Source organism: Coriobacteriia bacterium (genome assembly GCA_041658765.1).
GTDB lineage: Bacteria > Actinomycetota > Coriobacteriia > Anaerosomatales > JBAZZO01 > JBAZZO01.
Genome location: JBAZZO010000013.1, coordinates 1 through 56,055, shown reverse-complemented (window position 1 = coordinate 56,055; position 56,055 = coordinate 1). Strand labels below are relative to the sequence as shown.

Sequence of the window (56,055 nt, the reverse complement as noted above, 5' to 3'; positions counted from 1 at the left end):
TCGGCAGGTCGTAGTTGGAGGTTATCGTCGTCTCGAGCACCTCGTACTGCCAGTTGTGGCAGTCCCCGCAGGAGACGCGCCTACCGGTCCGCTGGTTGGTCCTTCTACCGAGTCCCGACCTGGAGTCGTGGGAGACATGACAGATCACGCACTCCTGTGCGTACATCGCGTTGGTCGTCCAGCGCCCGCTGACGGGCAAGGTGGTCAACGTCACGTCGAACTGTGTGGGCACGATGCTCGCGCCGATGTAGTCGAGGAAGCCCTCGCCGGTGTGGCAACGCAGGCACTTCACGCGGCCCCGGGCGGCATTCAGCACGTTGTTCCCCGGGCTCGTGAGTGTCTTGGCGTGCCCCGTCTTCAGCCACTCGTTGTAGTAGCTGTGGCGCATCGTCTGGTTGGCGCCATTCGGGTAGAACTTGCTGGCGCTGCTCCCGGTCCCCGCGACGAAGCCGCCCTCGCTCGGCACCGTGCTCGCGACGTCGAAGTAGGCGGTCAGCGTCTGGTCGACGGTGTAGCCGTTGGGGTTCGAGAACTTGCCGCTCCCGGCGTAGTTGGTCTCGCGCGCCGTGCCGGTCACGTGACACTGGCCGCAGACCCGAGACGAGAGGATCGGCCGCGGGCCCGCCGTCGTCCACGCGGCGACCTCGACGCCGCAGCGCCCGCCCTCGCGGCCCGTGCCGTGGCAGACCTCGCAGAGGATGCTCAGCGCGGCGACCGTCGTCGGCGTCGAACGGCCCATCGTGGCCACCCCGTCGCCGAGCGTGTACGTGGCGTTCGCCGCTCTTGTGACGCCGAGATTGTGGCAGCCTCCGCAGCGCTGGAAATACGCGCTGACGCCGACGACACCCTCGGCCGCCCACGTCCATGCGCCGTTCTCGTACGCGCCGTTGCAGCCGTTGAGGAGGGGCAGGTCGTCGGCGGGCGCGCCAGAGGGGAACGGCACGCTCGTGGGTCCGTAGCCCGCCGTGATGGCGCTTCCCGGGATGAGCACGTACTCCTTGCCGAGGTTCGAGCCGCCGATGATGTAGGCGATGTTGGAGGGGAAGACCCGCAGGCCCGTCCCGAACGTCGGCGTCGGCCACATTCCCGATGCGGACGCCGCGGGGAGGAGGGCCGAAGGATGCGCGCGGACGTCCTGCACCATCTTGTGGTGCGGGGTGTCGCTGTTGACGATGCTCGCGCCGTCGCGGCCCGTCGAATGGCAGCCCAGGCCGGTCCCGCCCGATTGGTCGGAGCAGCCCCGCCCGACGAATGCGCGGCCGTAGGCGTTGTAGGTCACCGGTACGCCGTCGGCCAGCGCGGGCAGTGCCAGGACGAGCGCCGCCGCCGCAACGGCTAGCGCGACCCCTTTGGTCCTTGTCATGAACCCTCCCCGAGTCCCGGGCGTGCTACTTCTTGAGCAGCGCGTCGAGCGTCGACGACATCAGGTCCAGGAACTTCGCGAAGAACTGCTGGAACCTTCCGATCTCGTCGGTGGTGCCGTCGGTCTCGAAGTGGGCGCCGAAGTCACCGCCCGCGACGCGGATGGAGAGGTCCTCCATGCTCATGATCATGTGGTTGAGACGCTTGAAGACGAGGGCGTCGAGCATGTAGCCGATGACCGCCGTGGCGATCAAGAGCGTGGTGATGATCATGAAGAACGTGCGATAGAGTGATCCCTTGTCGGCGTCCGCCTGGGCCGAGATGTCCTCGATCGAGTAGACGAGGCCGAGGGGCTTCCCCGCCGCGTCCGCGACCGGGAAGACCGCATGCGCGCGGCTGCGCGAGTCGTCGCTCCACGAGACGCCCCAGAAGTCGCCCTTGCCCTTGACGCCGGCGTGGCACGTCTTCGAGCAGGCGCCGTTCTCGATGCCGATCATCTTCCCGATCTCGGGTATGGAGCCCGAGTCGACGCCGATGGTCATCCGGTCGGCGAGGCCGCGATCGGTCACGGCGGACAGGACGCTGTTCTCGCGCTCGTCCCAGTCGTTGGGCAGGTTCGCAGCCGAGCGGAGCTTCTCGTACGACTGGGCGTCGGTCGCCGCCTTGTCGAGGAGCAGGCCGTATTCGGAGCCGGTCACCTGCTTCATGCGCTCGAGGTAGGATCCGCCGTCCTTGTACAGGCTCGCGAAGTCGATAGGCTTGCCCGTGTGCGATGTGACGTCGTTCCACACGCTCAAGGACACGCTCATCGATTTCTTCGACGCGACGTCGAGGCCGCCCGAGAACGACTGGTGGAGGTAGACCATCACCACGAGCGCGCCGAGCAGGTTGACGAGCACGATGCCACCGAGGATCCGCGTACGGATCGATACGTTCTTCATCGGTCCCCTCCGTCCGATCGAGCGAGACTCGTACCCCGAGGCGAGTATAGCAGTCACGGCCGAGTGATGCCCCCAAGATGATGCTTTCGGGATATCATTCTGTTGGGAGAGTGCGTGAGGTCCGGCCTCACGCGCGCGGAGGGGGTACGCCGGTGCGGGAACCGAACCGTTCGGAGAGTCTGGCGAAGGAAGTGCGCGCCACGAGGCTGCGTCGAGCCGGGCTTGTCTTCGTCATCGTCGCGGCGGTCGTCTTCTCCGCCGTCTGGAACCCTCCTACGGGCAAGGTCCACTCCTTCACCAAGGCGAGCGACTACGATCCCGTCCGAGAGAGCGGCTGCACCAACTCCGGCAAGGGATGCCACGGGGACGAGACGTCCTACCGCGACTTCAACGCGTACCACAAGGATGCGAAATGCGTGCCCTGCCACGACTACCAGGGCGTCGGCTGCATCCCGTGTCACTACCTGAAGGAGGACGAGTGCCCGGCGTGCCATGACGGTTCGGAGAAGGTGCCGGTCGACCGGGTGCGCATATCCGACCCGTTCCCCCGGGGCCACTATCGCGAGGCGACGCACACCGCCATGGGGACCGACATGACCCAGCCCGTCCACGCGGTGAAGGGCGGTAGCGCGAAGGCGTCGTGCGACGAGTGCCATTCCCGCGACCTGAGGACGTCGCATTCGGGAGTGCCGACCGTCGCCGGCAGCGTCTACGGGCGCGATCTCGGTTGTGGCGAGTGCCACAACGACACGCGATCGTTCGGTCTGACGCAGGTGCTCTCCGACTGGAAGAAGCGCCGTTGCGAGGACTGCCACAGGGAGGGTGCCTCGTCGCCGATGCACTCGGCATCGGTGGCGGGAACGGTCGTGGCCTCGGGAGAACTCGGATGCGGACGTACCGGGTCCGGCTGCCATGTCGCGAACGACGTCCACGCTCTTCATCCCGCCAAGCCCGCGAAGTGTTCGGGTTCGGCGAAGAAGGGCGAGCCCGGCTGCCACGTCCTCAAGGTGCAGGCGATGGAGCCGACGGTGACCGCTTGCGGCGGGACCGTGGGCGCGCCTTGCCATCGCAGCTACCTCAACACGTCGTATACACACAAGAAGGACCGCTCGCTGCACGCGCCGAAGTCGCGCCGCGCGGCGTCCTACACCTTCCGGGGCATCTCGTGCGGATCGTGCCATCTGATGTCTCCGAACGGCACGAGCCTCACCGACGAACACGCGCTGCGGACTTCGAGGCGCTCGAAGGTCCCAGGCGACAACTGCCGGAACTGCCACAACAACCCCGCCTCGGCGGCCGCGATCGCGAACGACTGGTCGGCACGCGACACGCGCGACGCGTGCGAGGCTTGCCACGGCCGCAAGGGTCTCTCCGCGGCGCACGCCGCCATGGGTTCCCACGCCTCGCGCAGCACGGGGTGCGCCTCGACGGGCGCGGGCTGTCATCCGACCGGGGATCTCTCGCGGGTCGGCGCGGGATCGTACCTCCACCGTGACTGCATGCGCTGCCACGACCGCCACAGGGCGGGCGACAACCGAGCCTACGACCCGTCGGACAAGACCTGCGGCTCTGGGCGCGCCTGTCACTCTCGCGGCAGGCAGTACGACCCGCGGACGTCCGTGCATGACGGTAGGTTCGGACGTTTCGATGGTCGCGACGACTCCCACATCGCGGGAGACGCGCAGCGGGACGCGGTCTACGTCGACCCCGCCACCACACTGGGCATGACGTGCGGCTCGTGCCACAGCATGGTGCTCGGTCTCGAGCACGCCCGCGCGAACTCGAGGATCGCCCGCGGTTCCGGCACGCTCTGCGTGCGCTGTCACAGCCACAGCTCCACGACCGCGTCGCGCGTGAGGAGCGGATGGACCGCCCGCGACTCCCGGTCCGCGTGCGCGGCCTGCCACGGCTCGACCGGCTACCACAGGGGAAGGGACGCCGCGCACGTCGGCGTCGAGCGCGCGCCGAGCGGCGTCGCCCAGCCCGGGTACTGCGGTGACGGTCGCACCTGCCACACGACGACGGACCTGAGCAGGGTGCACGTGGAGACGGGGTGCATGACGGCCGGGTGTCACGCGCGCACCGGGAACATCTTCGGCCGGTGGCTCACCAGCTGCGGCGGGACGAGCGCGCAGCGCGGTTGTCACGCCGGGTACTCCGACACGGCACACGACGACCCGAACGCTCTCGCCGCCACCGCGGCGCACTAGGCGGGTACTCAGAACCGGAAGCGTCGCTGCGAGTGGATCTCGGCGAGCGGGTAGAACGTCCCGCGCCAGAGAACGCCGCCGCGCCTGTGGACAAGCCAGGTGGCGCGAAGGGTCCCGGCGACGAAGAGCAGCGTCCCGAGCGGCCACATCAGCGCCGGCGCGATGCGGCCGGTGTTGATGCGCAGAGCGAGCACGTCGGTCACGGTCGCGACCACGAGCGCGACAGCGCCGAGCGCACGCATCCAGGCCGGGCCGATCGCGAGCGCGAGGAACGGCGAGTACTCCACGGCGAGCAAGACGGCCATGCCGAAGGTGAAACGCCATGGATGGGCGGCGGTCGTGCCGCCGTTCTTCTCGATCCCCCGGAAGAACTCCGCAGCGCTGCGGTAGATCTCGACCCGCGCGATGCCTCGCCCGTCCATCGTCTCGAGTCGTCCGCCCGCGCCCTTGACCATCATCGCGAGGGCCATGTCGTCGGCGGTCTCGAGGCGCAGCCACTCGAAGCCGGGAGTCCGCTCGAACGCGCTGCGCCGCACGAGGTTGAAGGCGCCCGAGCCGAGCGAGGTCTTCCTGCGCGGGTCGCGGATCGCTCTCGGGCTGAGCACGAGCATCATCACACGCAAGAACACAGTCCACACCACGTTCACCAGCAGGTCCTTCGACGCGTACTCGGGAACCAGCGCGAGCATGTCGAGACCGTCCGCCTCCGCGTGCGCGATCGCGCGCCGGAGGCCGCCGCTGGCCACGTAGACGTCGGCGTCGGAGAACAGGAACCACTCGCCGTCGGCCACGGCGACGCCATGCGCGAGGGCGTTGACCTTTCCGAGCCATCCCGCCGGCAGCGTCTCGACACGCACGACACGCACCCGCGGATCCTCGGCCGCGACGCGCGCGGCGATCTCGCCCGTGCCGTCGGTGGAGCGGTCGTCGACGAAGACGACCTCGAGGTCGGGGTAGTCGTCCGCCAGACGCGACCGGAGCGCCGCCTCGCAGTCGGTCGCCTCGTCGCGGGCCGCGACGATCACCGAGACACGTGGCCAGCGCGATGGTTCTTCCGGGACCGCACGAGCGAGAGAGCGCAGCTGCAGCAGGTGAGAGATACCGAAGGCGCCCATGCCGAGCCACAGCGTGCAGCCCGCGGCGACGGCGATCGAGATAGCCACGGTCCCCCTCTCTGCGTCGGTGACTCGATTATACTGGTGCACACGAGGCGGGAGGCTGTCATGTTCAAGGAGTTCAAGGAGTTCGCGATCAAGGGCAATGCTCTTGACCTCGCCATAGGTGTGGTTATCGGTGCGGCATTCGGCGCGATCGTGAACTCGCTGGTCAACGACGTGATCATGCCTCCGATCGGTCTCTTGCTCGGCAAGGTCGACGTCGCGAACCTCTTCGTCGTGCTCCAGAACGGGACGAAGGCGCCGGGTCCGTACGGCTCGCTCGCCGCGGCCAAGGACGCCGGAGCGATCACGCTCAACTACGGCGCGTTCGTCAGCACCATCGTGACCTTCGTCATCGTCACCTTCTCGATCTTCCTCGTCGTCAAGGTGATCAACAGGCTGCGGCGCACGAGGGAGGCGGAGGAGCCGACGACCAAGCCGTGCCCGTTCTGCCTCACGCAGGTCCCGCTCGAGGCGACGCGCTGTCCGGCCTGCACGTCCGAGGTATCGGTATCCTAGGGAGGAGACGCGCATGACCCCGCGTACGAGACGGATCGTGCTCGCATCGATCGCAGTGGTCCTCATCGTCGCCGCGGCCGTGTTCGCGCGCTGGGTCGTCCTCGGCGGGGCGCCGGAGAGCGCGGGGTCCGTCGTCGGCGTGCGACCGGGCTCGGACGCGGAGGGCTCGATCACCGGCTATCACTACCGCACGACGTCGCGCTTCGGAGAGTACGTGACCGTCACGGTCCGCGAGGGCGAGGTCTCGGTCGCGGGATCGCGCGTCTCGACCGGCGTCTACACCCTCTTCATCGGACTGCTCATGGTCATGTGGGCGCTCGCCATAGTCGCGCTCGTGGCGGCGGTGATGTACCGGAGGTGGCGCTGGGCCGGGATCGCGGTCCTTCTGTGCGTCGCGCAGATAGCCGTCGCGTCGCTGATGGCGGGGTCGCTCTGGGAGATGCCCCGCATCGCGGCGTGCAGCGAGCCGGGGACGTTGACGCGAGTCACGTTCCCGACGAGTTCCGTGAAGGACGTCCGCGTCGGCGCCGGATGGTCCCGTCAGGGGATAGGCCTCGTCATCTGGCCGGTGGCGCGGGCCATCGACGGGCTCGCCGCGGGGCGCTGCGTGTCGTTCCTCGCCCCGGACCCGACGACGAAGCGCGACGTCGTCTACGCCGTCCACTGCTACACCGATCTCGAGGCCCAGACGCTGGCCTCGGTGCTGCGTCCCGGGACGAAGTGAGCGCTGTCCCGGTCGCGCTGCGCGAGACTTGCCGTGTCGTCGCAGGGGCGGTGCCCCTGTGGCCGTGGCACCGGGCGAGGCTCGCGGCCGGCGGGTGCGCTGAAGAGACACTCGCGCTCGTGGACGAGGCCGTCGCCGCCGCGGCCGGCGGGGCCGGCGGGGAGGGCTCGAGCCGGATGCGCCTGTCGGTCACGGTCGGCGCCGACGGGACGATCGAGACGGCGGTCTCGCGCCGCCTCTCCTCGCTCGACGTGCCGGGCGGACCCGTGCCGGTGCTCGTGCGCGTCGACGTTCCCGCGGAGTTGCCGCCGGGCGCGGCGAAGCCCGCCGACCGCGCGCCGTGGGACGCCGCGCAGCGGGCGGCGGGAGCGGCCGGCGGCCACCAGGCGGTGATCGTCGGCCCCGACGGTCTGGTCATCGACGGCGGCAGTGCGACGGTATGGGCGGTCCTGGGCGGCGTCGCACGCACGCCGCCGTCGCCGCCCGCGGTCGCCGGGGTCGCCCGCGCCCTCCTTCTCGAGAAGGCCCCGGGTCTCGGTGTCGAGGTCGAGGTCGGGCCGTTGAGCGCGGAGGAACTCGACTCCGCGAGCGAGGTCTTCTTCACGAACGCGTTCGGCGGGGCCGTCGCGGCCCGCGGACGCGGCGGAGAGGTGCTGCGCGCGTTCGACGGCGCGTTGCGTGCCGTCTGGGGCTAAAGACCTCACACCCGGGATGCCGATAGGGTGGCGACGGAAGGGAGCCCGCCATGCCCGAGACGCCCTGGTACAAGCGAGTGTTCGTCCACAACGGCAGCTTCGTCACCCTCGCCGACCTCGCGCCCGAGTCGGTCCACGGCGGCGGGCGGCTCGTCTACAACTCGAACCACGGGTGCCTCTTCGTGCAGCCCGAGCACGCGCGTCCTTTGAGTCTCCGCAGCGGTATCATGCGCGGCACGCCGCGCGACTGCGTCGAGCTCGACGCGCAAGGCGTCGAAGAGCTCGACAGCCGGGCACTGCTCGCGTGGCGCAACGATCGCTCCCGCTCGTGGGTCGAGCGCTGGCGCCTTCGCCACGAGCGCGCCTGAACCGACGCAAGGAGCCACGATGGACCCGAGACTCGTCCCGCTGGGAGGACTCTTCCTCTTCCTGGTGCTGCTCTTTCAGTTCCTCGTCGGCAAGCGGGTGATCCACTTCAAGGGTCCGCTGCACATGAAGGTGCATCGCGGTGTGGCCTGGGCGCTGCTGATAGCGGCGCCGCTGCACGGCCTCGCGGCGACGAGCGTCTTCTTGGGTTGGCCTTTCAGGCTCTGAAGGCCCTTCCACCGCCTTACCGCTACGCCCCGCTTCCCCTACAATGGGAGCCGTCCCGACAAGCCCCGAAAGGACGGCTGCGGCGTGGAGCAGGCGATGATGAGGCCGGACGCGCAAGGCAAGGTGCGCGACCTCTACGACCTCGGTGACGAGCTCCTCATCGTCGCGACCGATCGGCTCAGCGCTTTCGACGTCGTGCTCCCCGACCCGATCCCGCACAAGGGGGAGGTCCTCACCAGGCTCTCCCTGTACTGGCTCGATCTCCTCTCCGGCATCGTGGCGAACCACCTGGTCTCGGCCGACGTCGCCGACTTCCCCGAGCCGTTCCGCTCGCACGCGGACGAGCTGCGCGGCCGGTCGATGCTCGTGAGGAAGGCGTCGGTCTTCCCGGTCGAGTGCATCGTGCGAGGCTATCTCGCGGGCTCCGGCTGGGCCGAGTACCGTCGCGCCGGGACGGTGTGCGGCGTCGAACTCCCCCCCGGCCTGCGCGAGTCCGACAGGCTGCCCGAGCCGATGTTCACGCCGTCCACCAAAGCCGAGCTCGGGACGCACGACGAGAACATCTCCTTCGAGCGGATGGCCGCCATCGTCGGCGACGGGCACGCCGAGGCGCTACGGTCGACGGCGCTGGCGGTCTACGGCGCCGCGCGCGACCACGCAGCGGAGAGGGGCATCGTCATCGCCGACACGAAGTTCGAGTTCGGGCTCGTCGACGGCGTGCTCACCCTCGTCGACGAGGTCCTCACCCCCGATTCGTCCCGTTTCTGGCCGGCCGACGCCTACGAGCCCGGTCACGGTCAGCCTTCCTTCGACAAGCAGTACGTGCGCGATCAGCTCGAGGCGAGCGGTTGGGACAAGACGCCTCCAGCGCCGACGCTTCCAGCCGACGTGATCGCGCGCACGAGCGAGAAGTACGTGCAGGCCTTCGAACTGATCACCGGCAGCACCTTCGTGCCGGAAGGGACGTGAGGGAGTGGCTCGCCGCAGCCCGTTCAACGCGCGCTACACGGAGCCCGGCAAGAAGGGCGGTTCGACGAGGAAGAGCGCGAGCTCGATGAAGCCGAAGCGCGCCGCCGGCGAGGTGGCGGGCCGGAAGTCGGCGACCGCGAAGCCGGCCGTCAAGCGCAAGCCGTGGCAGCTTCCTTCGAGCCCGGAGATCAAGAAGTGGCGCCGCGTATGGTGGGTGTTCATGGGCGTGGCCATCCTCTCGGCGGCTTCGATCCTCGTACCTCCGGTGAAGGGCTCTACCGACCTGCAGCGCATCTCTCTCGCGATCGAGGTGAGCGGGCTCGCCGCCGCGCTCTACATCGACTTCGCCATCGTCCGGAAGCTGCGCAAGGAGCTGATCGCGGGCGCGAAGAGCGGCAAGAAGGTCGGCGCTTCGGGCACTGGAAAGGACGCGTGAGCGATGGCGAGGTATGAGGTCTTCGTGACGTACAAGCACGGCATCTTCGATCCGCCCGGCGCCACAGCGGAGCGCGCGCTCGTGAACCTGGGCTACTCCGAGGTCTCTTCGGTGAGGATCGGCAAGTACATACGCATCGAGGTGGCCGACGCCACGTCCGAGGCGCGGGTGCGCGAGATGTGCGAGAAGCTGCTGGCCAACCCCGTCATCGAGGATTTCCGCATCGAGACCGCCGAGGAGGTCTAGCGCATGCGCTTCGGCGTCGTGATCTTCCCGGGTTCCAACTGCGAGCAGGACGTCGTGCACGCCGCGCACATGCTCGGCTTCGAAGCCGAGTACGTGTGGCACGGCGACACGGACCTCTCCGGGTTCGACGCGGTCGTCCTTCCCGGCGGCTTCTCGTACGGCGACTACATCCGCTGCGGGGCGGTCGCGCGGTTCTCGCCGATCATGGGGGAGGTCGTGCGGTTCGCCGAGCGCGGAGGCCCGGTGCTCGGCATCTGCAACGGTTTCCAGATACTCGCCGAGGCGCACCTGCTGCCTGGGGCGCTCCTGCGAAACGTCGGCCTGAAGTTCCTCTGCCGCCCGGTGCGCCTGCGCGTCGAGCGCAGCGCGTGCGAGTGGCTCGACCTCGAGCCGGGAACGCTGCTAACCATCCCGATCAACCACAACGAAGGCAACTTCATCTGCGACGAGCAGACGCTGGCGCGACTCGAGGCGAACGGGCAGGTCGTGCTCCGCTACTGCGAGGACGACGGCAGCGTGTCGCCGGAGTCGGCGCCCAACGGCGCGCTCGACTCGATCGCGGGGATCTGCAACGAGCGCGGGAACGTCTTCGGGCTGATGCCGCACCCCGAGCGCGCGTGCGACCCGCTCGCGAACGGCACCGACGGGCGCCCCTTCTTCACCAGCATCGCGAAGCGCCTCGCACAGGTGGCGGGGTAGCCCGTCCGCATCCCTGCGGCCGAAGCGGCGTGGTGCTACTGTTCGGCCATGGAGTGGAAGCGCGTCTTCACCGCGGGGCAGGGTTACCCCTTCGCGATCGCCGCCGTCCTGGTGTCGGTCGCCGCGCTCGTGCCGTTCAGGTCCCTCTTGGCTCCGACGACGTTCATGCTGCTGTGCGTCCCCGTCATCGTCACCGTCGGGAGCCTGTCCGGTGTCCGGGCCTCCGCGACGGCTGCGATCATCGCCTTCCTCCTGCTCGACTTCCTCTTCGTCCCGCCCTACCACCGGCTGACTGTCGCCTCGCTGCCGGAGTGGCTCGCGCTCGTGGTCTTCCTCATCGTCGCACTCGTGTCGGGGCAGCAGACGGCGCGGCTGAGGGAGCGCGAGCAGGCCGCCGTCCGCCGTCAGGCGGAACTCGAGCTGCTCAACGGTCTCACCTTCCGCATCGCCTCCGAGAAGTCGGCGCGCTCGACGGGAGAGTTCATCGTGAGCCAGGTGACCGGTGTGCTCGGGGCCGAACGCGCCGCGCTCTACGTCGGCGATGGGGGCGGTCCCACGCTCCTTGCGGAAGCGGGGCGTTCCGCCGGCTCGGGCGACGAGACGTCGTTCGTCGACTGGGTGATGCGGACGAACAAGGCGATAGGGCTCGTGCCGGTCGGCGGACTCTCTGCCGAGCGGCCTCCCGCGTCCGTTCCTGTCGACGAGGCGGTGCCCGACCTCGTGGCCGACGGCGTCTACGTGCCGCTGCAGACGGCCGAGAGCATCGAGGGCGTCCTGTACGCCCGGAAGCTCCCGGGGCCGCTCGATCAGGCGGCGCACGAGCCGGACCTTCTCGTCGCGATAGCCAACCTCGCGGCCGCGTCGCTGTCTCGTAGACGTCTCGAGGAGGAGGCCGCGCACGCATCGGCCCTGCGCGAGGCGGACAGGCTTCGATCCACCCTCGTGTCCTCTGTGTCGCACGAGCTCAAGACGCCCCTGGCCGCGGCGACCGCCCGGGTCACCGGGCTCGTCGACGAGGGCGCGGACTGCTCGGCCGAGCGCGTGCGGGACGAGCTCGTCGCCGTCGCCGACGACCTCGAGCGGCTGAACGCGTCGATCGGCGACCTGCTCGACCTCTCCCGGCTCGAGTCCGAGTCGTGGCGCCCCCAGTTCGAGGACCACGAGGTGAGCGACGTGCTGGGCACGGTCCTGTCCCGTATCCCTGCCGGCCAGCGGTCGCGTCTCCGCTTCGAGCTCGCTCCCGATCTTCCGGCGATCCACGTCGATTTCGCGCAGATAGCGCGAACGATGCACAATCTCGTGGAGAACGCTCTCGCGTACTCACCGGCGACGGAGCCGGTCACGGTCGGCTCGCGAGTGGTCGGTGACGAGATACGCATGTGGATCCAGGATGACGGCCCGGGTGTGAGTGACGCCGAGAAGTCGAGGGTCTTCGAGAAGTTCTACCGCGGTGAAGCCGCCGCGGCCGCGCCGGCCGGCACGGGTCTGGGCCTGGCGATAGCGCGCGAGATAGTCCGCAGCCATGGCGGACGCGTGTGGGTCGAGGACGCCGAGCCGACGGGCGCTCGCTTCGTCGTGTCGCTCCCCTTCACCCATCCCGTCTCGAGTGGAGGTTCCTGATGGGTGCACCGGAGCGGCCGATCCGCGTGCTCGTCGTCGACGACGAGGAACAGATCCGCCGCGCACTCCGTTCGATACTCCAGGCCCGCGATTACGAGGTCGATCTCGCCGAGACGGCCGAAGCGGCGCTCGCGCTGACCGCCGAGCGCACCCCGGACATCGTGATCCTCGATCTCACCCTTCCGGGCATGAGCGGCTTCGAGGCATGCCGGCGACTGCGTGAGTGGTACACGGGTCCCATCCTCGTCCTATCCGTCCGCAACGCGGACGACGACAAGATCGCTGCGCTCGACCTCGGCGCCGACGATTACCTCACGAAGCCGTTCTCCACGGGCGAGCTCCTCGCCCGGCTGCGTGCGCTGCTGCGGCGTGCCGGCGGTGCGGACGCCTCCGCGAAGGAGTTCCGCTCGGACGACATCGCGATCGACTTCGCGAAGCGGACGGTGACCGTCCGTGGCGGGCAGGTGCACCTCACGCGTATCGAGTTCGACATCCTCGAGATGCTCGCCCGCAACGCGGGAAGGGTGGTCACGGCGAACATGCTCCAGGATCACGTCTGGGGGCCGGAGTACGTCGGCGACACGCAGGCGTTGCGCGTCCACATCTCTCACCTGCGTCGCAAGATCGAGGTCCCGGGCGACGTGCCGCGCTTGATAGTCACCGAGCCCGGCGTCGGGTTCCGCTTCGCCGATCGCGAGTAAGGCCACTCAGCCGGATATTTCACGCATTCTTCACGCTGTGAGCCTTCTCCTTCACGCGAACAGCACACCCGAGGCGAGATACTTGTCCGCGTGCTGTGTCTCGGGGCGGGAGACGGAGAAACGCCATGTGGATGTTCGCGGACATCGTCGCGGTAGCGGGCGCGGGAGCGTTCCTGTGTCTGTGCGCCGCTTACGTGCACCTCGCCGAGCGGATGGTCTCGGACCGGTGAACGTCGAGGACGTCGTCGTCGGCGTCGTGGCTCTCGGCGTGCTCGCGTACCTGCTCTGGGCCCTCGTCAATCCCGAGCGTCTGTGATCGGCGCGATGCCCGCCGCCGATCTCGTGCAACTCCTCCTGTTCGTCGGGCTCGTCGCCGCGGCGGCGGTGCCGGTAGGCTCGTATCTCCATCGCGTCTACGGCGCAGAGAGGACGTTCCTGCATCCGGCCCTCGGGTGGCTTGAGAGAGCCGTGTACCGGTTCGCGGGCGTCGACAGCAGCGGGGAGATGACCTGGGTCGCATATGCGGGCTCGGTCCTGATCTTCTCGTTCGCATGCTTCGTCGGCCTCTTCGTGCTCCTGAGGATCCAGGGGATGCTTCCTTTGAACCCGGCGCACGTCTCGGGGATGTCGAGCGTGCTCGCCTTCAACACTGCGATCGCCTTCGTCACGAACACCGACTGGCAGGCATATGCCGGCGAGTCGGGCGCCAGCTACCTGACGCAGATGCTCGGGCTGACGTGGCAGAATTTCGTCTCGGCGGGTGTCGGCCTCTCGGTCGCCGTCGCGTTCGCTCGCGGGCTCACCCGCAAGGGCCGCAAGGGCATCGGCAACTTCTGGGTCGACCTCACGCGGTCGTGCCTCTATGTGCTCCTTCCGTTCGCATTCGTCCTCGCGGTCGTGCTCGCGTCGCAGGGGGTCGTCCAGAACCTCGGCCCCTGGACGCACGTCACGACGCTGGAGGGCGCGCGGCAGACGATCGCCCAGGGTCCGGTCGCATCCCAGGAGGCGATCAAGGAACTCGGCACGAACGGCGGGGGCTTCTTCAACGCGAACTCGGCGCACCCGTTCGAGAACCCCACGCCGCTGACGAATTTCCTCGAGGCTTTCGCGATCCTGCTCCTACCCGCGGGTCTGACGCACCTCTTCGGGAAGATGGCCGGAGACGTGCGTCAGGGCCGGGTGCTCCTGGCGGCGATGCTCGTCCTGTTCGTCATCGGACTCGGCGTGGTCTACGGCAGCGAGCGCGCCGGGAACCCGAACCTGACGCGTGCCGGAGCCGACCTGACGGCCTCGATCGGAAGACCGGGCGGGAACATGGAGGGCAAGGAGGTCCGCTTCGGGATCGCCGGGAGCGCCATCTTCGTCAACTCGACGACCGCCGCCTCGTGCGGCGCGGTCGACGCGGCTCACGACAGCCTCACGCCGCTCGCGGGGGGCATGGCGATGCTCAACATCGTCCTCGGCGAGATCGTGTTCGGGGGTGTGGGCTCGGGGCTCTACGGGATGCTCGTCTTCGCGATCATCGCGGTCTTCATCGCCGGTCTCATGGTGGGCAGGACGCCGGAGTATCTCGGCAAGAAGATCGGGCCCGTCGAGATGAAGCTCGCGATGTTCGCCCTGCTCGCGCTCGAAGCGGGAGTCCTCGTCATCGCGGGCATCGGCGCCGTCTACGGCCCTGCGCTCGCATCGGTCGCCAACGCCGGCCCGCACGGTCTGTCCGAGATCCTGTACGCGGCTTCCTCGGCGGTGGGCAACAACGGGTCCGCGTTCGCCGGGCTCGCCGCGGACACCCCGTTCTGGGACATCGGGCTCGGGATCGGCATGCTCGTGGGCCGCTTCCTCTTCATCATCCCGGTGCTCGCCATCGCCGGCTCGATGGCTTCGAAGAAGACCACGCCGCCGACGTCGGGCACGTTCCCGACGAACGGCGCGCTGTTCGTCGGGTTGCTCGTCGGCGTGATCGTGATCGTCGGGGCGCTCACGTTCTTCCCGGTCTTCGCGCTCGGTCCGGTCCTCGAGCACGCGCTCATGCTCGCCGGCGGGACGTTCTGAGGTGGCGGGATGACGGACACGAGACTCACGGATGCGCACGAGAGGCGCGACAAGGGTTCGCGCCGAGTCGCCGCGGCAGACCCGCGACTCGTCATGCGGGCGGCCCTCGATGCGTTCGTCAAGCTCGACCCCCGGAAGATGTACCGCAACCCCGTCATGTTCGTCGTCGAGATCGGGAGCGTCATCACCACGTACTACGCGGTGAAGGCGTCCCTGGCGCGCTCGGACGAGGCGAGGCTGTTCGTCGCGATAGCCGCGTGGCTGTGGTTCACTGCGTTCTTCGCGAACCTCGCCGAGGCGATGGCGGAAGGACGCGGCAAGGCCCAGGCGGACGCGCTGCGCGCGATGAAGACCGACACGATGGCGGACCTGCTCGTCGACGGGAGTATCGAGAGCGTACCCGCTTCGCAGCTGCGCCGGGACGACGTGGTCGTGATCGTGGCGGGCGGGATCGTCCCCGGCGACGGCGACGTCATCGAGGGCATCGCGTCGGTGGACGAATCGGCGATCACCGGCGAGTCGGCCCCGGTCATCCGCGAGAGCGGCGGCGATCGTTCGGCGGTCACCGGGGGCACGAAGGTGCTCTCGGACCGCATCGTCGTGCGCATCACCTCGGACCCGGGCAAGACTTTCCTCGACCGCATGATCGCGCTGGTCGAGGGAGCGAGCCGTCAGAAGACGCCGAACGAGATCGCGCTGGACATCCTGCTCATCGTGCTCACGATCATCTTCTTGCTCGTGGTGATGACGCTCGAATCGTTCGCCGTCTACTCGGGCGTCGCGGTTCCCGTGAGCGTACTGATCGCGCTGCTCGTGTGTCTCATCCCGACCACCATCGGCGGCCTGCTCTCCGCCATCGGGATCGCCGGCATGGACCGACTCGTCCAGCGCAACGTGCTCGCGGTGTCCGGCCGCGCGGTCGAGGCGGCGGGCGACGTCGACACGCTGCTGCTCGACAAGACCGGCACGATCACGTTCGGGAACCGGCAGGCCGCCGAGTTCCTGCCCGTCGAGGGGGTCGCCGAACAGGATCTCGCCGACGCGGCGCAACTCGCGTCGCTGTCCGACGAGACGCCGGAGGGCCGCTCCATCGTGGTGCTCGCCAAGCGGTTCGGCATCCGGGAGCGGCATCTCAATCCCGAGACCACGTCTTTCGTCCCATTCAGCGCCTCGACACGCATGAGCGGCGTGGACGTCGATGGCCGGTGCATCCGCAAGGGCGCCGCCGATGCCGTCGAAGCGTGGGTCGAATCCGTCGGAGGCACGCCCCCCGCGGATCTCGAGGACCTTGTCCGCTCCGTCTCGGAGCGGGGCGGGACGCCTCTCGTGGTGGCGACCGACGATCGGGCCCTGGGCGTGGTGCATCTCAAGGACATCGTGAAGGGTGGGATCCGGGAGCGCTTCGAGCAGTTGCGGGCGATGGGCATCCGCACCGTCATGATCACCGGCGACAACCCGATCACCGCCGCGGTCATCGCCAAAGAGGCGGGGGTGGACGACTTCCTCGCCCAGGCCACGCCCGAGACGAAGATGGAGCTCATCCGGAAGGAGCAGGCCAGCGGGAAGCTCGTCGCGATGACCGGCGACGGCACGAACGACGCTCCGGCGCTGGCGCAGGCGGACGTCGGCGTCGCGATGAACAGCGGGACGAGCGCTGCGAAGGAAGCCGGCAACATGGTCGACCTGGATTCCGACCCGACGAAGCTCATCGAGATCGTAGCCATCGGCAAGCAGCTCCTGATGACCCGCGGCTCGCTCACCACGTTCTCCATCGCCAACGACGTCGCCAAGTACTTCGCGATCATCCCCGCGATGTTCATGGTCGGCCAACCGGCGCTGCGGCCGCTCAACGTCATGGGGCTTCATTCGCCGGAGAGCGCGATACTCTCGGCGGTCGTCTTCAACGCGCTGATCATCGTCGCACTCATCCCGCTCGCGCTGCGCGGTGTCGAGTACCGGCCCGTCGGGGCGGCGGCGCTGCTGAGGCGCAACCTGCTCGTCTACGGCGCCGGCGGCATCGTCTTGCCTTTCGTCGGCATCAAGCTAATCGACATGGTCCTCGTGGCTCTCAGGTTCACGGGTTAGGAGGCGACGTGAAACGGACATCCTGGGTCGCGATACGCATGGCCTTCATCACGCTGCTCATCACCGGCGTGGTCTATCCGCTCGCGGTATCCGGCGTCGTCTCGTTCGCCTTTCCGCGTCAGGCCGCCGGGAGCTTGATCGTCATCCACGGCAGGGTGGTCGGCTCGAAGCTCATCGGCCAGCCGTTCGTGTCGGACAGGTATTTCCATCCGCGGCCGTCGTCGGCTGGCGCGGGCTACGACGCGGGCGCGTCGGGCGCGTCGAACCTCGGGCCGACGAGCGAGGCGCTCGTCTCGGCCGTCGCGTCGCGCGTGCGCGAGGTCCGACGCGACGAGCCGGGCTCGAAGGCGGGCAGGGTGCCGGTGGACCTCGTGACGGCGTCCGCCAGCGGTCTGGATCCGGACATCTCGCCCGACTCCGCGTACCTGCAGGTTCCGCGGGTGGCGGCGGCGCGCGGGCTGGCGGCCGAGAGCGTGCGCCGGCTCGTGGCGCGTCACGTCGCCGGCAGGCAGCTCGGCTTCATCGGAGAACCGCGGGTGAACGTCCTCGAGCTCAACCTCGCCCTCGACGCGCTATCCTCACAGTAGCGGTGTCCGACACGAGAGAAGGCGGTCCGGTGGACGGTCCCGCGGTGCCATATCCCCGTCAGCGTGGCTGCCACAAGATCTTCCTCGGCTACGCCGCGGGCGTCGGGAAGACGTACACGATGCTCGCCGAGGCGCAGCGCCGCCACTCGCGCGGGGAGGACGTCGTCATCGGCTTCGTCGAGCCGCATCGGCGCCCGGAGACGATAGCACTTGCCGAGGGTCTCGAGCTGGTGCCGACGAAGCGTATCGACTACCGCGGGGCGGTGCTCGAGGAGCTCGACACCGACGCCGTCCTGGCGAGACATCCCGGTTGGGTGCTCGTCGACGAGCTCGCGCACACCAACGCCCCCGGGACGCGTCACGAGAAGCGGTGGCAGTCGGTCGAGGAGATCCTCGACGCCGGCATCAACGTGATCTCCACCGTGAACGTCCAGCACTTCGAGAGCCTCAACGACGTGGTCGCGCAGATCACCGGCGTCTGCGTTCGGGAGACCGTGCCCGACCGCATCCTCGACGCCGCCGACGAGGTAGTCCTCGTCGACATCACGCCTGAGGCGCTCATCAACCGGCTCAAGCGCGGCGTCATCTACGAGGCGGGGAAGGTCGAGCAGGCGCTCGCGAACTTCTTCCGGCGGGGGAACCTCGTCGCGTTGCGGGAGCTCGCGCTGCGCAAGACCGCCGACGAGGTCGACGACGACCTTGACGAGTTCATCGCCACGCACGACGTGGACAAGACCTGGGGCGCCGTCGACCGCGTGCTCGTCGCCGTGACGCCGCGTCCCGCCGGCGCCAAGCTCGTGCGAAGAGGCTACCAGCTCGTCCACCGTCTCAGCGGCGAGCTGACGGTGGTCAGCGTCCGCCCGCCCGCCGTCCTCCTGTCGGCCGCTGAGGAGCGGGCCCTCGAGGAGCTGCGCGCTCTGACGGAGCAGCTCGGGGGAGCTTTCGTCAGCCTCGCGGGAGAGAACGTCGCCGGCGAGCTCATCGACTTCGCCCGGGCGCACCAGATCACGTTCATCGTCATGGGCCAGTCCGTGCGCAGCCGCAGGGAAGAGATACTGCATGGCTCGATCGTCACGCGCATCATGCGCGAGACGCGCAACATCGACGTCGTCATCGTCTCGGGTGGCGACGACCCACGGGCCGTGGGGTGACGTGACGGCGGTGTTTCCGCCCACACGCGCGGGAGCCGTTTGCGTACAATGGGCGCAGCCCCGCCATCGATCCGCCGAGGAGTCGCTCGCATGCCTCAGTCGCTCGCCCCGGACGTCGCCCCGGACCTCGCCGAAGCGCTCGGTCTCAAGCTCGATGAGTACGAGAAGGTCGTCGAGATCCTAGGGCGGATACCTTCCGCGACCGAGCTGCACATGTACTCGCTCATGTGGAGCGAGCACTGCTCGTACAAGCACAGCAAGTCGACGCTGCGCCTCTTCCCGACCGAGGGCGCGCACGTGCTGCAGGGGCCGGGGGAGAACGCCGGCGTCATCTCGGTAGGCGACGGCTGGGCGGTCGCCTTCAAGATGGAGAGCCACAATCACCCGTCCGCGATCGAGCCGTACCAGGGCGCGGCGACGGGCGTCGGCGGCATCATCCGCGACATCTTCACGATGGGCGCGCGGCCCATCGCCTCGCTCGACTCGCTGCGTTTCGGCACGCTCGACAAGCCGCGCCAGCGCTACCTCTTCGAAGGCTCGGTCGCCGGCATCGGCGGCTACGGCAACTGCCTGGGAGTGCCCACCGTCGGCGGCGAGGTCTACTTCGACCCTGCTTACGAGGGCAACTGTCTCATCAACGCGATGTCGATCGGGCTGATGCGCGAGGAGCGCCTCACCCTGGCGGTCGCGGCGGGCCCCGGCAACCTCCTGCTGCTCATCGGCTCGACGACCGGCCGCGACGGCATCGGCGGCGCGTCGGTTCTGGCGAGCCAGGAGTTCGACGAGCGCGCCGAGGACAAGCGTCCGGCGGTGCAGGTCGGCGACCCGTTCGAGGAGAAGCTGCTCATCGAGGCGTGCCTCGAGCTGCTCGAAGGCGGACTGCTCGTCGGCCTCGGCGACCTCGGCGCGGCCGGGCTCACGTCGAGCGCCTCGGAGATGGCGTCGCGCGGCGGGGTCGGCCTCGACATCGAGGTGCGCAAGATCCCCGCGCGCGAGGACGCCATGACGCCGTGGGAGTTCATGGTCTCCGAGAGCCAGGAGCGCATGCTCGGCGTCGTGACCGCCGCCGACCTCGCGGCGGCGCAGGCGGTCTGCGAGAAGTGGGGCCTGCGCTCGACGGTGATCGGGACGGTCACCGACACCGGGCGCTTCATCGTGCGCGATGAAGGCGAGATCGTCGCGGACATGCCGGCCCGCACGCTCGCGCACGACGCACCCGAGTACGATCCCGAGGCGCGCCGTCCCGCCTACCTCGACGAGGTGCAGGCGTTCGACCCGCTCGCGCTCGATCACCCGACCGATCCCGGCGAGCTCTCTCGCGCGCTTTTGCGCGTGCTCGCCAGTCCGAACATCTGCAGCCGCCGGTGGATCTGGGAGCAGTACGACCACCAGGTGATGCTCTCGACGGTCGTCCTTCCCGGCTCCGACGCGGCGGTGCTGCGCATCGGCGCGCCGGGTCGCGGCGAGGTCACCGACCGCGCGATCGCCGTCTCGACCGACTGCAACGGCCGCTACTGCTATCTCGACCCGTACGTCGGCGCGCAGATCGCGTTCGCCGAGGCCGCGCGCAACGTCTCGTGCACGGGAGGCGAGCCGGTGGCGATCACCGACTGCCTCAACTTCGGCAATCCCGAGAAGCCCGAGGTCTTCTGGACGTTCCGCGAGTCCGTCCGCGGGCTCGCCGACGCGTGCCGCTTCTTCGGGGTGCCGGTCATCTCGGGCAACGTGAGCTTCTACAACGAGTCCTTCGGCCAGGCCATATACCCGACGCCCACCGTCGGTCTCGTCGGCCTGCTCGACGACGTCGAGCTCCGCGCGACCTCGGGCTTCAAGGACGCCGGAGACGTGATCGTGCTCCTCGGCGAGACCGAGGCCGAACTCGGCGGCTCGGAGTACCTCTCGATCGTCTTCGGCAAGGTGGCTGGACGCCCGCCCGCGCTCGACCTCGAGCTCGAGCGGGACGTGCAGGCGGCCGTGCGTGAGGCGATCGGCGCGGGCATCGTCAAGAGCGCCCACGACTGCTCCGAAGGCGGCATCGGCGTGGCGCTTGCTGAGAGCTGTCTGATCGGCGGCATCGGCGCCGACGTCCACCTCGAGGACGGGCTTCAGTCCGCCGTCTCGCTATTCTCGGAGACGCAGAGCCGCATCGTCGTCTCCGTCGCCGAGGCGGATGTCGAGCGGCTCGAGGACATCGCGCTCGCGCACGGGGTGCCGTACGGTGTCCTCGGGACCGTCGGCGGAGATCGTCTGAAGGTCTGCGAGAAGGTCGACGTGTCGCTCGCCGATGCGCGCGCGGCATGGGAGCCTACGCTCGAACGTCTGGTCCGCGGCGAGGCGTCCCAGTAGCGCCGCTCGTGAAGAACCTACCGGCAAAGGAAGGGAACGTCATGCTCGTCACCAGCCGCAAGATAGTAGTCCTTCTCACCTTGCTCGCCGTCGTCCTCGCGGGGACCGCCGCCGCGCTCGCTTCGGGGCGTATCTCCGCTATGGCGGTCGATAGTGTCGCGCCGGTGACGACCTCGACCGCCGACAGCGCGTGGCACAGGGGCTCGGTGACCGTGACGCTCACCGCGACCGACGCCTCCTCCGGGGTCGCGGCCGTGACGTACGCGGCGAGCGGCGCCACCACCATCACGACGCAGACGGTGCTGGTCAGCCCCGCGGTCGCGGCGACGTCCACGACGTTCACGGTCGCGAACGAGGGCACGACGACCGTCTACGCGGGCTCGATCGACGAGTCGGGCAACGTCGAGGCGACTCACGTCGTGGGGACGGTGCGCATCGACGTGACCAGTCCGACGGTCTCCGCGAACCTCGACGGGGTGTGGCGCTACGGTTCGTACGCCGTCTCGGTGAGCGCGACGGACGCCACGTCCGGCATCGCATCTATCAGGTATTGGACTAGCGGCGCCGCGACGGTGACGACCACCACCGTCTCCTTCGGGGCCGGAATGTACAGCGCCGCCGCGACGTTCTCGATCACGGCCGAAGGCACCACGACGGTCGGATACGAGGCGGTCGACTCGGCGGGCAACACCTCCACCGCGGGCACGGGTATCGTGCAGGTGGACAACGTCCGCACCACGCATACCTTCTCGTCGAGCTGGACCTCGGCTCCGGTGATCATCTCGATGACGCCGACCGACCCGCTGTTCCCTAGCAACAACAGCAGCGTGCTGGGCGTCTGGTATCGGGCGGGGAGCATGAGCGCCGTCGCGACGCTGTACGCCTCTCCGTTCACCGTATCGACGGAGGGGACGAACGCGTTCTACTTCAGCGCGCGCAACGAGCCCGCGGGCGTCTCCGGCGCCCCGTTCGTGGAGACGACGCGCACCGCCTACGTTCAGATCGACCGCGTCGCGCCGAACACGAGCTCCAACATCGTCACTCCCACGCAGGTCGCCTCCTACTCTGTCGTCCTCTCGGCCACCGACGCCAACTCCGGTGTCGTGCGCATGTACTATCGCCTCGGCACGGCGGCGACGATGAGTTACACGACGCCGTTCTCGGTGAGCACGCTCGGGCCGACGAACGTGACGTTCTGGTCGATGGACCTCGCCGGCAACATCGAGACGACCAAGTCCGCGACGCTCACCATCCGCAGGCCCGATCCAGTCACGACCTGCACGATCGACACGGCGTGGCACAGCGGCAACGTCACCGTCTCGATGGCGGCGACGCAGCCCGGACTGCCGGCGCCGACGATCCTCTACCGGGTCGGCACCGGCTCGAACACCACCTACACCGCGCCCTTCGTCGTCTCGACGGAAGGCACGACGCCGGTCGGCTGCTGGTCGATCGACGCCTCCGGGCTCGCCGGGGTGCCGACGACGTCCGTGGTGCGCATCGATAGGACCGCGCCCTCGGCCACCACCACCTCGTTCGCTTCCTGGTTCCCCTCGACCACGACGTCCACGGTGTTCTCCGTGAGCGCGACGGATGCGCTGTCCGGCGTGCGGAACACCTACTATCGCGTCGCCACCGGGACGGTGACCACCTACACCGCATCCTTCCCCGTGGCCGTGAACGACACGATGACCGTGTCCTACTGGTCGGTCGACATCGCGGGCAACGTCGAGGCGACACACTCGGTCTCGCCGCGCATCGACCGCACGGCTCCGGTGACGGTCGACGACGGCGACGGCGCTTGGCATGTCGCCACTGTGACGGTGAGCCTGACCGCGACGGATGCTGAGTCCGGCGTGCACGCGACGTACTACCGCATCGGTGCTGCGGCGACGGCGACATACACCGCGCCGATCGCGATCTCCGCGGGCGGGACGACGACCGTGTCGTACTGGTCGGTGGACGCCGTCGGCAACGTCGAGCCGACGCGCACCGTGCTCGTGCGCATCGACCCGAGCGGCGGCATGCGTACCTCGACCCTGACGCTGGCGCTGTCGAGCACCACCGCGACGGCCCTCATCACCACCTACTGGGCTCCCGTCACCCTCGTCGGTACGCTGCTCGACGCGACGGGGACTCCGCTGCCGGACAAGACCGTGATCGTCGAGTCGTCCTCGAACGGCACGACGTTCACGCGCGCGGGCACGGCTTCCGCCGTCGCGACCGCCCCCGGCGTCTACCGCTTCGCCGTCCGCCCGATCCGCGGCGTCTACTACCGCCTGCGTTTCGCGGGAGACCTGTTCTCCGACGCGAGTGTCAGCGGCCGGGTGAGGATACTGCCCCGCGCCTACCTGACCGTCCCGACCGTTCCGACGTACCCGCGCACCAGGTACTCGTTCACGAGCGCCGGCTACCTCAAGCCGCGCTACACGGCGGGCGCGTACACCGTCCGCATCCAGTGCTACCGGCTGGAAGGTCGCGTCTGGCGCCTGAGACGCACCTTCTTCGCGCGCAACGCGAACTACTCGAGCTACACGCGCTACTCCGTGCTCGCGCGCCTTCCGTATACAGGGCGTTGGGCCCTGCGCGCCTACGTCGGCGGCACATCCACGAACGCGGCGACGTACACCGCCTACCGGTATGTGACCGTACGATGACGATGGAAGACGAGGAGAGGCCCGATCACCCCGAGGAGGCGTGTGGCGTCTTCGGAGTGTTCGCGCCGGGCGAGGACGTCGGCCGGCTCACGTACTTCGGGCTCCACGCTCTCCAGCACCGCGGACAGGAGTCGGCCGGCATCGCCGTCGCCGACGGGACGACGCTGACGGTCGTCAAGGACCTCGGCCTCGTGCCGCAGGCGTTCAAGCAGTCCGACCTCGACTCCCTCGACGGCTACGTGGCGATAGGCCATACGCGCTACTCGACGACAGGCTCTTCGAGCGCCTGGGAGAACGCGCAGCCTATGCTCTCCGCGGTCGGAGACGAGACCGTCGCCATCGCGCACAACGGCAACCTCGTGAACACCGTCGAGCTGCGCGACAACCTCCGCGAGCGGGGCATCCGCTTCCGCTCGACGACCGACTCCGAGGTCATCGCCGGCCTGATCGACCACTTCACGCAGGAGCACGGCTCGATCAGGGCCGGGATCCGCGAGACGATGCGGCTCGTGCGGGGAGCGTACTCGGTCGTCGTCCTCTCCGAGCACGCTCTCTACGCGTTCCGCGACCCCCACGGAGTGCGGCCGCTCGTGATCGGTCGTCTCGGTGACGGATGGGTCGTGAGCTCCGAGACCTGCGGCCTCGACATCGTCGGCGCCCAATTCGTGCGCGACGTCGCCGCCGGCGAGATCGTGAAGATCGGGGAGGAGGGGCTCATCTCCGAGGAGGGCGTGCCGTCCGAGAAGCCCTCGCTGTGCGTCTTCGAGTTCGTCTACTTCGCGAGGCCGGACTCGGTCCTCTACGACTGTACGCTCTACGAGGCGCGACAGCGCATGGGCGCGGCGATGGCGCGTTCCTCGCCCGTCGAGGCCGACCTCGTGATGGGCGTCCCTGACACGGGGACACCGGCGGCGGTCGGGTTCGCCATCGAGAGCGGCATCCCGTTCGGCGAGGGGCTCATCAAGAACCGCTACGTGGGGCGGACCTTCATCTCGCCCTCGCAGTCGCTGCGCCAGCAGGGCATCCGCCTGAAGCTCAACCCTCTGCGGCACGCCATCGCGGGCAAGCGCCTCGTCGTCGTCGACGACTCGATCGTGCGCGGCAACACGACCCGCAAGCTCGTCGCGCTGCTTCGCGACGCCGGCGCGTCCGAGGTGCACATGCGCATCACCTCGCCCCCCGTGCGCTGGCCGTGCTTCTACGGCATCGACACCGACACGCAGGAGCAGCTCATCGCTTCGACACAGACGATCGAGGCGGTGCGCGAGTTCATCGGCGCCGACTCGCTCGCGTACCTGGGCGTCGACGACATGGTCGAGGCGACCGGCCGCGACGCCGAGGACTACTGCCTCGCCTGCTTCACCGGCGACTACCCCATCGAGATCCCCGAGGCCGTCCGTCGCGGGAAGATGGCGCTGGAGCGCAAGGCGTGAAGGACGGTGTCGCGGCGCTCGCGCTCGGCGCCGCGTTCAACCCTCTCGCCTCCGCCGCCGGGTCCATCGCGTGCGCCGCGCTCGCCGGTCACCCGCGCGCCGGTCGCACGCGCGTCGCGTGGGGGTGGGCGGTGCTCGTCCTCGCGTGGCTCGCGGGCGACGGGGTCCGCGCGCTCGCTTTCGCCCGGGCCGGGTGGGCGTTCGTCGCGCTCTGGGGAGCGGCCGGCTTCGCGCTCGGATACGCGCTGCCCGCGGGCGCGGGCGTGCTCGTCGGACACCGCGTCACCCACGGCACGGGCTGGCTCTCCGCGGTCGTCGTGGCGGGAACGCTCTCCGTCGCGCTCTCCACGGTGGCCGACCCCCTGGTGTCGGGTCTGCGGCGCGTCGCCGGGCTCGGCTGAGGCGGCGAGGGAGCCGGGCCGTCTCTGATATGCTGTCCGCGAAGTCGGCACGAGGAAGGTCGAGCATGCCGGATACCCCCCGCGACGAGCGCGGTCCCGTCTCCTACCGCGACGCGGGCGTCGATATCGGCGCCGGCGCGCGTGCCGTCGACCTGATGCGGGAGGCGGTCCGCTCGACGTACCGCCCCGAGGTGCTCGGCGATATCGGCGGCTTCGGAGGGCTGTTCGCGCCCCATCTCGATGGGATGAAGGAGCCGGTGCTCGTCTCGGGCACCGACGGCGTCGGGACGAAGCTGAAGCTCGCGCAGCTGGTGGACCGCCACGACACGGTCGGCGTCGACCTCGTCGCGATGTGCGCCAACGACGTCCTCGTCAGCGGCGCGGAGCCGCTCTTCTTCCTCGACTACATCGCCATCGGCAGTGTCGTGCCCGAGAAGGTCGCCGCGATCGTCTCGGGCATCGCCGACGGTTGCCGCCAGGCCGGTTGCGCGCTGCTCGGAGGAGAGACGGCCGAACATCCCGGGGTCATGCCGGCGGACGACTACGACCTCTCGGGATTCTGCGTCGGCGTCGTCGACAGATCCGCGATCGTCGACGGCTCGACCGTGTGCGCGGGGGACGTCGTCCTCGGTCTCGCGTCGTCGGGCGTGCACAGCAACGGTTTCTCGCTCGTGCGGCGGGTGCTCGTCGAGGGCCACGAGGCCGAGCTCGAGCTGCCGCGCGTCGACCTCGGCGGCGCGACGCTGGCGCAGACGCTCCTCGCGCCGACCCGCATCTACGCGCGCGGCATCCAAGCGCTGCTCGCCGAGGTCCCCGTGAAGGGGATGGCGCACATCACGGGCGGCGGCATCACCGAGAACCTCGACCGCGCCCTGCCGAAGGACTGCGACGCGCTCCTCGCGCGCGGCTCCTGGAAGACGCCTGCGGTCTTCGGCCTGATCCAGCGGGCAGCGGGTATCGACGACGAGGAGATGCGCCGCACGTTCAACATGGGCGTCGGCTTCTGCGTGATAGTCGGCGCCAAGGACGGCCCGCGGACCGCGCGTCTTCTGCGGGAGGCGGGCGAGACGGTCACGGAGATCGGCGAGATCGTGTCCGGCACGGGCAGGGTCGTCTACGGCTGAGGGGGTCGCGGTGGTCGCGCGCGAGAGGCTGAGGCTCGGAGTCCTTATCTCGGGCTCCGGCACGAACCTGCAGGCGATCATCGACGCATCCGCCGACGGCTCTCTCGAAGCGGACGTCGCGGTGGTCGTCTCGAACGTGGCCGACGCTTTCGGGCTCGAGCGCGCGCGGCGCGCCGGCATCCCGGCGGTCTTCCTCGACCGCGACGCCTTCGGCACGGGCGCCGAGTACAGCGGCGAGATCGTGCGCGTGCTGCGCGAGCACGGGGTCGGCCTGGTGGTGATGGCGGGTTACATGCGCCTGCTCGGGTCCGTCGTGCTCGATGCCTTCCCGGGCGCCGTGCTCAACATCCACCCGGCGCTGCTCCCCTCGTTCCCTGGCGCCCATGGCATCGCCGACGCGTTCGCCTACGGCGTGAAGGTCGCGGGAGTGACCGTGCACTTCGCCAGCGCCGTCTTCGACGAGGGGCCGATACTCGCGCAGGGCTGCGTCGAGGTCGCGGAGGACGACACCCTCGAGACGCTCGAAGCCAAGCTGCACGCCGTGGAACACAAGCTCTACCCTCTGGCCATCCAGGCGATCGCGTCGGGAAGTGCGCGCGTGGACGGCCGAAAGGTGCATATAGTGCCTGAGGTGTGATATCAATGTCGAGGTCACACCCTGAGGAGGTCCTTCATGTCTCGCACGCAATCCCGTGTCCGGATCACGGCTCTCGTCGCCCTGCTGGCGCTTCTCTGCTCGCTCGCCGCGCCGATCGCCGCGGGAGCGAATCCCGCGCAGAACTTCAAGCAGACGACGGTCAAGCTCGTCACGAGCAAGATCGGCGTACCCCTCGTCGTCGTCAACGCGAAGCTGAAGGACAGCGTGAAGCTCCCGGTGCAGGTGGCGCTGCGCATCCCCGCCGAGCCGGCGGCGAACCTGAAGTGGGTCGGCGAGATGGTGGGCGCGGGCGGCACGGACATCGTGCGCGAGGCCAACACGATGCCGGGCAAGGACTACGGATACGTCGTCTTCCAGATGGAGAAGGCCCGCACCGCGCAGGTCGAGGTCGAGGCCCCCGATCTCGTCACCGTCAAGGACGGCGTCACGACCAAGCGGCTCGCCTGGAAGGCGCCGTCGGACCTGGACAGCGTTGTCCTCTCGGTCGAAGTGCCCCAGGGCGCGAAGAACCCCAAGGGCATCCAGGGACTCACGCCGTCGCCGGGAGTCGCCGGTTCGACCGAGTACGCGAAGGCGTTCAAGAACGTCAAAGCCGAGCAGGAATTCGTTCTAGAGATCTCCTACGGTACCCCGCCCGTTCCTCCGGCGGACGGCCAGCCCGGCGGGACGGACGCAGGAGGCGCCACCGGCGGTGCGGGTGGTGCGGGAGCGCAGGCGCCTCAGGCGGGCGGACGCTCGTGGGGTCTCATCGGCACGCTCCTCGCCGTCGTCGTGATCCTCGGCGTCGCTGCCTGGTGGGCTTACCGCAGCGGCCGTCCGGCCACACCGGAAGCGGAGGGCTCCCCCGAGGAGACCACCGAAGCCGAGCTCGACTTCGAGGCGGATGCCGAGCCTCCTGCAGACACCGATGATGAGCAGCCCGTTTAGACTCTGGTAAGTCCGCGTGGGACATCATCACCTCGGACTCGCGTCCGAAGGGAGGACGTCCGGTGGGCAGGGTCAAGCTCTTCGACTACAGCGCGTGGGTCGAGGAAGGTCTCGCGGTCGTGGACGAGTCCGCGGTGGACGAGGCGCTTCCGCAGGTGCGCGACGCGTGGGACGCCGCGAGCCTTGCGAGGGCCGCCTACAAGCGGTGCGACTACGAGACGGCCGATCGTGAGATGCGCCGCTCGATGGCGTTGGCCGGCTCGGCGCTTCTCATGAAGCGCGGATTCCGCCCGCTTCTCCCGGAAGACCCGGATTTGGCGAAGCGGGCGTGCGTCGAGCAGTGGGGCGACATCGCCGAGGCGATCTACAAGAAGAGCGGCCGATTACGCCGGATGAGGCCCCTCGTGCCGCCGCTGACCAAGCGGCGCGACACCTTCGCGCGCCGCTCGGTCTACGCGTGCGGCGAGTTGTGCGCGCTCGTCGAGTGCACCCTGTTCATCAGCCCGCTGTCCTGCATCTGAGCGCGACCTTCCGCGTCCGCGGGCGGTGCTGGTATAGTCGCGCCGGGGGGACTCCCTTCCGCACGTGACCCGTCGGCAGCCGCGTACGAAGGGACGGCGAAGATGCCCGCACGCCGCCGCCGGACGCAAGCAGCGCTCGTCGCCAGCATGCTCCTCGTCGTGCTCGCTGTCTCGGGCTGCGCCTCTCGCGAGAAGGGGCTCCCGCTCGAAGGGACCTCCACCGGGGCCGCACCGGTCAAGATCGGTCTCGCGGTCCCGCTCACGGGCGACGAAGCGGTGTACGGTCTCGGCATGAAGCGTGCCGTCGAACTCGCCCTCAAGGAAGCGAACGATTCCGGCGACGTGCGCGACGCGGGACGTCGTTTCGACTTGTTCGCCGTGGACGACCGGGGGGATCCGAAGCAGGCGGTGAGCGTCGCGAACGGCATCGTCGCGGACACGGACGTCGTCGGCGTCGTGGGTCACTTCGATTCGGGTTGCTCCCTCCCCGCATCGAAGGTCTATCAGGACGCCGGGGTCCCGATGATCTCCGTCTCGTCGGACCCTCTGCTCACGGCTCAGGGCTATGACGTGGTGAACCGCATCGTCGCGAAGGACGACGCCCAGGGTGCGTTCGCGGCCGATCTCATGCGGAAGAAGCTCGGTTTCGCCCGTGTCGGGGTCGTCGATGACTCGACGCCCTACGGGAAGGGACTCGTCGCCGAGTTCGTCGAGCGATTCGAGTCCGGCGGCGGGACGGTCGTTCTGCGGGAGACCGTCCACGCGAAGGACGTCGACTTCTCGGCCTTGACGGCGAGGATGAAGGCGGCGAAGGTCCAGGCGATCTACTACGGAGGCGCCCCTACCGAGGGTGCGCTCATCAGCAAGCAGGCCAAGGGGCTGGGCCTGAAGACGCCTCTCGTCGGCGGCGACGTGCTGCATACGCCCGAGTACATCAGGATCGCCGGCGCGGCGAACGCCGCTGGCGACATCTGCACGAGTCTCGGGCTCCCGCTCGAGCAGCAGCCCCGCGGGTCCGACTTCAAGGCGGCGTACCGCGAGGAGTACTCTCAGGATCCCGAGGTATGGGACAGCTACGCGTACGACTGTGCGTGGGCGCTGGTGCGGGCCGTGCTCGAGGCGGGACCCGACCGCGCCAAGGTCGCCGACGCGCTGCGTTCGATGGCCTTCGACGGAGTCACCGGCGAGTTCCGATTCGACGGCGACGGCGACACCTCGAACAAGGCGATATCGGCGTACCGGGTCACCGGCACGGCATGGAGGCAAGTGATCGAGTAGGTGCGAAGGGGAGAGGGGAACGCGATGGACCAGGTCAAGATCCGCCGGGCGCTCGTGTCCGTGTCCGACAAGGCGGGGCTGGTGGAGTTCTGCACGGGCCTAGCCGCCATGGGCGTCGAGATCGTCTCGACCGGCGGCACCGCGAAGGCGCTGGCGGACGCCGGACTCACCGTCATCCCCATCGACGAGGTCACCGGCTTCCCCGAGATGATGGACGGCCGCGTGAAGACGCTGCACCCGAAGGTGCACGGCGCGCTGCTCGCCAACCGCGACATCCCCGAGCACCTGGCTCAGGCGTTCGAGCACGACATCACCCTGATCGACCTCGTCGTCGTGAATCTCTATCCGTTCGAGGCGACCGTGGCCAAGGAGGGCGTGACGCTGGCGGAGGCCATCGAGAACATCGACATCGGCGGTCCCTCGATGCTGCGCAGCGCGGCGAAGAACCACGCGGCGGTCACCGTCGTCACCGATCCCGCCGACTACGAGGCCGTGCTCGACGAGATGCGCGCGAACGGCGGCGCGACGACGATGGCCACGCGCAGCCGGCTCGCCAAGGACGTCTTCCGCCGCACGTCGGCCTACGACGCAGCGATCTATCGCTACCTGCTCGGGGACGCGGAGTTCCCCGAGGAGCTGCGGCCGCGCCTGCACAAGGCACAGGAGCTGCGCTACGGCGAGAACCCGCACCAGCAGGCCGCCTTCTACCGCGACGACGACGCCCCCGCGCACAGCCTCGCTCGCGCCGAGCAGCTCCACGGCAAGGAGCTCTCGTACAACAACATCCTCGACACCGACGCCGCATGGTCGGCGGTCGCCGAGTTCCAGGACCCGGCGTGCGTCATCGTGAAGCACACGAACCCGTGCGGCACGGCGATAGCGGCCGACGCGCTCGCCGCGTACGTCAAGGCGCACGCGAGCGACCCGGTATCGGCGTTCGGCGGCGTCATGGCGTTCAACCGGGCGGTCACGAAGGGCGTGGTCGAGGCGATCAACGAGCGCGAGCAGTTCGTCGAGGTCATGGTCGCGCCCGAGTTCGACGCCGACGCGCTCGCGCTGCTCACCGAGAAGAAGAACATCCGGCTCCTGCGCACCGGCGGCATCCGCCACACCGCGGAGCGCGGTCTGGAGATGCGCAAGGTCGAAGGCGGCATGCTCGTCCAGACCTACGACTCCGTCACCGAGGACCGTTCCGGCTTCACGGTGCCCACGAAGCGCCAGCCCACCAAGGACGAGTGGGAGCAGCTCCTCTTCGCATGGAAGGTCGCGAAGAGCGTCAAGAGCAACTGCATCCTGCTCGCGAAGGACTACGCGAGCATCGGCGTCGGCGCCGGGCAGATGAGCCGCGTCGACGCGGCGAAGATCGCCGTCGAGAAGGCGGGCGAGAAGACGAAGGGCAGCGTGTGCGCCTCCGACGCGTTCATGCCCTTCCCCGACTCGCTCGAAGTCGTCGGCGACGCGGGCTGCACGGCGGTCATCCAGCCGGGCGGCTCGGTGCGCGACGAGGAGGCGATCGCCGCCGCGGACGCGCGCGGGATGACGATGGTCTTCACCGGCCACCGCCACTTCAGGCACTAGATGTGCTGCGGCACGCGAATCGATTCCGCCCCTACTAGGTGCACTACCTGCGGCGAGTTGACTGTCGCGTGCGGGCTTGGCTACACTTGCCCGTGCGTCGGCGGCTGTCCCGTGCCGCCTCGTCTCTTGAAAGGGGCCGTTAGCTCAGCTGGCAGAGCACCGGACTTTTAATCCGGTTGTCGTAGGTTCGAGACCTACACGGCCCACCACACGCGTACATGCCCCCATCGTCTAGCGGCCAAGGACTCCGCCCTTTCAAGGCGGCAACAGGGATTCGAATTCCCTTGGGGGCACCATAAAACCGCAGCTCAGAGGATTGCACATCCCTTTTGCGTGCCTGAAATCGGGCAACAAATCGTGCCCTTCTGAGGGCTAGGCAGAGAGCAAAACCGCAGCTCAGAGGCCATTTCTGCTCCATCTTGGTGCCCAAAAATCCCTGTTGCTGAGGATCGGCCCTCGACATCGGCTTGTTGCCCGATTGCACTCGATGCCCCGTTGCTCTCAACTTCCTTCTGAAAGCGCCAATCTACTTGCGTAAAGCAGCGTTGAGCGCTACCTTATGAAAGTGAAATGGCGATTCAAGAAGTGACAGCCCCTGAAGAGGTCTCGGCGTTCGTCGAACAGCTTCAGGCAACGGGGACCTACACGTTCTCTCACGCCGACGCGCGGGCCGCGCTGCCGACGTCTGAGATAGCGGTCGACAACGCACTGCGCCGGCTCAAGAAGCGCGGTCGCATAGTGACTCCGCGTCGCGGGTTCTACGTGATCGTGCCTACCGAGTACATCACGGCCGGCTCGCCGCCGTCGTGGTTCATCGACGACTTGATGCGGTTCCTCGATCAGCCCTACTACGTGGGGTTGCTATCCGCAGCGGCCATCCACGGCGCTTCTCATCAGCAGCCGATGACGTTTCAGGTCGTCACCGACCGTCCCACCCGCGAGGGCGTGGCCGGACGCGCGCGCATCACCTTCCACATGAGCGGCTCTGTCGCCGAGACCCCCGCTGTCGCGATGCAGACGGAGACCGGCACCATGTTCGTGTCCACGCCCGAGTCGACGGCGTTCGATCTCGTGCGCTTCTCGGCGGCCTGCGGTGGTTTGAGCAACGTCGCGACGGTGCTGCTTGAACTCGCCGAGCGCCTTGAGCCGGAGGCCCTGTATTCTGTTGCGCAACTGCGCAAGACCCCCGAGATCCAGCGCCTCGGCTACCTCTTGGACCGAGCGGGCCAGCCCCGGCTCGCCGACCCGTTGCTCCGCGTCCTTGGCTCCAAGCGGTATCGGCCGGTTGCGCTTGCTCCCGATGCGCCTCGGGCCGGCGCCGATGCAGTCAGTCCCTGGCGTGTGATCCCGAACCTGGAAGTGGAGATCGATCTGTGATCCCGCGAGCCCAGATCACGGCGTGGAGAGCTTCTGCGCCATGGCCCCAAGACGAGCAAGTCGAGCAGGACCTGATCCTGTCGAGAGCGCTGACTGCGATCTTCGGCCGTCCATCCCTGCGCCACGCGCTCGCCTTCCGCGGCGGGACCGCGCTGCACAAGCTCCACTTCGATCCTCCGGGGCGCTACTCCGAGGACCTTGATCTCGTGCAGGTCGAGGCCGGTCCGATCGGCCCGGTGCTCGGAGAGCTGCGCGAGGCGCTAGATCCGTGGCTGGGGGCCCCGAACTGGGAGCAGCGCCCGGACAGCGCCAAGCTGCTCTACCGATTCGAGACCACCGCATTGCCCGTGCAGCGGATGCGGGTGAAGGTGGAGATCAATACTCGGGAGCACTTCAGCGTCGATGGGCTGCAGCATATGCCGTTCGCCGTATCGAGCCCGTGGCACTCCGCCGACGAGCTGGTCACCACGTTCACGCTGGAAGAGATGTTGGCAACGAAGATGAGGGCGCTCTTCCAGCGACGGAAGGGGCGCGACCTCTACGACTTGTGGCTCGGACTCACCACCCTCGACCTGAATGAGGCGCACATCATGGAGTGTCTCGGCGAGTACCTGGCGCGAATGGAGACTTCGATCTCGCGCGCGGAGTTCGAGGCGAACATGGTGGGAAAGCTCGCGTCTTCCGACTTCCGCGTCGACGTGATTCCACTGCTTCGCGACCCGGCGGGATACGACGTCGACGCCGCAGCGTCGCTCGTGCACGACCAACTGATCGCCCGTCTTCCCGGCGAGCCGTGGAAGGGTCTCACCTAAGCCGCAGGGGATGCTGGTCGATGACCGCGGGCGCCGGAGAAGCGCCCCGGATTTGTCGCCCAAGCATGTTGGACGACGCCGGCCGGTAGGGCCACCACCTACGACCTGTTCTGGGCGCCACTCGAAAGGACGTCGGCCGGGTCATTGCAGGCGCGCATGACTCGGCAGCAAGCCGGTCCCTCCGCTCCACAAACAGCATCGATAACATCGACCAGCTAGTTGTTAGTCAGGTGCTTTATCGATAGACTATGCGTAGCACAAGGAGGTGCGCCGTGGAGACCGTGACCATCTCGCCTAAGTTCCAGGTCGTCATCCCGAAGTCCATTCGCGAGCAGTTGAAGCTCGTGCCCGGCCAGAAGGTGCATGCTCTGGCGTACGGCGATCGCATCGAGTTCCTGCCGGTCAGGCCGGTCAGCCAGCTTCGGGGCATGCTCCGAGGTCTCGATACGAGTTTCGAGCGCGACCGGGAGGACAGGGTGTGAACGTCGTCGATTCATCCGCTTGGCTCGAGTACTTCGGCGACGCCCCGAATGCGAGCGAGTTCTCCGCAGTCATCGAATCGCCCGAAGAGTCGGTCGTTCCCTCACTGGCCCTATTCGAGGTCTTCAAGCGGACGTGCCAGCTCGCGGGCGAGGCGAAAGCCCTCGAGGCGGTCGGCGCGATGTTGCAGGGCAGGGTCGTCGAGCTGTCCTCGACACTCGCGCTCGACGCGGCCCGGTTGTCGTTGGCGACAGGGCTCGCCATGGCCGATGCGATCATCCTCGCGACCGCTCGTGCGGAGAACGCTGTCCTTTGGACGCAGGACGCGCATTTCAAAGGCATGGAGGGCGTCGAGTTCCGCGAGACGGCGGGCTGACCTCTCGGCATCAGGGGATCGGCGAGGCCCGAGCTCAGCTCTGAAGTGCGACGTTTCGCCTTCCGGAGCTGACGGAGTACGCTAGGGCTCAAGAGACGCCAGCCTCGATAGGAGGTGGGCGACATGTCGTCCGGCTCCGCCTCGACAGAGACCGTCCTCCACCGGCTCCCCCGGGGGTTCGTTCGCGCCTCGCTGCGGGTCGCCGTCTTCTTGCTCGCGATGGTCGCCGCGTTCGCGCCCTCCGTGGCATCGGCGGCCTACGTCCCGGAGCTTGTCTGGGGCGGGACGGGGTCGGCTCCCGGGCAGTTCAACGGCGCATCTTACATCACCCACGACTCGTCGGGCCGTCTCTACGTCTCCGACACGAACAACGCGCGTATCCAAGTCTTCGATTCCGACGGCACGTTCGTCCGCTCCTTCCCGACATCGGGCGGCCCTATCGGCTACTACTACATGGGGCCACGCGACATCGTCTGGCATCCGAACGGTCTGCTCTACGTCGCGCTGTCCGATTCCGACAACTACAAGGTCGTGGCGTACACCACGACCGGCGAGATCGTGCGTTCGTGGAGCACGCCGAGATCGGCCACGAACTTCTCGATGGAGTGGCCGGGACTCGCCGTGGGCCCGGACGGCAGCATCTACACCGTCCAAGACGCGGACGGGTTGCGGAAGTACAGTCCCGAGGGCGTGCTCCTCGACTCCTACACGGGGGTGGACTACCCCCCGTCGCCCACGGTCGTCCTTCGCAGCTATTTCGGCTGGACGGGGTTCAACGTCCCGAACTGCGCCGTCGTCGCCACGAACGGCACGATCTACGTGTCCGAGAGCGGGCGGATCCCCTACTTCACACCTCCCTTGCGGCACTACTTCAGCTTCGGCCGCTCGACACCCAGGCGGCGCGGTATGGCGCTCGACGCGGACGGGAACCTCTTCGTGGCCGAACCGGGCGCCTCCACTGAGACGTCCGGCGTGGTGAGGTATGCGGCCGGGACGCTCAGATCGGGCAACACGGGCCCTGTGGAGTGTTTGGGCGTCAACGGGACCGACGGTCTTCTGGGACAGGTGTGGTGGCCGACCGACGTCGATGTGGTCGGCGACTACGTCTTCATCGTCGACGGCGGCAATCGGATCCAGCGCTTCCGGAAGATCAACTCGCGGCCGGACAACACCCCGCCCGTGTCGCGCTCCGAGGTGACCACGAGGGTCGGAAGCGCGACGATACGCCTGACCTCGGCCGATGGTGCCGAAGGGAGCGGCGTCGCGCAGCTGAACTGGAGACTCGACACCTTCACCGAACAGACGACGACGTCGGCCTCCGTCGAGGTGGCCACGGGGATCGGCAACCATGTTCTCCGGTACTGGGCGGCCGACTTCGCCCGCAACGTCGAGAGCGAGCACACCGTCAGGTTCTCGGTGGAGGCGACCCCTCCGCCGCCGCAGTGGTACGACACGGGCATCCAGCTCACCGCCCCGGTCACCTCGGTGATAGGTGGGACCGGAGTGACGCTGACGGCGATCCTGCGAGGGTACTTCCCGGGCGGCGGCTCGAGTATCGGGACGTACGTCTTCCCGCTGCCGGGAAAGCCCATCCGCTTCGAGAGGTATGTCCCGGGCACCGGTTGGGTGACGGTCGGGACGACGACGACCGGGGGCGGCGGCCAGGCCGTCAGGACCATGCCGGCGATCACGAGACCCACGAACTACCGGGCCCGCTTCCTCGGCGGCTACCCCTATCGCGACGTCATCAGTCGGAGTGTCAGCATCGGGATCCGCGACAACCTGACGGCCCCTTCGGTGCCCGGGGCCGTCTACGGCGGCCAGATCTTCCTCGCCACCGGCTATATCTCGCCGCGGCATGCAGTGGGCCGGAGGACCGTCAACTTCCGCTTCTTCCACTACGAGTGGAACGGGTGGGTGCTTCGAGGCACGGTCCCCGCGACGACGTACTACTACTCGGGCACATGGACGCGGTTCGCGGCCCGCTGTTGGGTCAGAGGCACCGGCAGATGGTACGTCGCCGCCGACCACGCCGAAGCGGGCCACGCCTACTCGATCTCTCGCCCGACGTTCTTCAACTGCTACTGACACACATGGCGCGCGACCTGCGCCTATGCGACACTTGGCGGGATCGCCGGGCGCTCTCGCGCCCGGACCGCGCGCGGGCGATTAACTCAGCGGGAGAGTGCTTCCTTTACACGGAAGAAGTCGGGGGTTCGAATCCCTCATCGCCCACCAGGAACAACCAGTCCGCTCCGGAGCGGGAGGCTCGTTTGCCCAAGGACGCGGATTTCGAGTTCTGCCACGCCTGCGGCGGCTTGTGCTGCTGTCTGTACCTGGCACACGACGAGAACGGGGCATACATCGGCGAGGGTTGGCTGCCCGAGTACATCGACCAGTGGCTGGATCGCTTCGTCGCGAGCGGCGCACTGGCGCTGAGTGAGGGCGGATACGGTCCCGGCGTCGCTGGCGTCCCGCCTCTGCACGACCCGCGCCTCAGTCACCTTCCCACCGAGGACGGCGCCGCCTACAGGGCGAGCCTTCCGGGTTGGATCGACACGAGGAAGTGCCAGTTCTGCCACCCGGACACGGGCTGTCTGCTGCCGCGGGAGTATCGCGCCCCCCTTTGTGTGGAGTACCGCTGCGAGCTGTGGGCCGGTGGGCGCACGCTAAAGTCTCGAGCTTGCCATGAGCCTTAGGGCTGACCTGGTATTGCATTGTAAGGCGAGGAAGGGTACATACTACGGATGAAGGCGCGTCCACGAAAGACGAATGCGGGGGGAGTGAGCCGATCGATGGCGACACCGAGCAGGTTGCGGCACGTATCGCTGCTATTGGCGTTCTTTCTGGCAGTCATGATCGCACTACCTGCGGTGAGCTTTGCAGCTCCGGTGCTCCTTGGATCGACCTCCAATTTCGCGATCCTGTCCGGCCAGGGGATCACCAATACCGGAACGACCTGGATAGGCGGAGATGCCGGCGGAGACGTCGGGTCGCATCCGAACCCCGCATTCACCGGGCAGGCGAGCGTGACACTGGCGAATGGGACCACGCACCTGGCCGATGCCGTCGCGCTCGATGCCAAGAACGATCTGATCACCGCATATGACGACGCCGCGGGAAGAACGCCCACCATCATCGACACCGAGCTTGGTGGCCAGACCCTGATCCCCGGCGTCTACCATTCGAACAGCGGCACGTTCGAGATAGCGGCGGGCCAGACTCTAACGCTCGACGCCCAGGGCGATCCCGATGGTGTCTTCGTGTTCCAGACGGACACCACGCTCGTCACATTCGCGGGCAGTGTCGTCAGTCTCACCAACAGCGCCCGGTACTGCCGGGTCTTCTGGAAGGTCGGAAGCTCCGCGACCCTGGGGACCAACTCCCAGTTCGTGGGACACATCTTCGCGCTCACGTCCATCGCGGCCCAGACCGGTGCGACGGTGCAGGGACAGCTTCTGGCCCGGAACGGTTCGGTCACGCTGGACACCAACACCATCACGAACGGAGTCTGCGCGGCTGCAACTCCGACGCCCACACCGACGCCCACACCCACGCCCACACCCACGCCCGGGCCGACACCTGGTCCGGGCGAGGACGTCGTCCCGTCGACAGACAGCGGGGGAGTGCTCCCGAACACCGCCACACCTTGGTACAACGTCCTCCTCGCAGGCGCTGTCCTGACGCTCATCGGGGCTGCCGGCCTCTGGGGAACCAGAAAGGCACATGTATAGGCCGAGGTATAGGCCGAGATCGTCGCGGGACAAGTCCTCCCTCGTCTCCAGACTGTCCTTGGGGCTGCTGGTCCTCGGGATAGGCCTCATCTTCCTGGCGCTGATCAACATCAGGGCGCAGTCTGTGCGGTCCGCCGATGTCTACCGGCATCCCTCTTCCAGCACGACCGTCTCGACGGAGCCGAGCGGGTCGTCCGAGACGCCCGATCCCGACCGGGCCCTGTACCCGAAGTACCCCGCGCAGGGCGACACCATCGGGGTCCTGTCGATCCCGGCCCTCGGGCAGAGCCTGCCGATCATCCAGGGGACCGACGAGGACGATCTGAAGAGGGGCGTGGGGCACTACACCAAGAGCGTGCTGCCCGGGCAGACGGACAACTGCGTCCTCTCCGGACATCGCGACACGGTCTTCAGGAGACTTGGCAATCTGGAGATAGGCGATCGGTTCGTCACGCAGACGTCCGCCGGGAGATTCGACTACGAGATCCGGCGCATCCGGATCGTCGACAAGGACGACAGGACGGTCATCGTGCCGACCGACCACGCCGTCCTGACGGTGAGCACCTGCTACCCGTTCTACTACATCGGCAACGCACCGCGCCGCTACGTGCTCGTCGCGGACCTGGTGCACAGGCCCAGCCCACATCTGATCAAGTGAAGTAGCCTCTGCCGGCGTGCCGCGGACGTTTCGGGAGATGCCCGTGAGGGGTATCCTCATGGCGAGGAGCACGGCTCCTCCGGCGGAGAAGTCCGGCCGCCGAGACCGTCCGCGGGCCGGGAGGTCCTGCGGCTGCGTTCGGGAGGCGTCCATGCGCCAATTCCGCCGTCTCTTCAGTGTTCTGACCGCCGCACTCCTGCTCGTCGCGCTGCTGCCCGCTGTGGCAGGTGCCGAGGCGTTCCCCGGAGCCGCGCTGCCTGCTTCCGGGTTCACGGGCAGCTTCATCAGCGGCGACGACGCCGACCAGGTCTTCCAGGTGACGCTCGCCGCCGGGCAGTCGATCCGCTTCTGGCTCCTCCCGTCCGACACGAACGTCGCCGGCACCGACTTCGACATGTACCTCTTCCCGCCGGGAGTGACAGGCGTCGATACCGCGTCGCAGGCCGTCGCATCTTCGCGCGAGGCCGCCGGCGAGGTCGACGGGTTCGTCTACACGGTCCCGCAAGGTGGGGGCGGGACCTACTACCTCGACATATATGCGGCGAGCATCCCACAGGCCGGGCAGAGCACCGGCTCGTACCGGATCCTGTACGGAGACACGGCGACGTTGTCGATCTCGGCCCCCGGCACGACCCTCGCCTATGGCGGGACCGTGGCGATCACCGGCCGGATGCTGGACGGCGCGGGAGCGCCGATCGCGGGCCGGGCGGTGACGCTCTACACCTCACCGGACAACGTGACCTGGAGCGCGGTCGCGACACTCACGTCGACGACGGGGAGCTATGCGACGGCGCTGCGCGGCTATCGCCGGACGTACTTCTACCTGGGGTTCGCCGGGGACGACACGTACGCGCTCGCCGTGAGCCCGATCCGTGTCGTGACTTCACGCGCGGCGCTCACGGCACCCGCCGTTCCGAGCATCGTGGCGCGCGGACGCCGCTACACGGCGTGGGGGACGCTGCGGCCACGTCACCGCGCGGGTTCGAACGTCGTGCGCGTGACGCTCTACCGGCTCGAGAGCGGCCGCTGGCGCCAGCGCCTTTACACGACCTCGGCGGCGCAGGACGTCGCCGGCGGGTCGCGGTACGGTATCTGGTTCACGATCGCGGGCGCAGGTCGCTGGAAGGTCCTCGCCGTGCACTCGGACACCGACCATGCGGCGACTAGCGTGGTGAGGTACTTCACGGTGCGCTGAGGGCGCTCACTCCCCGAGGATGCTGATCGCGTCGACGGGGCAGAGCTCCTCGGCAGCGCCCGCGCAATCGAAGAGTTCCGGACCGGGGTCGTCCACGATCGCGTGCGCGAGCCCGTCGTCACCGACCTCGAAGAGTTCGGGACACTCCTGCTCGCACACACCGCAGCCGATGCACAGGTCGAGATCGACGACGAGTCGCATGACGCCCTCCTTCGGCAGACGGCTACTTGGATGTTCCTTCCCATGGGCAGCGCCGGTCACTCGCGGCTTGTGGGATGATCGGCGCAAGAGGAGGCGCGAACCGGAAGGGGTCCCGGCATGCCCGGTCCCGTGCGCGTGGAGGAGGTCCCGCTCGGCGACCGGAAGTTGCGCGAGTTCGCGCGGCTGCCGTGGAGGTTGAACCGCGGCGACCCGTGCTGGACGCCTCCGCTGAATGCCGATCTTCTCGGCAGCCGGCTCCTCGGCGTACCCGGTCTGCTCACTCCCGCGCACCCATACCATCGTTCCGCGGACGTGACCCACTTCATCGCCCGACGCGACGGCAAGGCGCTCGGCCGCGTCTCGGCTGCGATCAACCACCGCTTCAACGAGCACTACCGGGGGAGGTACGGTTTCTTCGGCTTCTTCGAGTGCGTGGACGATCAGGAGGTCGCGAATGCGCTGCTCGACGCGGCGCGGGACTGGACGGCCGCTCGCGGGATGGAGGTCCTGCGCGGGCCGGGCGAGTACTCGAACGCGACGCACGAGCGCCAGGGCGTGTTGATCGACGGGTTCGACACGCCGCCGACCGTCGAGCTGACGCACAACCCGCCGTACTACCGGCACCTCATCGAGGCGTACGGTTTCGTGAAGGCGAAGGACTACCACGCGTATCGCGTCGCCGTCGCCGAGACGGGCTCCGAGCGGCTGACGCGCGTCGCGGCGGCGGTGCGCGAGCGCGGCGGCATCACGATCCGGTGCGCCGACCTCTCGCGGCTTCGCGAGGAGGTGCGCCTCATCGTGAGCATCTACAACGACGCGTGGGCCGCGAACTGGGGCTTCCTCCCGATCACCGATGAAGAGGCCGATCTGCTCGCCGACTCCCTCAAGCCGATCCTCGATCCCGGGCTCGTGCGATTCGCGTACGTTCACGGCGAGCCGGCGGCGATGATCGGCACGCTTCCCGATCCGAACTGGGCGCTGCGTCCCCGCTGGCGCTGGTACGGCGACTCGGACGCGGTCCGTCTCGCGAGGCTGTTCGCTCTCCGGAGGCGCATCCCGCGCGTGCGCTTGATGTTCTTCGGCATCCGGCCCGGTTTCCGGCGGATGGGCATAGACGCGCTGCTCTTCGACGAGATGCTCGCGTACGGTCGGACGAAGCACTACCGTGAGTGCGACATCTCGATGCTGCTCGAGGACAACGACCTGATCCTCCGCGCTTCGAAGTTCATGGGAGCGAACCGGTACAAGACATGGCGCATCTACGATCTCCCGCTCATGTGAGACGAGTCGCTCTCGGGCTGGCTGTCGTGCTCGTGCTCGCGACTCCCGCCAGCGCCTCGGCCGCCGTCGGATGGTCGCGCGTCGCGGCGCCGACGAGCGCCGGGCTCGCGGCGGTGTCGTTCCCTTCCGGTCGGCTCGGCGTCGCGGTCGGAGCGCGCGGCGTCGTGCTGCGCACGACCGACGGCGGCGTGACGTGGCGAGCGCGTCCGTCCGGCACGACCCATGACCTCGCCGCGGTCGACATGCTCGCCGGCACGCTCGAGGGCTGGGCGACAGGCGCGGACTCGACGCTGTTGCGCACGACAAGCGGCGGCGTGACGTGGACGGCGGTCGCAGTGCCGGCTTCCGCGACGCTGACCGCGGTGCGATCGCTGGCGCCGTCGGCGTGCTGCGCGCTGACCTCGAACGGGCTGTGCATCGCGACGACCGATGCTGGCCTCACATGGACCGTGAGTCGCGTGGACGGGCAGGGGCGCGCGATGCGGGGAGTCGCTCGCGCGGGCGGAAGGCTGGTCGCGGTCGGGGACGGCGGGTGCGCCTGCGTCAGCGATGACCTCGGGAGCACGTGGGCGACGGCTTCGGCACCGACGACCGTGGACCTCGCGGCTGTCTCTCTCGCCGCGGACGGCCGCGGTTGGGCGGTCGGCGACCGCGGGACGCTCCTGCGCACGCTCGACGGCGGCTCCACCTGGACGCGCCAGACGAGCGGCGTGGCGCGAGACCTGTGCGCCGTGCGCGCGGTCGACGCGACCGTGGCGTGGGCGGTCGGCGCCGCGGGCGTCGTGCTCAAGACCGTCACGGGCGGCTCGCGATGGATCGCGCAGCCCGTGCCTTCGACCGCGGCGCTCGCCGGGCTTGCCGTCGCCGGCTCTTCGCGCGCGTGGGCGGTCGGCTCCGCGGGTGTGGTGCTGCGTACGGCGGACGGCGGCGCGGGGCCGGTGACGCTCGGGTATCCCACCGCGCCCGGTCGCGTGGTGCGCGGGCGCCTCTTCACCGCGTACGGGACGATCTCGCCGCGCCACGCGGACGGCATCGTCGCGGTGCGACTGCTGTGCTACCGTCGCGTGAGCGGCGCTTGGCGCTTCGATCGGTCGCTGCCCGCCCGGACGCTCACCCTCGGGGCGGGCTCGACGCGATGGGTCGTCACCTTCGCGCTCCCGTCGAGAGGACTGTGGAGGCTGCGGGCGCTGCATCCGGACGACGTCGCGCACGTGCGGGCGCTCTCGCCCACGCGCGAACTGCTCGTGGACTGATCGAGGAGGATGGCATGGAGGAAGAAGCGAGCACGACTTTTCGGTCCGTCGAGGCCGAGAAGCTGGACCTCTGCGAGAGTTTCGTCGTCATGGCGAACGCCGACGACGTGCGCATGTCGGGGAGCGGCGCTCTCGCCTTGGTCGCCCGTCACGACGTGGAGGCCGAGCGCAGCGGGGCGTGCGCCATAATCGCCGGCGGCGACATGGCGCTGACGCAGAGTTGCGCGTGCACCCTCGTCGCACGCCGCGCGGAGGTCCGCTCGGGCTGGGTCGGCATGGTCGTCTCGAGCGAGGTCGAACTCGGCGAGGGCTCGACGGTGCTGCTCGACCCGCGCGCGAGCGTCGGCGTCGCGGCGGCGTTCGGAGCCGCATTCGCCGCGGTGCTCGCGGCGATGTTCTTCCGGCGCCGCTAGGCTGCGGGAGGGTAATAAGTGGACATGCGGCCCGCCGCTCGTTAGAATCGCTTCGCTGTGTCGCCGAGGTGACCGGCGCGAACGGGGTGCTAGCTCAGTTGGTTAGAGCGCTGGCCTGTCAAGCCAGAGGTCGCGGGTTCGAGTCCCGTGCATCCCGCCACAGGATATCGACAAGGCCGCCGAGAGGCGGCCTTGCTGCATTGCATGCTACGTTCCTAACTCCCCGGCGAGGAATTCCTCCAGCGGTACGCCGCCCGTGCCCGCCACGACCGTATCCACCGCGTCGCCGAACGTCTCCCGGAAGGCGTGCAGGCCGGCGAGCGATCCGATCGTCTCGCCGCTCTTCACCTCGATGCCGGTCACGTGACCGTCGTGCACCGTGACGAAGTCGACCTCGACGTCGATGCCGTCCCGCTTCTCTCGCCAGTAATAGAGTCTGCTGCGCTTTGTGCGCGCTCGAGCCAACAGATGTGCGCCCACGGCAGCCTCGACGAGCCGTCCCCAAACGACGCCGTCAGCACGTGCCTCGCCGGGCGTCAGACCGGACACGGCACTGACGAGTGCGGTATCGTGCGCGACGAGCTTGGGGGTGGAACGCCGGCGGCGGACAGCCTCACCGGAGTACTTCTGCAAGCCGACCACGAGTCCGGCCGCGTCGAGCAGGTCGAGGTAGTGCGCGACAGTCGTCGTGTTCCCCGCGTCTTGGAGCTGTCCGACCATCTTCTCGTAGGTCAGCTCGCGCCCCGCGTACTCGCACGCCAGATGGAAGACGCGACGGAGCAGTGCCGGCTTCTCGATGCGGGTCATGAGCAGGATGTCGCGCGAGACCGTCGTCTCGACGATCGAGTCGAGCACGTACGCTCGCCAGCGCTCGATGTCGTCCTTCAGCGTCGCCGCGCCTGGATAACCGCCGAAGAAGACGAACGTGTCGAGGTCCCAGCCGAAGGCGTCACGGCACTCGGACCACGTCCAGTGCCAGACAGGGATGGTCTCGAACCGCCCGGCAAGGCTCTCGCTCAAGCCCTGCTGCATGAGCAGTGGCGAGGAGCCCGTTAGCACCACGCGCACGTCCCGGCCCTCGAAAGAGTCCTCGTCCCATGACCGTTTGACCCATGCCGACCAATCGCCGACCTTCTGGATCTCGTCGATCGCGAGCACGACCGGTCCACCGCTGTCCGCGTGCAGTCGCCGCGCCGTTGCCCACTGCTCCTCCAGCCATGCTCCCGATTGGAGTGTGGCCGTGTCGGCCGTGGCGTAGTGGAATGGCATCTCCAGCTTCTCGAGGACCTGCCTAACGGAAGTCGTCTTGCCCACTTGGCGCGGGCCGAGCACTACCTGGATGAATCGCCTCGGTTCACCTAGGCGGGCCAGAAGCACGGCGTTGGTCTTCCGCTCGTACATGGACACTCTCCTCAGCAATAATAACTCAGACGAGTGAGTTATTTATCTCAATGGTCTGAGTCGTTGTCAAGAGTCGCACGTTGTCCCCCTGCTCGCAGGCGACTATGCTCGTGCCGTCTAAGGAGGGCCGAATGTCCACCAGTACGACCCGCCTCTTCATCGACGCCGACGCGTGCCCCGTCACCCGCGAGGCGATCTCGGTCGCGCGGCCGCTCGGGGTCGATGTCGTCCTCGTGGCGAACGCGACGCAGAACCTCTCACGCTATGCGAGTCGGCCGGGCGTCGAGGCGGTCCAGGTGTCGGGGGGCCGTGATGCGGCCGACTTCGCCGTGGTCGAGCGCCTGGCCCCCGACGACGTCGTCGTGACGCAGGACATCGGCCTCGCCGCGATGGCGCTCGGGCGCGGGGCGGGCGCGCTGAGCGTGCGCGGCCGCGTCTTCCACGTCGCGACCATCGACGCCGAGCTCGCCGTCCGTCACGCGGAGCAGCGCCACCGGCGCGCGGGAGGGCGCACCGGCGGGCCGTCCCCCTTCGACGACGAGGACCGCGAGCGCTTCGTCACGGCTCTCGAACGCATGCTCCGAGAGCGCCGCGACCAGCAGTCCTTTCCGCGATAGCCCTACGTCCGTATACTGCTCCGGTGAAGCCCGTTCTCCCTCGCGTCACCGGAGGCCGCAAGTGAAGGCACGCCACATCTCCCACGCGTTCGTCGCGCTCGCCACGGTCGTGGCGCTCGCCTTCGGCGCCGTGCCCGCGCTCGCGACCACCTCCGCGACGGACCGCGGGCCGGTCCCCAACGACGCGATCGTGGGCGGCGTCCACCTCCTCGGGATGACCGAGGCGGATGCTCGCTCGGCGATCGCCTCCGCTGTGGTGATGCCTGTCCTGCCGCCGCTGTCGGTGCGCGCGAACGGCGTCGCCTTCACCTTCGACGCGGCGACCGCGGTCAGCGTGGACGTCGAGGCGATGCTCGCGGACGCGTACGCTTCGAGAGAGACGAGCGAAGCCTTCGATCTCTCGCCGCGCTACACGGTGAGCGCGACGCGCGTCAACGCGTGGCTCGCCACCGTCGCCGCCCGCGTCGACCGCACCGCGCGCAACGCCGCTCGCGTGTTGCGCGGATCCCGCTTCCTCTTCACGCGCTCGGCCGAGGGACGGCGCACCGATCGCCGCACCGGCGCCGCCTCCATCACCCGCGCGCTGCGCGCTTCGACCGCGACCGGCGGCGTCCAGCCGACGGTCGTCGTCCCCGTCGCTCGTGTCCGCCCTCGCGTGACCGAGGCGGGTCTCGGGCGTGCGATCCTCGTCGATCTCTCCGAGCGGCGCATCCGCCTCTATCGCGGCACGGCCGTCGAGCGCACCTACCGGTGCGCGATCGGCATGCCGCGGTACCCGACGCCGACGGGCTCGTTCCGCGTCGTCGCGAAGCGCGCCAACCCGTCGTGGGGGAACCCTGGAAGCGGATGGGCGTCGAACATGCCGCGCTACATCGCGCCGGGTCCGCGCAACCCGCTCGGTACGCGCGCGATCTACCTGAGCATCTCGGGGATCCGCATCCACGGCACGTCGAAGGTGAGCTCCATCGGCCACGCGGCGAGTCACGGCTGCATGCGGATGCTCCGCCACGACGTCGAGGAACTCTTCCCGCTGGTCTCCATCGGGACGCCCGTCGTCATCGTGCACTAGCGGCGCGATCGGCTACTCGGTGTCCGGTCCCGCGCCTAGCGCCGCGGCCGCCGCGGCCGCGCGAGCCTCGAGCGAATCGAGTCGCGCCGCCAGCCCAGCCATCGCCGCGTCGTCGAGCGCGAACGCCGCGCCCGCCGGCACCACTTGCGGCTGCCGGCCGCGCACGAACTTCACGTAGCCGAGTCCGACGGTCACGGCGAGAGCGAAGACCATCACGAAGAAGCGGCTCGTCGACTCGCCGCTGAAGATGACCCATCCGGTGCCGTAGACCATCGTGAAGACGCCTCCGAGCAGCAACCCGTTCGATATCACCTTGAGTTGCTCGCTGCGTATCAGCGACAGCGCCATCACGATCGTCGCGAAGAGGATGACGATGATGCTCGTGTTGCGCGCCCACACCTTCTGCTGCGCGTTGCGCTTGTCCTCGACCTTGCGGATGTCGTCGCGGATCTGCTGTAACTGCTTCTGCTCCGCGGGCGTGAGAGTGCCCTCCTTGCCGGAGCGAAGCGCGTCGATGTCTTCCTGCTTGCGGTTCAGGTTCTGAAGTTCCTCCTGGTACGTCTGATCGGGGGCCGGATAGAACGTGTTGACCCCGACCCCGATGAACGCGGTGACCATTATCCCCAGGAAGAAGGAGAAGATGGTCTGGAGCGCGTAGCGCTGCCGTTCCTGTGCCATGGCGGACCCCTTCCGCTTCTAAGTGCCGGTATCCCTATCCTACCCCGGGAGCCGGAGCTCGAGCAGGCAGCGCTCCGAGCCGGGCTTCCCGATCCTGTCGAGGAACTCCAGGCGCAGTCCCGCTCCCTCGAACGTGCCCTCGTCGACGGCGGCCGCGATGGAGCACAGCGTGTCGATCTCGTCGGGGGAGAGCCTCAGCCGCCGCCATGCGTCGACGAGAGGGCACGCGCGCATGCTGAGCACGACGCTCTCCTCGTCGCGGACTTCGACGCCCGGGCGGAAGAGCTCGCCGGCGCACGCCGAGTCCTCGCAGAAGATGCGCCCGACCTCGTCGAGGTCGCCCGCCTCGGCCGCCGGCCGGTATTTGGCGCCCACCTGGAGGCCCCGCCGGTGTATCGCTTTCTTCATCACCTCGGCGGCGCGCTGCGCCCCGAGCGTCCCGGTGAGCTCGTCGTAGAGGTAGAAGTACATGAGCGCGCGGTTCTCGAACGCGGCGCGCGTCTCTCGCCGCGACCGCTCGAGCGCCTCTTCAGCGCCGCTCGGTTCCTCCATGTCGCCACCCTCCGTCGTCGGCTCCTCCACGATTGTAGAGCAGTGCGTGGCCACGCGGGAGTGGACGAACATACACACGGGATACACACGGTGTAGATTTCGGAGAATCCAGGTGCCATAATCTATAGCGCATTGTAGATTACTCTCCGGGGAGGTGCGCGACGTGTCACGCTCCGAAAATACCGTTCGCATCGGTGTCGTGGCTCGGCGGCTCGGCCTTTCGGTCAGCCGCGTGCGCCAACTCGCCGATGCCGGGGTCATTCCCCTCGAACGCACCCCGGGCGGCCATCGGGTCTTCGACCTCGCCGAGGCCGAACGGGCGCTAGCGGGTCGCGCCTCCCGTCAGGCGGCGGACGCTGTGGCGAGGTTCGGTGCGCCGCTCTGGGAGCGGACCGTCGCGCTGGCGGGACTCGAGGAACACCTGGTGTGGCAGGACGTAGCGCGCGATCTCGGTCTCGACACGACGACGTCGGCGGGACGAGTCCTCCAGTACGCCTTCGACGAGATGCTCAACAACGCCATCGACCACTCCGGGGCGGCCACCGCGACCGTCCGGTGGTGGAAGACGCCGGACGCGTTCGCTTTCGAGGTCGCCGACGACGGGATCGGTGTCTTCGCCCGCTTGCGCGAAGGCCTTGGCCTGCCCGACGACCTTGCGGCGATCCAGGAGCTGACGAAGGGCAAGCGCACCACCGATCCCGTCAACCACACCGGCGAAGGCATCTTCTTCACATCGAAGGCGGTCGACGTCTTCCAGCTCTCATCGGACGGGATTCGCTGGACGGTGGATAATCGCATCGGCGACCAGTCGGTGGGCGGCGTGCCTCGCTCGCGCGGGACGCGTGTCGTGTGCGTCGTGGATCCCGAGACGATCCGCGCCCTCTCCGACGTGTTCGCGCGGTTCTCGGAGGGCTTCGTCTTCAACAAGACCCGCCCCGTCGTGAAGCTGTTCGCGACCGGGCCGGGGTTCGTCTCCCGCAGCGAGGCGCGGCGCCTGCTCGAAGGGCTCGAGCGCTTCACCGAGGTCGAGGTCGATTTCTCGGGTGTGGATGAGGTGGGTCAGGGGTTCGTCGACGAGGTCTTCCGCGTCTGGCCGTCGATGCATCCCGGCACGCGGTTCGTGCCGACGAACATGGCGCCCCTGGTGGAGTTCATGGTCCGAAGGGGACTCGGTGGCGAGAAGGAGGGACTATGACGGAGAAGCGCAGGATCGGTTTCATCGTGACGAAGGCGGAGGACGATCCGGAGAAAGCGACGCTGCCGTTCATGATCGCGACGATGGCGCTCGCGATGGACGTCGAGCCGCTCGTCATCCTGCAGGGCGAGGGAGTGCGGCTCGGCGTGAAGGGCTTCGCCGAGCGTATCGCGGCAAAGGGCCTTCAGCCGCTCGAGCCGATGCTCGCCGGGATCATCGAGGCCGGCTGCTCGGTGATGGTGTGCTCGCCGTGCATGCTCGAGCGCGGCATCGCGGAGGAGGACCTGCGCGAGGGTGTCTTCGTCGGCGGAGCGGCGAAGGTGGTCGAGGCGATGCTCGAGTGCGTGAACATGGCGTCTTACTGACGTACAGTGTCATCGACGGTCCGGTGAGTCAGGTCGACGAAGGGGGATCGAATGCCCGTCAACATCCTGGTAGGCGTCTTGTCCGTGGTCGTGGCGCTCGTGCTCTACTCGATGGGCGCGTGGGGGGCCTTCCGCGCGAAGGGGGTCGCGCGCAAGCACGCGATCCTGCTGTGGGTCGGCTTCTTCTTCGACGTGCTGGCCACGACGATGATGGCGCTTCAGATCGGCGGGTTCGAGAAGAGCCTGCACACGGTGATCGCGCTGCTCGCGATGGCCGGGATGCTCGCCGCCGCCGTGTTCGGTACCTGGGCGCTCAAGAAGGCCGACGCGGCCCTGAGCGCGACCGTCGCGCGGTGGGTGCTCGCGCCGTGGGCGCTGTGGGCGTTCGTCTTCGTGTGGGGGATGGCCGCGCGCGGTTCGCAGCGCGTGGGCGGGTAGCCCTAGCGCAGAAGTGCGAGCATCTCACCGGGCGTCACGAAGAGCACATCGCGGACGACGAGGGCCAGCAGGTGCCGGTCTCCGGTGACGACGTGCGAGACGCCCGAGAGTAGGGCCGCCTCCACCACGGGGTCGTCGTCCGGGTCCGCGCTCCAGCCGGCTGAGGCTCGTTCCACCATAGTGACCTCGAAGGACTCGGCGATCTCCTCGACGAGGGCGTCGGCGATGACTTCGTCGACGCCGAACCGCTCGCGCGTCAGGACCTCACGCAGCTCGCCGAGGATGTGGAGCGACACTACGCCATCGATCGCGCCGTCACGCGCGGCGTCGACGATCTCCCCGGGCACTCCGCCGAACAGGACGGCGGAGATCAGCACGTTGGTGTCGAAGAGGACCCTGAGCCGCGTCATCGCGACGTGTCGTCGTCCCGCCCGCGCAGGTCGGCCACGGCTTCGGTGACGTCGGCTTCCGTGAGCCCACGCTCAGCGGCCTGTGCGCGGACGCGGGTGATGAGGCGGTCCCACCGGGACGTCACCGGCTCCATCACGACCGCGCCTTCACGGACGAAGACGTTCATGTCCGTGTCCTCGGAGATGTCCATCTCCATGACGACATCCCGCGGGATCGTGATCGTGAGGCTGTTGCCTACCTTGCGCGCCTTGACCTTCATGGATGGCTCCCCGATATCGTGTATACCGAGTGTATACCACGTCACGCAGAGAGACAACGGCTTGACCCTCGCGAGCGGCCGCGGGTACCATTACCCATCACCACGGCCAGGTAGCTCAGTTGGTAGAGCAGGGGACTGAAAATCCCCGTGTCGGCGGTTCAAGTCCGTCTCTGGCCACCATAGCGATGACGAAGGGTCGGGCCGAGAGGTCCGGCCCTTCTTGCGCGTCCGTGCCGCTCCGCTCGTAGCGATGATTGCGGATATACTGTAGGAGGCAGGCAAGCCAAGGGGTCGAATTGGACACGAGTCATGACGACGCAGTCCTCGAAGAGGCGACACACCGCCTCGTTGTCGAGCTGAGTCCTACCAGCGTCTATCTCTTCGGCTCACGAGCTCGTGGAGACGCCTCGCCCGACAGCGACTACGACTTCTTCGTGGTCATGCCGTCGCGCCAAGAGCGGCCGCTCCCGAGGATCCGGCGCGCCTATCGGGCGCTCCGCGGGCTGGGCATCTCGAAGGACGTCATCGTCACGACCGTGGAGCGCTTCGAGCGAATGAAAGGGCTCGAAACCTCGCTCGAGCACGAGGTGGCGACCGAGGGCCGGTTGCTGTATGGATGAGGCCCTGCGTGAGCTCGTCGATTGCTGGCTCGCCAAGGCTTCGATGGACCGCAAGGCCGCGGAGCGTCTCGAGCCGGGCGACGATGAAGAAGGCTGTGACCCCAGCTACTTGGACGCAGCAGCGTTCCATCATCAGCAGGCGGCAGAGAAGACCCTGAAAGCCTACTTGGCATACAAGTCGACCGCCTTCAAGAAGACCCACCAGCTGGACAAGCTCCTCAGCCTTGCGGCAACCGTCGACGTGGACTTCGACTCACTCGCCGATGCTGCAGAGACGCTCGCTCCGTTCGCCGTCGAGATCCGGTATCCGGGCGACTGGGGTGAGATCTCCCGTGAGGAGTACGACGAGGCAAAGCAAGCCGCCGAGGAGATCGCCGGATTCGTCATGGAGCGGATGAAGGAGATCGACAGAAGGTAGCCCGCGCGTCCACCCGTTCCGCGACGGCAACGGCAGGATGTCCCGATCGCTCGACCTGACGCTGCTGGTCACTGCCCCTAGTTCCCCTCTCCGAGAGACGCATTCACCAATGGTGTCCTTGCGGGAAGGACATATCGTTGTTCATGTGTCCTTGGTGAGAGGAAACCCATGGACGCGATAGAACGCCCACCGTCCCGGTCTTCGACCGGTCGCTTCGGGTTCGCGAGGCGAGACGCCGTCTATCTCGAACTGCGCCGGCGTCTGCACGGGACCCGCGACGGGGCCATCTCCTACTACTCCACCGCCGCGAGCCACCAAGTCGACTTCATCGTCGGCGATCCCGAAACCGGTCAGGCGACGCGACTCGTGCAGGTATGCGCGGATCTCTCGCGGGCCGATACCCGGGAGCGCGAGGTGCGCGCGCTGGAGGAGGCGATGGGCGAGACCGGGCTTCGCGAATCGACCATCGTCACGATGCACGATGCCGAGGACCTCACCGTGGCCGACGGCGTCATCCATGTCGTGCCAGCTTGGGCTTGGGCGCTGGGGATCTAGGGCGGGGAGCTCCGCGACGGGGAGAAGACGAGATCAGACTGAAAACCCCGTGTCGGCAGTACAGGTCCGTATCGGGCACCATGGATGACGAAATGCCCTTTCGGGGTTTCTGGGGGTCTACAAGCGGGAACGCCCGAGGCGTATCGTGTTACGCAGAAAGCGGAGAGCTGAGTCGGCAGACTACGCAGGCTGCAGAAACATTGTTCGACATAGCAGGCCGACCCCATGCGTGGCAGACTGAGATGTGGTCTTCCGCTCCGTCGACGAGGTCAGCCGTGGGCGTCTTCGATACATTCATTGTCTGGGTCGCAGGTAAGCTACTGGTCCCGTTGTTGGATCGAATCTTGACCAGCATCGGGCACGACGGATCGCGTTGGGTCAACAGCCTCAAGCGATTCGCGAGGCGCAAGCAACTCGAAATCCGGGTCGACGACGACCAGAGGCTCATTGTGCGCAGCATCATCGGTTACCAGGTGAGTTATCAACATGTGCAGGAGGCGCTTGTCGGCCGACTTGAGGGAGACGAACTCTTGCACTCTGTTACGTCGCTGCAGGCTCTGGGGTTGATAAACCAACCACGATTAGCTCATCCGCCGGATCCCCGAGCGTTGCTGACCGTCTCCAACGACGCCAAGCTGCTCTTGGAGTCGAGAAAGCCGCATCGTGCACCCAGGGCGCACACCAGGGACGTTCCCGAAGCCGCAGTCCGTCGGCAGCGGGTGGCTGACAACAGCCAATGGCTACTGAAGCAGGATCTACCCCGCCGGCGCGCAGACTACATACCCGCGGAATGGACTGAGGAGGTAGCGCGACGCGAGGACGAGCGTGCTGAGGATGAGGCGTGGCTGGAGCAGCGTGGTTTCGGGCGTGCGCACCAGTAACGGCAGGTCAAACGAACGGATAGAAACAGACGCGGCTTTGTCGCGTTGCTCATCCGCCAAGAGTTAGATGTACCGGGAGGCTGCCGTGGCACTTGTGGCGCAAGAGGTACAGCAGCAGATCACGCTCATTCAGTGGGCAGTTTCGATTGCCGTGCCGGCTGTTGCAGGACTCGTCGGCGTCTTGATTGGCGCCTGGCTGACGGGTTGTCGCGAACGCTCTCACCGATGCCTCGCGTTCCTTGAACGACAGCTTAGAGACTTCTACTCGCCAATGCTGGGTCTCCGCAACGAAATTCAGATGCGCGGCGAACTGCGAGTCCAGATCCAAACTGCGGCAGACGCAGCGTGGCGGGGGCTAGCGAAGGAGACACGTAGGAACGGTGTCCGCGCCCCTGAGCAGTTTTCGGCAGAGCGGGAGCCCGAGTTCAAGAAGCTGATTGAATACGACAACACGCAGCTTGAACGGGAGTTGCTTCCTGCCTATCGGCGGATGGTGAGTCTCTTCCGGGACAACTACTGGCTTGCTGACTTGGACACGCGCGGCTTCTACCAACAGCTCGTGCAGTTCGTTGAGCTATGGGAGCGGTGGCTCGCCGACGCCATTCCTTGGGAGGTGATTGAACGCCTCGGGCACTCTGAGGAGAACCTGCAGGCGTTCTACGCCCACCTAGAGGAGAAGCACGATTCGCTCCGGGGGAGAATCGAGAACGGTAAGCCGTAGACTCAAGCTCAAGAATCTGCGCGAAGCGCAGGACCAGCACAGCGTGGCAATCTTCTGGGAGCATGACTTGTCGCCACTCGAGGCGTTTGTGAAGGCCGCGGTCTAACCAACTGGGGCATTGGGCGGGCATTCCAACCATTGGATCAGCAGGCACGAGTGCTCTAGCCAACGGGAGACCGCTTGGGTATCTAGGAGTCACCCTTCGCTTCATCCAGCCAGCCGAGTTCGAGTCGGTCATCGCTGCTTGCGACAACCCCAAAGACCCGATCGGGCGCCAGGACCTCAGGCCGAAGAGCACAGCTGGCGTAGGGGTTCTCGAAGTACTCGAACGACAGAGTGCCCTTATGCCAGATTTCTGCACTGAAGCGGTGCATGAAGAAGACTCCGCTCACGTCTGCGTTTTTGGGACCGTTCGGCCCGACCCCGAAGAAGCCGTTGTTCTTGCGGAACGGGGTTGCCCTATCGGGCTGGTCCAAGTGCAGTGCGATTGCCTCATCCCCCCAGAGCGAGTCGCGGCAGGCTCGTGAACTCGCGAAAACGTCGCACAGTCCGATTGCGACCACATACGGCGTATCGCCGGTGACTACTTGGGCGGGGTATCGCCTTGGGTGTTTCTCATGCAGCTTCCGGCGCAGACGGCCCTCAGTGTTCGGGCAGCCCCCGCCGCCGGGATAGATGTCGATGATGCGATGCCCGGATTCCTCGACCTCCGAACGCCTCGCCGGAGAGAGCGCGATGAAGTCGATGTCGACCTCTGCGTTGTGCAAACGCACATTGAGGTTTGGCCATGGCCCGGCCGACGAAGCATCAGGGCCAGGGTCGCCAAGCGACACAAGCTCGTCCCCGATGGCCTCGACGACAGGCGATGCGTCGAACTCGTCAGGCAGTTCGCCGTGGACGTGCACGGCGAGCGTGTAGCAGGGCGAAGTCAGCTTGTCGTTGATCGCGTCGACAAGTCTGCCTGTGCGCCAATCATGATCGTCGAACGCCTGCTTGCTGCCGAGAACGGTCACTTCGACGACGATCCGGCCGACGTCTTGACGTACGGCAATCAGATCCGGCCGCGCGTTATCCCCGTGAGTGTCCTCGTCAGTTGTGACGGAGAAGCCGAGATCGACGAGTTTGTGGTGCATAAGTAGCGATGCCAGCGCACCTCGATAGGCGGCGCCAGCATGACGACCGTCGGGATGGCGCAAACTGCGCAGAAGCCGGCCCGAGGAGTCCGGGAAGTCCGCGTACAAGCGCTCTATCCTCGCGCGCGCCATGGCAGCCTCGGGTTGAGCAGAACGATTGAGCCATAAGTACGTGCTCTCGTTGTTGCGCGCCCAGCCGAGGAAGGTCCGTTCCTTGTCGTCGAATACAAGAGTCATGTTGCTGAGTCTACTCGCGATCTCTTGGCAGTATCCTTGTCAACACTGAAAATCCCCGTGTTGGTGGTTCAAGTCCGTCTCTGGCCATTCGCGGTTGGACTAGCGCCGTCTATGTGGACGGGCGTACTCGCCTCTGGCATCGTCTGAGCGGGGCTTTCGATTGAGTAGAGAGGGGAACTCGTGACACTCTTGGATGTTGTTTCACTCGCACTGGCTGCGGTTGGTCTGGCCTTCGGCATCTTGGGCGTGGTCTTGTCGTTCTCGTCCCGCAACGTGAATGCGAAGTCCAATACGGTACTTGACCGTGTCTTGGACCGTGTGGTCGCGGTTTCTGACCAGGGTGTGGGCCTTACGAGCAAAGCTCTGGACTTGGTGGGGGGCCTCTTGTCCGGCCCGTCAGAAACCTTGAGGCCGAGCGAAAATCCCGAATTGGGCGACGGTGCGCTCGCTCGCTCTGCGACGGTGGAACCGGCAGCTCTCCAGAATCCGGACTCGGTCCAGAAAGCAGCGCTGTTCGCAGTGGCCCGCAACAATGCCACACAGCTCCTGTTTCGTGTCCGGCTTAGGAATCTCTCATCGCATACGATGGAGGCCCCATCGCTGTCCGCGTTCGCTGACCTAGTGCGCGCGCGCACGAGCGAGAACAATGTAACCGCTCATGTTCTTGCGCAGGTCGCCGCTTTCATGGAAAGTGACAGGCCCTCTGCGGACTACTCTCTTGAGGAACTGGAGGAGCTTGGCTTCAGGTCGGCAGGGCTCCTGACCGTCTACAACAGTCCTGGACCGCTGGACGATATGCTGCCCATGCCCTCCGCGTAGGTGGACCGAAAGCCAAGTCCCAAGTCCGGCTGCCTCCGCAGGTGACGCTACAGCTCGCTGTGTCTAAGGAAAGAAGTCATTTGGATACGGAGAAGCTCCCGAGCATAAGCCTGCGTTCCGCAGCTAATTGCCCTTCTGGGCCACGTCCGAGGATAAAAGTGCAGGTCAGGGGTTTGCGACCAGTCGGAAATCGCGAAATGTCATAGATACACGTTTCGTGAATTGCGGGTTGCAT

At 67.7% G+C, this 56,055-nt stretch carries 60 protein-coding genes and 5 tRNA genes (1 of these 65 only partly in view); 55 read left to right on the top strand and 10 right to left on the bottom strand.

What is annotated here, in order from left to right:
* A protein-coding gene (locus WC971_08455) for a hypothetical protein (protein ID MFA5844841.1) crosses the window boundary here: on the bottom strand, window positions 1-1,363 show its 5' portion. The gene continues 1,067 nt to the left of window position 1, outside the view; the window shows 1,363 of its 2,430 coding nt (coding positions 1-1,363); its start codon is at window positions 1,361-1,363; its stop codon lies off the left edge, out of view.
* Between the two features lie 25 nt (window positions 1,364-1,388).
* Window positions 1,389-2,303: a hypothetical protein gene (locus tag WC971_08450; GenBank protein MFA5844840.1), complete on the bottom strand. Its 915-nt coding sequence runs from the start codon at window positions 2,301-2,303 to the stop codon at window positions 1,389-1,391.
* A 152-nt stretch (window positions 2,304-2,455) separates the two neighbouring features.
* Between WC971_08450 and WC971_08445 the strand changes: the two genes are divergently transcribed.
* Complete coding sequence (locus WC971_08445) at window positions 2,456-4,513, top strand: cytochrome c3 family protein (GenBank protein ID MFA5844839.1); 2,058 nt, start codon at window positions 2,456-2,458, stop codon at window positions 4,511-4,513.
* An 8-nt stretch (window positions 4,514-4,521) separates the two neighbouring features.
* Here the strand turns inward: WC971_08445 and WC971_08440 are convergent, their stop codons facing one another.
* Window positions 4,522-5,676 carry a glycosyltransferase family 2 protein gene (locus WC971_08440; GenBank protein ID MFA5844838.1) on the bottom strand — a complete coding sequence of 385 codons (1,155 nt, stop codon included), beginning with the start codon at window positions 5,674-5,676 and terminating at the stop codon, window positions 4,522-4,524.
* Window positions 5,677-5,736: 60 nt separating this feature from the next.
* Here WC971_08440 and mscL point away from each other — a divergent pair, with 60 nt between their 5' ends.
* From mscL to WC971_08250, 38 genes are all read left to right on the top strand, one after another.
* Window positions 5,737-6,189, top strand: a complete 453-nt coding sequence (mscL, locus tag WC971_08435) for a large-conductance mechanosensitive channel protein MscL (GenBank protein MFA5844837.1) — start codon at window positions 5,737-5,739, stop codon at window positions 6,187-6,189.
* Between the two features lie 13 nt (window positions 6,190-6,202).
* Entirely contained in the window at window positions 6,203-6,913 is a 711-nt protein-coding gene (locus WC971_08430) for a hypothetical protein (protein ID MFA5844836.1), read from the top strand.
* Window positions 6,910-7,608, top strand: a complete 699-nt coding sequence (locus WC971_08425; GenBank protein ID MFA5844835.1) for an aminotransferase class IV — start codon at window positions 6,910-6,912, stop codon at window positions 7,606-7,608. The genes WC971_08430 and WC971_08425 overlap by 4 nt, the downstream gene beginning before the upstream one ends.
* Window positions 7,609-7,658: 50 nt before the next feature.
* On the top strand, window positions 7,659-7,976 hold the full coding sequence (locus WC971_08420; protein ID MFA5844834.1) for a hypothetical protein: 318 nt from the start codon (window positions 7,659-7,661) through the stop codon (window positions 7,974-7,976).
* A 19-nt stretch (window positions 7,977-7,995) separates the two neighbouring features.
* On the top strand, window positions 7,996-8,202 hold the full coding sequence (locus WC971_08415) for a hypothetical protein (GenBank protein MFA5844833.1): 207 nt from the start codon (window positions 7,996-7,998) through the stop codon (window positions 8,200-8,202).
* Window positions 8,203-8,298: 96 nt separating this feature from the next.
* A complete protein-coding gene (locus tag WC971_08410; protein ID MFA5844832.1) occupies window positions 8,299-9,171 on the top strand; it encodes a phosphoribosylaminoimidazolesuccinocarboxamide synthase in 873 nt (290 codons plus the stop codon).
* A gap of 4 nt (window positions 9,172-9,175) precedes the next feature.
* Window positions 9,176-9,607, top strand: a complete 432-nt coding sequence (locus tag WC971_08405; protein MFA5844831.1) for a hypothetical protein — start codon at window positions 9,176-9,178, stop codon at window positions 9,605-9,607.
* Window positions 9,608-9,610: 3 nt separating this feature from the next.
* Window positions 9,611-9,853: a phosphoribosylformylglycinamidine synthase subunit PurS gene (gene purS, locus WC971_08400; GenBank protein MFA5844830.1), complete on the top strand. Its 243-nt coding sequence runs from the start codon at window positions 9,611-9,613 to the stop codon at window positions 9,851-9,853.
* A 3-nt stretch (window positions 9,854-9,856) separates the two neighbouring features.
* Complete coding sequence (gene purQ, locus WC971_08395; GenBank protein ID MFA5844829.1) at window positions 9,857-10,552, top strand: phosphoribosylformylglycinamidine synthase subunit PurQ; 696 nt, start codon at window positions 9,857-9,859, stop codon at window positions 10,550-10,552.
* Window positions 10,553-10,600: 48 nt separating this feature from the next.
* Window positions 10,601-12,172 carry an ATP-binding protein gene (locus WC971_08390; GenBank protein MFA5844828.1) on the top strand — a complete coding sequence of 524 codons (1,572 nt, stop codon included), beginning with the start codon at window positions 10,601-10,603 and terminating at the stop codon, window positions 12,170-12,172.
* Entirely contained in the window at window positions 12,172-12,873 is a 702-nt protein-coding gene (locus tag WC971_08385) for a response regulator transcription factor (GenBank protein MFA5844827.1), read from the top strand. Before WC971_08390 ends, WC971_08385 begins: the two co-directional genes overlap by 1 nt.
* A gap of 226 nt (window positions 12,874-13,099) precedes the next feature.
* Window positions 13,100-13,189: a potassium-transporting ATPase subunit F gene (locus WC971_08380; protein ID MFA5844826.1), complete on the top strand. Its 90-nt coding sequence runs from the start codon at window positions 13,100-13,102 to the stop codon at window positions 13,187-13,189.
* Between the two features lie 8 nt (window positions 13,190-13,197).
* Window positions 13,198-14,925, top strand: a complete 1,728-nt coding sequence (gene kdpA, locus WC971_08375; GenBank protein MFA5844825.1) for a potassium-transporting ATPase subunit KdpA — start codon at window positions 13,198-13,200, stop codon at window positions 14,923-14,925.
* A gap of 9 nt (window positions 14,926-14,934) precedes the next feature.
* A complete protein-coding gene (gene kdpB, locus WC971_08370; GenBank protein MFA5844824.1) occupies window positions 14,935-17,010 on the top strand; it encodes a potassium-transporting ATPase subunit KdpB in 2,076 nt (691 codons plus the stop codon).
* Between the two features lie 38 nt (window positions 17,011-17,048).
* Window positions 17,049-17,597, top strand: a complete 549-nt coding sequence (gene kdpC, locus WC971_08365) for a potassium-transporting ATPase subunit KdpC (GenBank protein MFA5844823.1) — start codon at window positions 17,049-17,051, stop codon at window positions 17,595-17,597.
* Window positions 17,598-17,626: 29 nt separating this feature from the next.
* The gene (locus WC971_08360; protein ID MFA5844822.1) at window positions 17,627-18,748 is read left to right on the top strand and encodes a universal stress protein; all 1,122 of its coding nucleotides are present in this window, start codon (window positions 17,627-17,629) and stop codon (window positions 18,746-18,748) included.
* 90 nt (window positions 18,749-18,838) lie between these two features.
* Window positions 18,839-21,094, top strand: a complete 2,256-nt coding sequence (purL, locus tag WC971_08355) for a phosphoribosylformylglycinamidine synthase subunit PurL (protein ID MFA5844821.1) — start codon at window positions 18,839-18,841, stop codon at window positions 21,092-21,094.
* Window positions 21,095-21,135: 41 nt separating this feature from the next.
* Window positions 21,136-23,751 (top strand): hypothetical protein, encoded by a 2,616-nt coding sequence (locus WC971_08350; GenBank protein MFA5844820.1) that lies wholly within the window; start codon window positions 21,136-21,138, stop codon window positions 23,749-23,751.
* Window positions 23,748-25,184: an amidophosphoribosyltransferase gene (gene purF, locus WC971_08345; protein MFA5844819.1), complete on the top strand. Its 1,437-nt coding sequence runs from the start codon at window positions 23,748-23,750 to the stop codon at window positions 25,182-25,184. Before WC971_08350 ends, purF begins: the two co-directional genes overlap by 4 nt.
* The gene (locus WC971_08340; protein ID MFA5844818.1) at window positions 25,181-25,585 is read left to right on the top strand and encodes a hypothetical protein; all 405 of its coding nucleotides are present in this window, start codon (window positions 25,181-25,183) and stop codon (window positions 25,583-25,585) included. The genes purF and WC971_08340 overlap by 4 nt, the downstream gene beginning before the upstream one ends.
* Before the next feature lie 65 nt (window positions 25,586-25,650).
* Complete coding sequence (purM, locus tag WC971_08335) at window positions 25,651-26,709, top strand: phosphoribosylformylglycinamidine cyclo-ligase (protein ID MFA5844817.1); 1,059 nt, start codon at window positions 25,651-25,653, stop codon at window positions 26,707-26,709.
* Window positions 26,710-26,719: 10 nt separating this feature from the next.
* The gene (purN, locus tag WC971_08330) at window positions 26,720-27,346 is read left to right on the top strand and encodes a phosphoribosylglycinamide formyltransferase (GenBank protein ID MFA5844816.1); all 627 of its coding nucleotides are present in this window, start codon (window positions 26,720-26,722) and stop codon (window positions 27,344-27,346) included.
* 36 nt (window positions 27,347-27,382) lie between these two features.
* Window positions 27,383-28,294 carry a hypothetical protein gene (locus WC971_08325; GenBank protein ID MFA5844815.1) on the top strand — a complete coding sequence of 304 codons (912 nt, stop codon included), beginning with the start codon at window positions 27,383-27,385 and terminating at the stop codon, window positions 28,292-28,294.
* Between the two features lie 62 nt (window positions 28,295-28,356).
* Entirely contained in the window at window positions 28,357-28,815 is a 459-nt protein-coding gene (locus tag WC971_08320; GenBank protein ID MFA5844814.1) for a hypothetical protein, read from the top strand.
* A gap of 102 nt (window positions 28,816-28,917) precedes the next feature.
* Window positions 28,918-30,093: a branched-chain amino acid ABC transporter substrate-binding protein gene (locus WC971_08315; GenBank protein ID MFA5844813.1), complete on the top strand. Its 1,176-nt coding sequence runs from the start codon at window positions 28,918-28,920 to the stop codon at window positions 30,091-30,093.
* Between the two features lie 24 nt (window positions 30,094-30,117).
* Window positions 30,118-31,671, top strand: a complete 1,554-nt coding sequence (purH, locus tag WC971_08310; protein MFA5844812.1) for a bifunctional phosphoribosylaminoimidazolecarboxamide formyltransferase/IMP cyclohydrolase — start codon at window positions 30,118-30,120, stop codon at window positions 31,669-31,671.
* A gap of 133 nt (window positions 31,672-31,804) precedes the next feature.
* Window positions 31,805-31,880: transfer RNA gene (locus WC971_08305), tRNA-Lys, on the top strand.
* A gap of 11 nt (window positions 31,881-31,891) precedes the next feature.
* Window positions 31,892-31,967: transfer RNA gene (locus WC971_08300), tRNA-Glu, on the top strand.
* Between the two features lie 274 nt (window positions 31,968-32,241).
* Window positions 32,242-33,048 (top strand): type IV toxin-antitoxin system AbiEi family antitoxin, encoded by an 807-nt coding sequence (locus tag WC971_08295; protein ID MFA5844811.1) that lies wholly within the window; start codon window positions 32,242-32,244, stop codon window positions 33,046-33,048.
* Window positions 33,045-33,860 carry a nucleotidyl transferase AbiEii/AbiGii toxin family protein gene (locus WC971_08290; protein MFA5844810.1) on the top strand — a complete coding sequence of 272 codons (816 nt, stop codon included), beginning with the start codon at window positions 33,045-33,047 and terminating at the stop codon, window positions 33,858-33,860. The genes WC971_08295 and WC971_08290 overlap by 4 nt, the downstream gene beginning before the upstream one ends.
* Window positions 33,861-34,132: 272 nt before the next feature.
* The gene (locus WC971_08285) at window positions 34,133-34,342 is read left to right on the top strand and encodes an AbrB/MazE/SpoVT family DNA-binding domain-containing protein (GenBank protein ID MFA5844809.1); all 210 of its coding nucleotides are present in this window, start codon (window positions 34,133-34,135) and stop codon (window positions 34,340-34,342) included.
* Window positions 34,339-34,716, top strand: coding sequence for a type II toxin-antitoxin system VapC family toxin (locus WC971_08280; protein MFA5844808.1), 378 nt, complete (start codon window positions 34,339-34,341; stop codon window positions 34,714-34,716). Before WC971_08285 ends, WC971_08280 begins: the two co-directional genes overlap by 4 nt.
* A gap of 123 nt (window positions 34,717-34,839) precedes the next feature.
* The gene (locus WC971_08275; protein ID MFA5844807.1) at window positions 34,840-36,804 is read left to right on the top strand and encodes an NHL repeat-containing protein; all 1,965 of its coding nucleotides are present in this window, start codon (window positions 34,840-34,842) and stop codon (window positions 36,802-36,804) included.
* A 75-nt stretch (window positions 36,805-36,879) separates the two neighbouring features.
* A tRNA-Val gene (locus tag WC971_08270) sits at window positions 36,880-36,954 on the top strand.
* 35 nt (window positions 36,955-36,989) lie between these two features.
* Window positions 36,990-37,415, top strand: a complete 426-nt coding sequence (locus WC971_08265; protein ID MFA5844806.1) for a hypothetical protein — start codon at window positions 36,990-36,992, stop codon at window positions 37,413-37,415.
* Between the two features lie 96 nt (window positions 37,416-37,511).
* Window positions 37,512-38,450 carry an ice-binding family protein gene (locus tag WC971_08260; protein ID MFA5844805.1) on the top strand — a complete coding sequence of 313 codons (939 nt, stop codon included), beginning with the start codon at window positions 37,512-37,514 and terminating at the stop codon, window positions 38,448-38,450.
* Window positions 38,443-39,108, top strand: coding sequence for a class D sortase (locus WC971_08255; protein ID MFA5844804.1), 666 nt, complete (start codon window positions 38,443-38,445; stop codon window positions 39,106-39,108). Before WC971_08260 ends, WC971_08255 begins: the two co-directional genes overlap by 8 nt.
* A 151-nt stretch (window positions 39,109-39,259) precedes the next feature.
* Entirely contained in the window at window positions 39,260-40,303 is a 1,044-nt protein-coding gene (locus tag WC971_08250; GenBank protein MFA5844803.1) for a hypothetical protein, read from the top strand.
* Between the two features lie 6 nt (window positions 40,304-40,309).
* Here the strand turns inward: WC971_08250 and WC971_08245 are convergent, their stop codons facing one another.
* Window positions 40,310-40,504: a ferredoxin gene (locus tag WC971_08245; GenBank protein MFA5844802.1), complete on the bottom strand. Its 195-nt coding sequence runs from the start codon at window positions 40,502-40,504 to the stop codon at window positions 40,310-40,312.
* A 117-nt stretch (window positions 40,505-40,621) separates the two neighbouring features.
* On the opposite strand from WC971_08245, the gene WC971_08240 reads away from it, so the two are divergent.
* From WC971_08240 to WC971_08225, 4 genes are all read left to right on the top strand, one after another.
* Window positions 40,622-41,785, top strand: coding sequence for an N-acetyltransferase (locus WC971_08240; GenBank protein MFA5844801.1), 1,164 nt, complete (start codon window positions 40,622-40,624; stop codon window positions 41,783-41,785).
* Window positions 41,782-43,038 (top strand): YCF48-related protein, encoded by a 1,257-nt coding sequence (locus tag WC971_08235; protein ID MFA5844800.1) that lies wholly within the window; start codon window positions 41,782-41,784, stop codon window positions 43,036-43,038. The genes WC971_08240 and WC971_08235 overlap by 4 nt, the downstream gene beginning before the upstream one ends.
* A gap of 14 nt (window positions 43,039-43,052) precedes the next feature.
* A complete protein-coding gene (locus WC971_08230) occupies window positions 43,053-43,451 on the top strand; it encodes a hypothetical protein (protein MFA5844799.1) in 399 nt (132 codons plus the stop codon).
* A gap of 83 nt (window positions 43,452-43,534) precedes the next feature.
* Window positions 43,535-43,611, top strand: a tRNA-Asp gene (locus WC971_08225).
* A 47-nt stretch (window positions 43,612-43,658) separates the two neighbouring features.
* On the opposite strand, the gene WC971_08220 is transcribed toward WC971_08225, so the two are convergent.
* A complete protein-coding gene (locus tag WC971_08220) occupies window positions 43,659-44,852 on the bottom strand; it encodes an ATP-binding protein (GenBank protein ID MFA5844798.1) in 1,194 nt (397 codons plus the stop codon).
* 131 nt (window positions 44,853-44,983) lie between these two features.
* Here WC971_08220 and WC971_08215 point away from each other — a divergent pair, with 131 nt between their 5' ends.
* Window positions 44,984-45,469 (top strand): YaiI/YqxD family protein, encoded by a 486-nt coding sequence (locus tag WC971_08215; GenBank protein ID MFA5844797.1) that lies wholly within the window; start codon window positions 44,984-44,986, stop codon window positions 45,467-45,469.
* A 61-nt stretch (window positions 45,470-45,530) separates the two neighbouring features.
* Window positions 45,531-46,538 (top strand): L,D-transpeptidase family protein, encoded by a 1,008-nt coding sequence (locus WC971_08210; protein MFA5844796.1) that lies wholly within the window; start codon window positions 45,531-45,533, stop codon window positions 46,536-46,538.
* A gap of 12 nt (window positions 46,539-46,550) precedes the next feature.
* Here the strand turns inward: WC971_08210 and WC971_08205 are convergent, their stop codons facing one another.
* Both WC971_08205 and WC971_08200 read right to left on the bottom strand, forming a co-directional pair.
* A complete protein-coding gene (locus tag WC971_08205; protein ID MFA5844795.1) occupies window positions 46,551-47,216 on the bottom strand; it encodes a hypothetical protein in 666 nt (221 codons plus the stop codon).
* A 39-nt stretch (window positions 47,217-47,255) separates the two neighbouring features.
* Window positions 47,256-47,840, bottom strand: coding sequence for an L-2-amino-thiazoline-4-carboxylic acid hydrolase (locus WC971_08200; protein MFA5844794.1), 585 nt, complete (start codon window positions 47,838-47,840; stop codon window positions 47,256-47,258).
* A 91-nt stretch (window positions 47,841-47,931) separates the two neighbouring features.
* Here WC971_08200 and WC971_08195 point away from each other — a divergent pair, with 91 nt between their 5' ends.
* Genes WC971_08195 through WC971_08185 form a run of 3 tightly spaced genes read left to right on the top strand, consistent with a single transcriptional unit; the run spans window position 47,932 to window position 49,766 of the window.
* Window positions 47,932-48,963 carry a DUF4325 domain-containing protein gene (locus tag WC971_08195; protein MFA5844793.1) on the top strand — a complete coding sequence of 344 codons (1,032 nt, stop codon included), beginning with the start codon at window positions 47,932-47,934 and terminating at the stop codon, window positions 48,961-48,963.
* Window positions 48,960-49,328 carry a DsrE family protein gene (locus WC971_08190; GenBank protein MFA5844792.1) on the top strand — a complete coding sequence of 123 codons (369 nt, stop codon included), beginning with the start codon at window positions 48,960-48,962 and terminating at the stop codon, window positions 49,326-49,328. Before WC971_08195 ends, WC971_08190 begins: the two co-directional genes overlap by 4 nt.
* A gap of 51 nt (window positions 49,329-49,379) precedes the next feature.
* A complete protein-coding gene (locus WC971_08185; GenBank protein ID MFA5844791.1) occupies window positions 49,380-49,766 on the top strand; it encodes a hypothetical protein in 387 nt (128 codons plus the stop codon).
* Window positions 49,767-49,768: 2 nt separating this feature from the next.
* Here WC971_08185 and WC971_08180 read toward each other — a convergent pair whose 3' ends face one another.
* Together WC971_08180 and WC971_08175 are read right to left on the bottom strand one after the other, a co-directional pair.
* Complete coding sequence (locus WC971_08180; GenBank protein MFA5844790.1) at window positions 49,769-50,176, bottom strand: putative toxin-antitoxin system toxin component, PIN family; 408 nt, start codon at window positions 50,174-50,176, stop codon at window positions 49,769-49,771.
* Window positions 50,173-50,436 (bottom strand): AbrB/MazE/SpoVT family DNA-binding domain-containing protein, encoded by a 264-nt coding sequence (locus tag WC971_08175; GenBank protein MFA5844789.1) that lies wholly within the window; start codon window positions 50,434-50,436, stop codon window positions 50,173-50,175. The genes WC971_08180 and WC971_08175 overlap by 4 nt, the downstream gene beginning before the upstream one ends.
* Before the next feature lie 104 nt (window positions 50,437-50,540).
* Here WC971_08175 and WC971_08170 point away from each other — a divergent pair.
* From WC971_08170 to WC971_08145, 6 genes are all read left to right on the top strand, one after another.
* A tRNA-Phe gene (locus tag WC971_08170) sits at window positions 50,541-50,616 on the top strand.
* 116 nt (window positions 50,617-50,732) lie between these two features.
* Window positions 50,733-51,056, top strand: a complete 324-nt coding sequence (locus tag WC971_08165) for a nucleotidyltransferase domain-containing protein (protein MFA5844788.1) — start codon at window positions 50,733-50,735, stop codon at window positions 51,054-51,056.
* A complete protein-coding gene (locus WC971_08160; protein ID MFA5844787.1) occupies window positions 51,049-51,474 on the top strand; it encodes a HEPN domain-containing protein in 426 nt (141 codons plus the stop codon). Before WC971_08165 ends, WC971_08160 begins: the two co-directional genes overlap by 8 nt.
* 168 nt (window positions 51,475-51,642) lie before the next feature.
* On the top strand, window positions 51,643-52,029 hold the full coding sequence (locus WC971_08155; GenBank protein ID MFA5844786.1) for a hypothetical protein: 387 nt from the start codon (window positions 51,643-51,645) through the stop codon (window positions 52,027-52,029).
* 275 nt (window positions 52,030-52,304) lie between these two features.
* Window positions 52,305-52,910 carry a hypothetical protein gene (locus WC971_08150; GenBank protein MFA5844785.1) on the top strand — a complete coding sequence of 202 codons (606 nt, stop codon included), beginning with the start codon at window positions 52,305-52,307 and terminating at the stop codon, window positions 52,908-52,910.
* Between the two features lie 85 nt (window positions 52,911-52,995).
* Window positions 52,996-53,631, top strand: coding sequence for a hypothetical protein (locus WC971_08145; protein MFA5844784.1), 636 nt, complete (start codon window positions 52,996-52,998; stop codon window positions 53,629-53,631).
* A 188-nt stretch (window positions 53,632-53,819) separates the two neighbouring features.
* On the opposite strand, the gene WC971_08140 is transcribed toward WC971_08145, so the two are convergent.
* Window positions 53,820-55,001 carry a hypothetical protein gene (locus WC971_08140; GenBank protein MFA5844783.1) on the bottom strand — a complete coding sequence of 394 codons (1,182 nt, stop codon included), beginning with the start codon at window positions 54,999-55,001 and terminating at the stop codon, window positions 53,820-53,822.
* 180 nt (window positions 55,002-55,181) lie between these two features.
* Here WC971_08140 and WC971_08135 point away from each other — a divergent pair, with 180 nt between their 5' ends.
* Entirely contained in the window at window positions 55,182-55,820 is a 639-nt protein-coding gene (locus tag WC971_08135; protein ID MFA5844782.1) for a hypothetical protein, read from the top strand.
* Window positions 55,821-56,055: the final 235 nt, after the last annotated feature.

Excerpts from the sequence above, each read along its gene's own strand:
- WC971_08450 (MFA5844840.1), bottom strand. The coding sequence starts at position 2,303 with ATGAAGAACGTATCGATCCGTACGCGGATCCTCGGTGGCATCGTGCTC.
- mscL (MFA5844837.1), top strand. The coding sequence starts at position 5,737 with ATGTTCAAGGAGTTCAAGGAGTTCGCGATCAAGGGCAATGCTCTTGAC.
- WC971_08430 (MFA5844836.1), top strand. The coding sequence starts at position 6,203 with ATGACCCCGCGTACGAGACGGATCGTGCTCGCATCGATCGCAGTGGTC.
- WC971_08420 (MFA5844834.1), top strand. The coding sequence starts at position 7,659 with ATGCCCGAGACGCCCTGGTACAAGCGAGTGTTCGTCCACAACGGCAGC.
- WC971_08415 (MFA5844833.1), top strand. The coding sequence starts at position 7,996 with ATGGACCCGAGACTCGTCCCGCTGGGAGGACTCTTCCTCTTCCTGGTG.
- WC971_08410 (MFA5844832.1), top strand. The coding sequence starts at position 8,299 with ATGATGAGGCCGGACGCGCAAGGCAAGGTGCGCGACCTCTACGACCTC.
- purS (MFA5844830.1), top strand. The coding sequence starts at position 9,611 with ATGGCGAGGTATGAGGTCTTCGTGACGTACAAGCACGGCATCTTCGAT.
- purQ (MFA5844829.1), top strand. The coding sequence starts at position 9,857 with ATGCGCTTCGGCGTCGTGATCTTCCCGGGTTCCAACTGCGAGCAGGAC.
- WC971_08390 (MFA5844828.1), top strand. The coding sequence starts at position 10,601 with ATGGAGTGGAAGCGCGTCTTCACCGCGGGGCAGGGTTACCCCTTCGCG.
- WC971_08385 (MFA5844827.1), top strand. The coding sequence starts at position 12,172 with ATGGGTGCACCGGAGCGGCCGATCCGCGTGCTCGTCGTCGACGACGAG.
- kdpA (MFA5844825.1), top strand. The coding sequence starts at position 13,198 with ATGCCCGCCGCCGATCTCGTGCAACTCCTCCTGTTCGTCGGGCTCGTC.
- kdpB (MFA5844824.1), top strand. The coding sequence starts at position 14,935 with ATGACGGACACGAGACTCACGGATGCGCACGAGAGGCGCGACAAGGGT.
- kdpC (MFA5844823.1), top strand. The coding sequence starts at position 17,049 with ATGGCCTTCATCACGCTGCTCATCACCGGCGTGGTCTATCCGCTCGCG.
- purL (MFA5844821.1), top strand. The coding sequence starts at position 18,839 with ATGCCTCAGTCGCTCGCCCCGGACGTCGCCCCGGACCTCGCCGAAGCG.
- WC971_08350 (MFA5844820.1), top strand. The coding sequence starts at position 21,136 with ATGCTCGTCACCAGCCGCAAGATAGTAGTCCTTCTCACCTTGCTCGCC.
- purF (MFA5844819.1), top strand. The coding sequence starts at position 23,748 with ATGACGATGGAAGACGAGGAGAGGCCCGATCACCCCGAGGAGGCGTGT.
- purM (MFA5844817.1), top strand. The coding sequence starts at position 25,651 with ATGCCGGATACCCCCCGCGACGAGCGCGGTCCCGTCTCCTACCGCGAC.
- WC971_08325 (MFA5844815.1), top strand. The coding sequence starts at position 27,383 with ATGTCTCGCACGCAATCCCGTGTCCGGATCACGGCTCTCGTCGCCCTG.
- WC971_08315 (MFA5844813.1), top strand. The coding sequence starts at position 28,918 with ATGCCCGCACGCCGCCGCCGGACGCAAGCAGCGCTCGTCGCCAGCATG.
- purH (MFA5844812.1), top strand. The coding sequence starts at position 30,118 with ATGGACCAGGTCAAGATCCGCCGGGCGCTCGTGTCCGTGTCCGACAAG.
- WC971_08295 (MFA5844811.1), top strand. The coding sequence starts at position 32,242 with ATGGCGATTCAAGAAGTGACAGCCCCTGAAGAGGTCTCGGCGTTCGTC.
- WC971_08275 (MFA5844807.1), top strand. The coding sequence starts at position 34,840 with ATGTCGTCCGGCTCCGCCTCGACAGAGACCGTCCTCCACCGGCTCCCC.
- WC971_08260 (MFA5844805.1), top strand. The coding sequence starts at position 37,512 with ATGGCGACACCGAGCAGGTTGCGGCACGTATCGCTGCTATTGGCGTTC.
- WC971_08255 (MFA5844804.1), top strand. The coding sequence starts at position 38,443 with ATGTATAGGCCGAGGTATAGGCCGAGATCGTCGCGGGACAAGTCCTCC.
- WC971_08250 (MFA5844803.1), top strand. The coding sequence starts at position 39,260 with ATGCGCCAATTCCGCCGTCTCTTCAGTGTTCTGACCGCCGCACTCCTG.
- WC971_08245 (MFA5844802.1), bottom strand. The coding sequence starts at position 40,504 with ATGCGACTCGTCGTCGATCTCGACCTGTGCATCGGCTGCGGTGTGTGC.
- WC971_08240 (MFA5844801.1), top strand. The coding sequence starts at position 40,622 with ATGCCCGGTCCCGTGCGCGTGGAGGAGGTCCCGCTCGGCGACCGGAAG.
- WC971_08230 (MFA5844799.1), top strand. The coding sequence starts at position 43,053 with ATGGAGGAAGAAGCGAGCACGACTTTTCGGTCCGTCGAGGCCGAGAAG.
- WC971_08220 (MFA5844798.1), bottom strand. The coding sequence starts at position 44,852 with ATGTACGAGCGGAAGACCAACGCCGTGCTTCTGGCCCGCCTAGGTGAA.
- WC971_08215 (MFA5844797.1), top strand. The coding sequence starts at position 44,984 with ATGTCCACCAGTACGACCCGCCTCTTCATCGACGCCGACGCGTGCCCC.
- WC971_08205 (MFA5844795.1), bottom strand. The coding sequence starts at position 47,216 with ATGGCACAGGAACGGCAGCGCTACGCGCTCCAGACCATCTTCTCCTTC.
- WC971_08200 (MFA5844794.1), bottom strand. The coding sequence starts at position 47,840 with ATGTTCGTCCACTCCCGCGTGGCCACGCACTGCTCTACAATCGTGGAG.
- WC971_08190 (MFA5844792.1), top strand. The coding sequence starts at position 48,960 with ATGACGGAGAAGCGCAGGATCGGTTTCATCGTGACGAAGGCGGAGGAC.
- WC971_08185 (MFA5844791.1), top strand. The coding sequence starts at position 49,380 with ATGCCCGTCAACATCCTGGTAGGCGTCTTGTCCGTGGTCGTGGCGCTC.
- WC971_08180 (MFA5844790.1), bottom strand. The coding sequence starts at position 50,176 with ATGACGCGGCTCAGGGTCCTCTTCGACACCAACGTGCTGATCTCCGCC.
- WC971_08175 (MFA5844789.1), bottom strand. The coding sequence starts at position 50,436 with ATGAAGGTCAAGGCGCGCAAGGTAGGCAACAGCCTCACGATCACGATC.
- WC971_08160 (MFA5844787.1), top strand. The coding sequence starts at position 51,049 with ATGGATGAGGCCCTGCGTGAGCTCGTCGATTGCTGGCTCGCCAAGGCT.
- WC971_08155 (MFA5844786.1), top strand. The coding sequence starts at position 51,643 with ATGGACGCGATAGAACGCCCACCGTCCCGGTCTTCGACCGGTCGCTTC.
- WC971_08140 (MFA5844783.1), bottom strand. The coding sequence starts at position 55,001 with ATGACTCTTGTATTCGACGACAAGGAACGGACCTTCCTCGGCTGGGCG.